At 62.6% G+C, this 56935-nt stretch carries 51 protein-coding genes, 2 tRNA genes and 1 pseudogene (2 of these 54 cut by a window edge); 32 read left to right on the plus strand and 22 right to left on the minus strand.

Annotated elements, in window-relative coordinates; all coding sequences use genetic code 11:
- From mmsB to PBR20603_RS16680, 3 genes are all read right to left on the minus strand, one after another.
- On the minus strand, nucleotides 1–350 hold the start of the coding sequence (mmsB, locus tag PBR20603_RS16670) for a 3-hydroxyisobutyrate dehydrogenase (RefSeq protein ID WP_150560621.1). The gene continues 580 nt to the left of window position 1, outside the view; the window shows 350 of its 930 coding nt (coding positions 1–350); the start codon lies at nucleotides 348–350; the stop codon falls past the left edge of the window.
- A gap of 31 nt (nucleotides 351–381) precedes the next feature.
- Nucleotides 382–1881, minus strand: a complete 1500-nt coding sequence (locus tag PBR20603_RS16675) for a CoA-acylating methylmalonate-semialdehyde dehydrogenase (protein WP_150560622.1) — start codon at nucleotides 1879–1881, stop codon at nucleotides 382–384.
- Between the two features lie 158 nt (nucleotides 1882–2039).
- A complete protein-coding gene (locus tag PBR20603_RS16680; RefSeq protein ID WP_150560623.1) occupies nucleotides 2040–3278 on the minus strand; it encodes an ABC transporter substrate-binding protein in 1239 nt (412 codons plus the stop codon).
- Between the two features lie 151 nt (nucleotides 3279–3429).
- On the opposite strand from PBR20603_RS16680, the gene PBR20603_RS16685 reads away from it, so the two are divergent.
- Nucleotides 3430–4407 (plus strand): LysR family transcriptional regulator, encoded by a 978-nt coding sequence (locus PBR20603_RS16685; RefSeq protein ID WP_150560624.1) that lies wholly within the window; start codon nucleotides 3430–3432, stop codon nucleotides 4405–4407.
- Here the strand turns inward: PBR20603_RS16685 and PBR20603_RS16690 are convergent, their stop codons facing one another.
- Nucleotides 4408–5388, minus strand: coding sequence for a LysR family transcriptional regulator (locus PBR20603_RS16690; protein ID WP_246174771.1), 981 nt, complete (start codon nucleotides 5386–5388; stop codon nucleotides 4408–4410).
- Between the two features lie 99 nt (nucleotides 5389–5487).
- Here PBR20603_RS16690 and PBR20603_RS16695 point away from each other — a divergent pair, with 99 nt between their 5' ends.
- Nucleotides 5488–6735, plus strand: a complete 1248-nt coding sequence (locus tag PBR20603_RS16695; RefSeq protein ID WP_150560625.1) for an MFS transporter — start codon at nucleotides 5488–5490, stop codon at nucleotides 6733–6735.
- Nucleotides 6736–6817: 82 nt separating this feature from the next.
- On the opposite strand, the gene PBR20603_RS16700 is transcribed toward PBR20603_RS16695, so the two are convergent.
- Entirely contained in the window at nucleotides 6818–7675 is an 858-nt protein-coding gene (locus PBR20603_RS16700) for an arylamine N-acetyltransferase family protein (protein WP_150560626.1), read from the minus strand.
- 307 nt (nucleotides 7676–7982) lie between these two features.
- The gene (locus tag PBR20603_RS16710) at nucleotides 7983–8516 is read right to left on the minus strand and encodes a glyoxalase superfamily protein (RefSeq protein ID WP_150560627.1); all 534 of its coding nucleotides are present in this window, start codon (nucleotides 8514–8516) and stop codon (nucleotides 7983–7985) included.
- Between the two features lie 317 nt (nucleotides 8517–8833).
- On the opposite strand from PBR20603_RS16710, the gene zapE reads away from it, so the two are divergent.
- Nucleotides 8834–9874 carry a cell division protein ZapE gene (gene zapE / locus PBR20603_RS16715; protein WP_150560628.1) on the plus strand — a complete coding sequence of 347 codons (1041 nt, stop codon included), beginning with the start codon at nucleotides 8834–8836 and terminating at the stop codon, nucleotides 9872–9874.
- 29 nt (nucleotides 9875–9903) lie between these two features.
- On the opposite strand, the gene PBR20603_RS16720 is transcribed toward zapE, so the two are convergent.
- A complete protein-coding gene (locus tag PBR20603_RS16720; RefSeq protein ID WP_246174775.1) occupies nucleotides 9904–10797 on the minus strand; it encodes a LysR family transcriptional regulator in 894 nt (297 codons plus the stop codon).
- A gap of 104 nt (nucleotides 10798–10901) precedes the next feature.
- Here PBR20603_RS16720 and PBR20603_RS16725 point away from each other — a divergent pair, with 104 nt between their 5' ends.
- Complete coding sequence (locus PBR20603_RS16725) at nucleotides 10902–11678, plus strand: NAD(P)H-dependent oxidoreductase (RefSeq protein WP_150560630.1); 777 nt, start codon at nucleotides 10902–10904, stop codon at nucleotides 11676–11678.
- 77 nt (nucleotides 11679–11755) lie between these two features.
- Entirely contained in the window at nucleotides 11756–12382 is a 627-nt protein-coding gene (locus PBR20603_RS16730; protein WP_150560631.1) for a LysE family translocator, read from the plus strand.
- Nucleotides 12383–12455: 73 nt separating this feature from the next.
- On the opposite strand, the gene PBR20603_RS16735 is transcribed toward PBR20603_RS16730, so the two are convergent.
- On the minus strand, nucleotides 12456–14735 hold the full coding sequence (locus tag PBR20603_RS16735) for an autotransporter family protein (protein ID WP_150560632.1): 2280 nt from the start codon (nucleotides 14733–14735) through the stop codon (nucleotides 12456–12458).
- On the opposite strand from PBR20603_RS16735, the gene PBR20603_RS16740 reads away from it, so the two are divergent.
- Nucleotides 14734–15540, plus strand: coding sequence for a hypothetical protein (locus PBR20603_RS16740; RefSeq protein WP_150560633.1), 807 nt, complete (start codon nucleotides 14734–14736; stop codon nucleotides 15538–15540). The genes PBR20603_RS16735 and PBR20603_RS16740 overlap by 2 nt on opposite strands.
- A 303-nt stretch (nucleotides 15541–15843) precedes the next feature.
- Here the strand turns inward: PBR20603_RS16740 and ggt are convergent, their stop codons facing one another.
- Nucleotides 15844–17586: a gamma-glutamyltransferase gene (gene ggt, locus PBR20603_RS16745; protein WP_425495825.1), complete on the minus strand. Its 1743-nt coding sequence runs from the start codon at nucleotides 17584–17586 to the stop codon at nucleotides 15844–15846.
- Between the two features lie 360 nt (nucleotides 17587–17946).
- Complete coding sequence (locus PBR20603_RS16750; RefSeq protein WP_150560634.1) at nucleotides 17947–18720, minus strand: SDR family oxidoreductase; 774 nt, start codon at nucleotides 18718–18720, stop codon at nucleotides 17947–17949.
- A gap of 120 nt (nucleotides 18721–18840) precedes the next feature.
- Between PBR20603_RS16750 and PBR20603_RS16755 the strand changes: the two genes are divergently transcribed.
- Together PBR20603_RS16755 and PBR20603_RS16760 are read left to right on the plus strand one after the other, a co-directional pair.
- The gene (locus PBR20603_RS16755) at nucleotides 18841–19764 is read left to right on the plus strand and encodes a LysR family transcriptional regulator (RefSeq protein WP_150560635.1); all 924 of its coding nucleotides are present in this window, start codon (nucleotides 18841–18843) and stop codon (nucleotides 19762–19764) included.
- A gap of 715 nt (nucleotides 19765–20479) precedes the next feature.
- Nucleotides 20480–22060, plus strand: coding sequence for an isocitrate lyase (locus PBR20603_RS16760; RefSeq protein ID WP_150560636.1), 1581 nt, complete (start codon nucleotides 20480–20482; stop codon nucleotides 22058–22060).
- A gap of 583 nt (nucleotides 22061–22643) precedes the next feature.
- Here PBR20603_RS16760 and PBR20603_RS16765 read toward each other — a convergent pair.
- On the minus strand, nucleotides 22644–23978 hold the full coding sequence (locus PBR20603_RS16765) for a hypothetical protein (RefSeq protein ID WP_150560637.1): 1335 nt from the start codon (nucleotides 23976–23978) through the stop codon (nucleotides 22644–22646).
- A 77-nt stretch (nucleotides 23979–24055) separates the two neighbouring features.
- Here PBR20603_RS16765 and PBR20603_RS24195 point away from each other — a divergent pair, with 77 nt between their 5' ends.
- From PBR20603_RS24195 to PBR20603_RS16785, 5 genes are all read left to right on the plus strand, one after another.
- Entirely contained in the window at nucleotides 24056–24307 is a 252-nt protein-coding gene (locus PBR20603_RS24195; RefSeq protein WP_174977952.1) for a hypothetical protein, read from the plus strand.
- A 1-nt stretch (nucleotide 24308) separates the two neighbouring features.
- Complete coding sequence (locus tag PBR20603_RS16770) at nucleotides 24309–25064, plus strand: PsiF family protein (RefSeq protein ID WP_174977953.1); 756 nt, start codon at nucleotides 24309–24311, stop codon at nucleotides 25062–25064.
- Nucleotides 25065–25239: 175 nt separating this feature from the next.
- The gene (locus PBR20603_RS16775) at nucleotides 25240–25902 is read left to right on the plus strand and encodes a hypothetical protein (protein ID WP_150560639.1); all 663 of its coding nucleotides are present in this window, start codon (nucleotides 25240–25242) and stop codon (nucleotides 25900–25902) included.
- 213 nt (nucleotides 25903–26115) lie between these two features.
- The gene (locus tag PBR20603_RS16780) at nucleotides 26116–26784 is read left to right on the plus strand and encodes a YajG family lipoprotein (RefSeq protein WP_150560640.1); all 669 of its coding nucleotides are present in this window, start codon (nucleotides 26116–26118) and stop codon (nucleotides 26782–26784) included.
- A 12-nt stretch (nucleotides 26785–26796) separates the two neighbouring features.
- Complete coding sequence (locus PBR20603_RS16785; protein ID WP_150560641.1) at nucleotides 26797–27477, plus strand: hypothetical protein; 681 nt, start codon at nucleotides 26797–26799, stop codon at nucleotides 27475–27477.
- Nucleotides 27478–28145: 668 nt separating this feature from the next.
- Here PBR20603_RS16785 and PBR20603_RS16790 read toward each other — a convergent pair.
- Both PBR20603_RS16790 and PBR20603_RS16795 read right to left on the minus strand, forming a co-directional pair.
- A complete protein-coding gene (locus PBR20603_RS16790; protein ID WP_150560642.1) occupies nucleotides 28146–28688 on the minus strand; it encodes a cysteine hydrolase family protein in 543 nt (180 codons plus the stop codon).
- A 498-nt stretch (nucleotides 28689–29186) separates the two neighbouring features.
- Complete coding sequence (locus tag PBR20603_RS16795; protein ID WP_150560719.1) at nucleotides 29187–30086, minus strand: LysR family transcriptional regulator; 900 nt, start codon at nucleotides 30084–30086, stop codon at nucleotides 29187–29189.
- A 117-nt stretch (nucleotides 30087–30203) separates the two neighbouring features.
- Here PBR20603_RS16795 and PBR20603_RS16800 point away from each other — a divergent pair, with 117 nt between their 5' ends.
- Nucleotides 30204–31079 carry an aldo/keto reductase family oxidoreductase gene (locus PBR20603_RS16800; RefSeq protein ID WP_150560643.1) on the plus strand — a complete coding sequence of 292 codons (876 nt, stop codon included), beginning with the start codon at nucleotides 30204–30206 and terminating at the stop codon, nucleotides 31077–31079.
- A 128-nt stretch (nucleotides 31080–31207) separates the two neighbouring features.
- Here PBR20603_RS16800 and PBR20603_RS24365 read toward each other — a convergent pair.
- Nucleotides 31208–31378 (minus strand): annotated as a pseudogene (locus PBR20603_RS24365) (integrase); the annotation flags it as partial.
- 74 nt (nucleotides 31379–31452) lie between these two features.
- Here PBR20603_RS24365 and PBR20603_RS16810 point away from each other — a divergent pair.
- Together PBR20603_RS16810 and PBR20603_RS16815 are read left to right on the plus strand one after the other, a co-directional pair.
- Nucleotides 31453–31526: transfer RNA gene (locus tag PBR20603_RS16810), tRNA-Gly, on the plus strand.
- Between the two features lie 113 nt (nucleotides 31527–31639).
- Nucleotides 31640–32674, plus strand: a complete 1035-nt coding sequence (locus tag PBR20603_RS16815; protein WP_150560644.1) for an RNA methyltransferase — start codon at nucleotides 31640–31642, stop codon at nucleotides 32672–32674.
- Between the two features lie 18 nt (nucleotides 32675–32692).
- Here the strand turns inward: PBR20603_RS16815 and PBR20603_RS16820 are convergent, their stop codons facing one another.
- Both PBR20603_RS16820 and PBR20603_RS16825 read right to left on the minus strand, forming a co-directional pair.
- Nucleotides 32693–33529 (minus strand): SDR family NAD(P)-dependent oxidoreductase, encoded by an 837-nt coding sequence (locus PBR20603_RS16820; RefSeq protein ID WP_150560645.1) that lies wholly within the window; start codon nucleotides 33527–33529, stop codon nucleotides 32693–32695.
- 79 nt (nucleotides 33530–33608) lie between these two features.
- Nucleotides 33609–34307, minus strand: a complete 699-nt coding sequence (locus tag PBR20603_RS16825) for a TetR/AcrR family transcriptional regulator (RefSeq protein ID WP_150560646.1) — start codon at nucleotides 34305–34307, stop codon at nucleotides 33609–33611.
- A gap of 98 nt (nucleotides 34308–34405) precedes the next feature.
- On the opposite strand from PBR20603_RS16825, the gene PBR20603_RS16830 reads away from it, so the two are divergent.
- From PBR20603_RS16830 to PBR20603_RS16875, 10 genes are all read left to right on the plus strand, one after another.
- Complete coding sequence (locus PBR20603_RS16830) at nucleotides 34406–35203, plus strand: class II aldolase/adducin family protein (RefSeq protein ID WP_150560647.1); 798 nt, start codon at nucleotides 34406–34408, stop codon at nucleotides 35201–35203.
- Nucleotides 35204–35299: 96 nt separating this feature from the next.
- Nucleotides 35300–36697, plus strand: a complete 1398-nt coding sequence (locus tag PBR20603_RS16835; RefSeq protein ID WP_217425974.1) for an MFS transporter — start codon at nucleotides 35300–35302, stop codon at nucleotides 36695–36697.
- A gap of 73 nt (nucleotides 36698–36770) precedes the next feature.
- Nucleotides 36771–38291, plus strand: coding sequence for a class I adenylate-forming enzyme family protein (locus PBR20603_RS16840; protein WP_150560648.1), 1521 nt, complete (start codon nucleotides 36771–36773; stop codon nucleotides 38289–38291).
- Nucleotides 38292–38473: 182 nt separating this feature from the next.
- Nucleotides 38474–38547, plus strand: a tRNA-Gly gene (locus PBR20603_RS16845).
- 209 nt (nucleotides 38548–38756) lie between these two features.
- Entirely contained in the window at nucleotides 38757–39338 is a 582-nt protein-coding gene (locus tag PBR20603_RS16850; RefSeq protein WP_150560649.1) for a TetR/AcrR family transcriptional regulator, read from the plus strand.
- Nucleotides 39339–39457: 119 nt separating this feature from the next.
- Nucleotides 39458–40657, plus strand: coding sequence for an MFS transporter (locus PBR20603_RS16855; RefSeq protein WP_246174777.1), 1200 nt, complete (start codon nucleotides 39458–39460; stop codon nucleotides 40655–40657).
- 704 nt (nucleotides 40658–41361) lie between these two features.
- On the plus strand, nucleotides 41362–42159 hold the full coding sequence (locus PBR20603_RS16860) for a DUF3348 domain-containing protein (RefSeq protein ID WP_150560650.1): 798 nt from the start codon (nucleotides 41362–41364) through the stop codon (nucleotides 42157–42159).
- The gene (locus PBR20603_RS16865) at nucleotides 42140–45166 is read left to right on the plus strand and encodes a DUF802 domain-containing protein (RefSeq protein ID WP_150560651.1); all 3027 of its coding nucleotides are present in this window, start codon (nucleotides 42140–42142) and stop codon (nucleotides 45164–45166) included. Before PBR20603_RS16860 ends, PBR20603_RS16865 begins: the two co-directional genes overlap by 20 nt.
- Nucleotides 45163–45831, plus strand: a complete 669-nt coding sequence (locus PBR20603_RS16870; protein ID WP_150560652.1) for an OmpA family protein — start codon at nucleotides 45163–45165, stop codon at nucleotides 45829–45831. The genes PBR20603_RS16865 and PBR20603_RS16870 overlap by 4 nt, the downstream gene beginning before the upstream one ends.
- On the plus strand, nucleotides 45824–46660 hold the full coding sequence (locus tag PBR20603_RS16875; RefSeq protein WP_150560653.1) for a DUF2894 domain-containing protein: 837 nt from the start codon (nucleotides 45824–45826) through the stop codon (nucleotides 46658–46660). Before PBR20603_RS16870 ends, PBR20603_RS16875 begins: the two co-directional genes overlap by 8 nt.
- On the opposite strand, the gene PBR20603_RS16880 is transcribed toward PBR20603_RS16875, so the two are convergent.
- Nucleotides 46657–47910 (minus strand): MFS transporter, encoded by a 1254-nt coding sequence (locus PBR20603_RS16880; RefSeq protein WP_425495826.1) that lies wholly within the window; start codon nucleotides 47908–47910, stop codon nucleotides 46657–46659. The two genes, PBR20603_RS16875 and PBR20603_RS16880, sit on opposite strands and share 4 nt — an antisense overlap.
- A 100-nt stretch (nucleotides 47911–48010) precedes the next feature.
- Here PBR20603_RS16880 and PBR20603_RS16885 point away from each other — a divergent pair, with 100 nt between their 5' ends.
- Together PBR20603_RS16885 and trmB are read left to right on the plus strand one after the other, a co-directional pair.
- A complete protein-coding gene (locus PBR20603_RS16885; RefSeq protein ID WP_150560654.1) occupies nucleotides 48011–48469 on the plus strand; it encodes a winged helix-turn-helix transcriptional regulator in 459 nt (152 codons plus the stop codon).
- 185 nt (nucleotides 48470–48654) lie between these two features.
- Nucleotides 48655–49455, plus strand: a complete 801-nt coding sequence (gene trmB / locus PBR20603_RS16890) for a tRNA (guanosine(46)-N7)-methyltransferase TrmB (protein WP_150560655.1) — start codon at nucleotides 48655–48657, stop codon at nucleotides 49453–49455.
- 88 nt (nucleotides 49456–49543) lie between these two features.
- Here the strand turns inward: trmB and PBR20603_RS16895 are convergent, their stop codons facing one another.
- The 4 genes from PBR20603_RS16895 to PBR20603_RS16910 all read right to left on the minus strand — a co-directional run bounded on the left by PBR20603_RS16895 (nucleotide 49544) and on the right by PBR20603_RS16910 (nucleotide 52378).
- Nucleotides 49544–50386 (minus strand): undecaprenyl-diphosphate phosphatase, encoded by an 843-nt coding sequence (locus PBR20603_RS16895; RefSeq protein WP_150560656.1) that lies wholly within the window; start codon nucleotides 50384–50386, stop codon nucleotides 49544–49546.
- A gap of 84 nt (nucleotides 50387–50470) precedes the next feature.
- A complete protein-coding gene (locus PBR20603_RS16900; protein ID WP_150560657.1) occupies nucleotides 50471–51100 on the minus strand; it encodes a DUF1439 domain-containing protein in 630 nt (209 codons plus the stop codon).
- Between the two features lie 116 nt (nucleotides 51101–51216).
- On the minus strand, nucleotides 51217–51480 hold the full coding sequence (locus PBR20603_RS16905; RefSeq protein ID WP_150560658.1) for a YkgJ family cysteine cluster protein: 264 nt from the start codon (nucleotides 51478–51480) through the stop codon (nucleotides 51217–51219).
- A 115-nt stretch (nucleotides 51481–51595) separates the two neighbouring features.
- Nucleotides 51596–52378, minus strand: a complete 783-nt coding sequence (locus PBR20603_RS16910) for an SDR family NAD(P)-dependent oxidoreductase (protein ID WP_150560659.1) — start codon at nucleotides 52376–52378, stop codon at nucleotides 51596–51598.
- A 98-nt stretch (nucleotides 52379–52476) separates the two neighbouring features.
- Between PBR20603_RS16910 and PBR20603_RS16915 the strand changes: the two genes are divergently transcribed.
- The 4 genes from PBR20603_RS16915 to PBR20603_RS16930 all read left to right on the plus strand — a co-directional run bounded on the left by PBR20603_RS16915 (nucleotide 52477) and on the right by PBR20603_RS16930 (nucleotide 55938).
- Nucleotides 52477–53145 carry a TetR/AcrR family transcriptional regulator gene (locus PBR20603_RS16915; RefSeq protein ID WP_150560660.1) on the plus strand — a complete coding sequence of 223 codons (669 nt, stop codon included), beginning with the start codon at nucleotides 52477–52479 and terminating at the stop codon, nucleotides 53143–53145.
- Between the two features lie 117 nt (nucleotides 53146–53262).
- On the plus strand, nucleotides 53263–53931 hold the full coding sequence (locus PBR20603_RS16920; protein ID WP_150560661.1) for a protein-L-isoaspartate O-methyltransferase family protein: 669 nt from the start codon (nucleotides 53263–53265) through the stop codon (nucleotides 53929–53931).
- A gap of 147 nt (nucleotides 53932–54078) precedes the next feature.
- Nucleotides 54079–54402, plus strand: coding sequence for a rhodanese-like domain-containing protein (locus PBR20603_RS16925; RefSeq protein ID WP_150560662.1), 324 nt, complete (start codon nucleotides 54079–54081; stop codon nucleotides 54400–54402).
- Nucleotides 54403–54411: 9 nt separating this feature from the next.
- A complete protein-coding gene (locus PBR20603_RS16930) occupies nucleotides 54412–55938 on the plus strand; it encodes a TolC family outer membrane protein (RefSeq protein ID WP_150560663.1) in 1527 nt (508 codons plus the stop codon).
- A 143-nt stretch (nucleotides 55939–56081) separates the two neighbouring features.
- Here the strand turns inward: PBR20603_RS16930 and waaA are convergent, their stop codons facing one another.
- Nucleotides 56082–56935, minus strand: the 3' portion of a protein-coding gene (gene waaA / locus PBR20603_RS16935) for a lipid IV(A) 3-deoxy-D-manno-octulosonic acid transferase (protein ID WP_150560723.1). 454 nt of this gene lie beyond the right edge of the window; the window shows 854 of its 1308 coding nt (coding positions 455–1308); the start codon falls outside the window, past its right edge; it ends in the stop codon at nucleotides 56082–56084.

Here is a 56935-nt window from a genome sequence, read left to right on the forward strand (position 1 = left end):
GCGAGTTTCGCCAACTGACGGGGGATCTCCGGCGGCACCGTGCTGCTGTCGATCAGCACGGCGTCGGGCGCGGCGTTCGCGAGCACGCCATCCGGGCCGCCGTAAGCCGCGAGAACATGCTCTCCGGCGGGCAGCATCGTGATGACCACCTGCGCGTCGCGCACCGCATCGGCAATCGATGCCGCCGCTTTGCCACCGGCTGCGACAAGCCGCTCCAGGGCTCCGCCGGACAAATCGAAGCCGCGCACTGCATGCCCCGCATTGACCAGATTGGCGGCCATCGGCCCGCCCATATTGCCGAGTCCAATGAACGCGACACGCAACGTCCCTTGTTGAGTTTCCGTAGCCATCGTCTGTCTCCGAAATCCGTAGGAAGGGGCGTTACTTGAGCGTAATGGTGGTATTCACACCCGACGGGCCGGTACCCCGCGCTTGCCAGCGTGCCGTCACGGTCTTGGTCTGCGTCCAGAACAGAATGGCTTGCTTGCCGTTCGGTCCCAGATCGCCGAGCTTCGAGCCGCGTGAGCCGGTAAAGCTGAACCACGCGACCGGCACCGGAATCGGCAGGTTGATCCCGACCTGACCGACATCGATCTCGTTCTGGAACTGGCGCGCCGCGCCGCCGTCCTGCGTGAACAGCGCCACACCATTGCCGTTCGGATTGGCGTTGACGAAGGCGATCGCTTCGTCGAGCGTATCGACCCCTGTCATGCACAGCACCGGTCCGAAAATCTCGTCGCGGTAGATCGACATATCGGCCGTCACACCATCGAAAATGGTCGGGCCGACGAAATTACCTTCGGGCGCCTCCTTGACCGCATGCCCGCGGCCGTCGAGCAGCAGTTTCGCGCCCTCTTCCACGCCAGCGCCGATGAGCTTCTCGATGCGGGCACGCGCCTGCTTCGACACCACCGGGCCGAGATCCGCCTTGCGATCGGTGCCGGGACCGACCTTGAGCGCGCGCGCACGCGCTACCAGCTCGGGCACCCACTCGCGCGCTTCGCCCACGAGCACTGCCACTGACGTTGCCATGCAACGCTGTCCCGCGGCGCCGAACGCCGCGCCCAGCAAATGGTTGATGGCCTGTTCGCGATCCGCATCCGGCAGGATCACGCAGTGATTCTTCGCGCCCATCATCGCCTGACAACGCTTGCCCGCGTCCGAGGCACGACGATAGATATGCGTGCCGACATGCGTCGAGCCGATGAACGACACGGCCTTGATGTCCGGGTGGTCGCAAATGGCGTTGGCGATATCCGGGCCGCCATGCACCACGTTGAGCACGCCCGGCGGAAAACCGGCTTCGAGCGCGAGTTCGGCCAGACGCAGCGACGCACTCGGGTCCTGCTCCGACGGCTTGAGCACGAACGTGTTACCCGTGGCCACTGCCAGCGGGAACATGAAGCACGGCAGCATCACGGGGAAGTTGAACGCCGTGATGCCTGCGCACACGCCGAGCGGTTCGATCAGCGTGTAGACGTCGACGCCGCCCGCCGCATTCTGCGCGTACTCGCCCAATTGCAGCGAGGCAATCGAGCAGGCATGTTCGACAACTTCAAGACCGCGCCCGACTTCGCCTTCGGCGTCGGGCAACGTCTTGCCGTGCTCGCGCGTAATCAGCTCGGCAAGTTCGCCCGTGTGCTCGCGCAGCAGTTGCTGGAAGCGCAGCATCACACGCATGCGGTTCGCCTGAGACGTATTGCGCCAGCTCTTGTAAGCCGCCTTGGACGAGGCCACGGCAGCTTCGAGTTCGTCAGCCGTGGCAAACGGCACGCGGGCGATGACTTCCTGCGTGGCCGGGTTCACAACGTCGCGCCACTGCGAGGTCTTCGACTCGACCCGCTTGCCGTCGATGAGCAGCGGAATGGTAGGTAGGGACATGACAGGCTCTCCAGTTCAAAACGAATGCAAGAATTCCGGGCTTGCGCCACTTCGGGGTTCAGTAGATGGCGAGCTGCGGCGAGTGAGCACGCAGCGCCGCCGGCACTTACAAGATAGGCAATCGAGGCAAAGCCTGCGCCGGAGCGATCAGCCAGCGCTTATTTCGCCGCCGAGCTCGTCTTCACGAGCGAACAGGTCGATTTCGACAACGGTTGGAAGGCCTCCGTCGCGGGCACCGTAGCGACCTTGGTGTAGTAGTCCCACGGGCCTTTCGACTCGGCGGGCGACTTCACGCGGAACAGGTACATGTCGTGGATTACGCGACCGTCCGGACGAATCGAGGCGTTGTGCATGATCGGATCGCGAATCGGCATTTCCCGCATCTTTTGCGCGACCACCTTCGCGTCCACGCTCTTCGACGCCGCAACGGCGCGCAGGTAATGCAGCACGCTCGAATACACGCCCGCCTGCACCATCGTCGGCTTCAGATCCTTGTACTTTTTCTGGAAGCGGGTCGACCAAGTGCGCGAGGCGTCGTCGAAGTCCCAGTAGAAGCCGTCGGTAAACAGCAGGCCCTGCGCCGTGTTAAGGCCAAGCGCATGAACGTCCGAGAGGAACACCAGCAGCGCCGCGAGCTTCTGCCCTCGTTGCACAATGCCGAATTCACGCGCCTGCTTGAGCGCGTTGACGGTGTCCTGCCCGCCATTGGCGAGCGCCACCACCTGCGCCTTCGAGCTTTGGGCCTGCAACAGGAACGACGCGTAATCGGAGGCATTGAGCGGGTGCCGTGACTGTCCCAGCACCGTACCGCCGAGCGTCTTCACAATGTCGGCGGCGTCCTTCTCCAGCGAGTGTCCGAACGCATAATCGACGGTGATGAAGTACCACGACTTGCCGCCGTCTCCGACCACTGCGCGCGCGGTCGCCGCCGACTGCGAATAGGTGTCGAACATCCAGTGAAAGCCCGTGGGCGAGCAGTCTTCGTTCGTCAGACGTGTGGTCGCCGGTCCCGAGAACAGCACTACGCGCTGCTTGTCCATCGCGAGCTTCTGCACGGCGAGCGCAGCGGCCGAATTCGTCAGATCGGCAATCGCATCGACATTGTCGCGGTCGAACCACTCACGCGCCTTGTTGGCGGCAACGTCAGCCTTGTTCTGGTTGTCGGCCGAGACCAGATCGATCTTCATGCCCTTGCATTCGGCGGCCAGACAGTCGTCGATGGCCATTTGCGCCGCCACGACCGACCCGGCGCCACCCATCGCGGAATACGTGCCCGACATATCGGTGAGCACCCCCACCTTCACCGGACGGTTCGGCAGTTCCGCCATGCCCGATACCGACGTCAATCCCAAACCCGCGCCGAGTCCCAGCGCGAGCAGCCACGGCTTCATCTTCATCGCTTTGTCTCCTTCAGGTCCTTTCAGGTCTCTTATGCTTTCGTCGCCGTCGTCTATGCGCGGCGCTCATAAATTGTATTTGTGCGAATTTGCTTTACATAGCGAAAATCTGCATCTACTTTGTGCATAAATGCACATAGGAGACCGGGCGATGGCTCGTACCGCAGCAACACGACCGTCAGGCATTGCCAGCGCTTCGGGAACGGAGCCGCGTCCCGACTGGGACGACCTTCGGTACTTTCTGGAGGTGGCACGAACGCAGCGTGTGAGTGCGGCGGCGCAGCGTCTGGGGGTGGACCACACGACGGTCTCACGGCGTGTCCGGGCGCTGGAGCAGTCGCTCGGCACGTTGCTGTTCGACAAATCGCGCAACGCGGGCTTCGCCCTGACGCCCGAAGGTCAGCAGCTACTGGTACACGCCGAGCAAATGGAGACCGCGCTGCAATCGGCCTGCGAGCAGGTCGCAGGTCTGGGACAGACGCTCTCGGGCCATGTCCGCATCGGGTCGACGGAAGCGTTCGGCACGTATTTCGTCACGCCCGTGCTCTCGCGCTTTCAACGCGAATACCCCGCCATCGACTTCGACGTGTTGCCGGTACCGCGCTTCGTGAGCCTCTCGAAGCGCGAGGCCGATCTGGCGATTACCATCGAGCGTCCGCAGCGCGGGCCGTATGTGTGCAGCAAATTGTGCGACTACCGTCTGCAGTTGTACGCTACCCCCGGATATCTCGCGCAATATGGCGACGTCAAAACGTTCGCGGATCTGAGCGGACGCCGGTTCATCAGCTACGTCGACGAACTCAGCTTCAGTAACGAGCTGCGCTATCTGGAAGACATCGTGCCCGGGTGTGATGTCGTGCTGCGCAGCACGAGCGTTATCGCGCAATATCAGGCGGCGTTACAGGGCGAGGCGCTGGCGATCCTGCCGTGCTTCATGGCTGCGCAGGATGCCCGGCTGGTCCCGTTGCTCGTCAATGACGTGGTCGTCACGCGCAGTTTCTGGATCTACTGCCACGAGGAGTTGCGCACGCTCAAGCGCATTACGGTGCTGTGGGACTACCTGCGCGACGCCGCACAACGCAACGACGCCTTGCTGCAAGGCACCGCCGGCAAGCTCCAATGGCGCTGATCAGCGAATCTTGCGCTGTTCGGCGTCGATCACGGCGGGAATGGTACAGCGCATCGCTTCGATAAAGCGGCGCAAACGTGCGGGGTAATACTTCGCATAGGGATAGATGATGTACATCGGCAACGCCGTTGAGCGCCACTGCGGCACGAGCTGTATCAATCGCCCCTGTGCCACATCCTCGGCCATCACCCATGCGGAGCAGACACCCACGCCGAGTCCTCGCATTGCGGCGCTGCGCAATGCATACAGATTGTCCGTACTCATGCGCGGATCGAATGTGATGCGGACCGCTTCGCGGGTCGTCTCATGCGTGAGCGTGATCTCGTTGCGATAGAACGTCGAGAGCGAAAGCCACGGCAACGACGCCAGATCCGACGGATGCTCGGGGAGCGGGCGCCCTGCCAGCAACTCGGGCGACGCCACGACGATTCGCGGCACGTCGGTCAACGCGATCGCCACGTTCGACGGGTCTCGCAGTTCCCCCACGTGGATCGCACAGTCGAGCCCTTCCGCAATGAAATCGGGCTCATCGTCGCGCAGGAACCAGTGCACCTTGACCCCGGTATAGCGCTCGAGAAAGTCCGCAAGCGGCCCGATCATCATTTCCTGACCAAACGCATGCGGCACGAGCACGCGCAAGGTGCCCTCCGGGTCTTCGCCCGTGCCGCGAAGATCGGCTTCGAACGCCTCCCAGCTTGTGACCAGTTCCTTCGCTCGCGCGAAGCAGCGCTCGCCGTCTTCGGTGAGCTTCATGCGGTGCGTCGAGCGCTGGAGCAGCCGAAGCCCCAGCGAACGCTCGAGCATCTGCAAGCGCCGGCTAACCGTCGGCTGCGTGGTGCCGAGCAGCGTCGCCGCCGCCGACAGACTGCCGGCCTCGACGATGCGCACGAACGTCTGCATCAGTTCAACGCGGTCGGCGCCCCCGCCCCGGCTGGCGGATGTGTCGATCGTGGGTGATGCGGGGGTGAGAGGTTCTGTCATACGCGTCACGTATAAAGGTTCTACGAATTATAGGTCTACCGCTGCACCGCACCAAGCGCGACACTGCGAACCATACCGCTTACCCCTGGAGTCCTCCACATGAGTTCCGCACAGACTTGCGATGCCGCCGGCACCGATCGCACCCTACAGGCCGCCCCGCTGCCTCAGCCCGAGTTGTCCGCCCGGCTGATCCTGTTGCTGGCAACGGGCACCGGCCTGACCGTCGCCTCCCTTTACTACGCCCAACCGATGCTGGGCATCATGACCGACGACATCCACGCGGCCAACACGACCGTCGGCTGGGTACCCACGCTCACGCAGCTCGGCTACGCGCTGGGCATTCTGCTGCTGGTGCCGCTTGGCGACATCATCGACCGCCGTCGCATCGTACTGGTCAAGGGTGCAATTCTCACGCTTGCGCTGCTGTTGGCCGCGTTCGCGCCGGGCATTGGCACGCTGCTCGCCGCAAGTCTGGCTATCGGCCTGACCGCGACGATGGCGCAGGACATCGTGCCCGCCGCCGCCGCACTCGCGCCGGAATCGATCAGAGGCCGGGTCGTCGGCACCGTGATGACGGGATTGCTGCTGGGCATTCTGCTCTCGCGGGTCGTGTCGGGTTTTGTCGCGCAGAATTTCGGCTGGCGGGCGATGTACGTCGTTGCCGCCATCAGCGTGGCCAGTTTCGGCGTGGTGGCATGGCGCGGCTTGCCGTCGTTCCATCCGACGACGCAGATGACCTATCGCCGGTTGATCGGCTCGGTGGGCAGCCTGTGGCGCCGTCACCCGGCGTTGCGTCGCGCCGCAGTCGCACAGGGTTTGCTGTCGGTCGGGTTCAGCGCGTTCTGGTCGACGCTGGCCGTGATGCTCCACGAAGCACCGTTCCATCTGGGCGCCGCTGCGGCGGGTGCCTTCGGTCTGGCAGGCGCCGCCGGCGCGCTCGGCGCACCGTTGGCCGGTCGCATTGCAGATCGCAAGGGGCCGCAGATCGTGACGCGTCTCGGTGCAGGTCTGGTGGCCGTCTCGTTTGCCGCGATGCTGTTCGCCCCGATGCTCGGCGCTCACGCTCAGTTGTGGTTGATCGGACTGGCCGCCATCGGCTTCGATCTGGGGGTGCAGGTGGCGCTGGTTTCGCATCAGACCATCGTGTACAGCATCGAACCCGCCGCCCGCGGCCGTCTGAATGCCGTGCTCTTCGTCGGTGTATTCATCGGCATGTCGATTGGCGCAGCGCTCGGGGCTCAGGCGCTGGCGCACTGGGGCTGGACGGGCGTTGCTTCGCTTGCCACGGTTGCCGCACTCGGCGCGCTCACCGTGCGGATGTGGCCGGGTACGACCGCAGCGCACTAAACCACGACTCAGCCCAATGACAAAGGCCGCTTCCCTGAGGAAGCGGCCTTTTCGTTGGGTGCAAAGGCACCGCCGGCAACGGTCAGCCGGCCGCCTTGGCGGCGCATGCTTTCGCGCGGTCGTACAGGGCGTCGGTATCGATGCCATCCAGCGTCAAACCGAATCGCTCCTGCAGGATCTGCGCGAGTTGCGCGCCCGACGCGATGTTGGTTTCCGCCACCAGTTCGCCTTGCGCAGAGCGTTCCGTGAGCGTCGTGTTGAGCAGGGAAATCCGCCCCTGCGGCAGCACGCGGCAGGCAATGAGTTGATTCAGGAAAATCGAGTCCGGCGCACTCGACGTGTACCAATTGCCCAGCTTGTAGTCGATCCATTCGGCGGGCTTCGGCGTAAAGCGATACACCGGCAGCCACCGCTGCGCGGAGCGCACGCTCAGCCGGTACTCGGTGGGTGGCGCGCCCTCGCCCGCGCTGACCGTCTCCAGTTGGAACGTCTCGAGCAGCGTCGATTGCGGTTGCGTCGATTGCAGACACAGCGGTGCCGTGAGCGTCACGGAGCCGAAGCCCACGTCGGCCAGCCACGCCTGGCCGTCCAGATCAACGCGCAACAGCATGTGCGTGAGCGGCGCCTCCACATCGAACGAACGCCCCCATGCAACGCGTCCGATCAACGGCGTGACAGCGAAACCCAGATGCGTCAGCGCGTTGGCGAACAACGCGTTCTGCTCGAAGCAATAGCCGCCGCGTCCGCCATCGAGCAATTTAGCCACGACCGACGGCAGGTCGACCGCGACCGGCCGGCCACGAATCGGATCGAGATTCTCGAACGGGATCGCCAGCGGATGCAGCGCGTGTATGGCACGCAGCACATCGAGCGTCGCTTCGCGCGGGCCGGTATAGCCAATACGCCGGAAATAGCGCTCTGGATCGAAGGGATGAGACATGCCTGACTTCCTCTTTCGGGATGCGGACCTACGCAGAGCACATACGTTAGCGCATTCGCCGTGTCCTTGCGCAAATCCCCGGGGGCAACGGGGACATTCGGGGGCAATGCGCAACCTGCGAGACACAACGCCCGGCTGCCCGCAGGCGGCGATGCGTCTGCGCTATCGGCATCGCGTATTGGACGTGCAGGACGATCTCCCCGAAGACCTTGACGAGTGGGACGGCCCGCGCGTCGGAGAGTCAAAGACGATGAGTGCAGCGGTCATCGCGATATGCTGCGACGACCGTTCGAAGGCTCCGGCGCGCTCAGTCGCTGGATTCGCAGAAGCGGATGCGGTTGTTGAACGGATCCGTCACCGTCATCTGCTTGCCCCAGTCGAGCGCTTCGATGCCGGGATTCATATTGGGATAACGCTTATCGGACAGCTCGCGTTGATACGCTTGCACGCCGCGCATGAAGACAAACGTCGTGGCGCCGGGACTCGCGTCGCCGAAATGGCCGGACAAGTGCAGCGTCATGCCAGCACGCGAGACCTGACAGTACAGCGGCATGCCGTCAGCGAAGCGATGCTCCCAGTCGAGCCTGAAGCCCAGAAAGTCCACATAGAATTCGCGCGCCTTCGCTTCGTCGAAGATCCGATGGATCGGTGCAACGGTGTCGAAGACGATACCTTCGCCGGTCGCGGAAGCGAGTTTGGCGGCGAGCACGTTCCAGTCCGGAAAGCCGAACTGTGCGGCGACGGACTCCAGCGCCTGTGCGTGGGAAATGTCGATGCCCTCTCGCGCGAGACGCTCGCGCAGGGACTTGGCCATGATCTTGGCGTCGAGATAGGTTCGCATGTCTGCCATCCTTGAAGCGTTCAGTGACGACGAATTCGATCAGTGCTCGCGTTGCTGATGCGCGTCGCCTGATGAACGGGACGGACATGCGGCTCCTGCAATGCTTTCACCGTGCCCGAAACGGGTGCGAGCGGCAGGCAGCATCGGCCTTGCGGCGATTCTAGCAGCATTGTGCCTCCCCCAGACGGCGGCCGGGCGATGCCGAAATGCGATGGCCCCGTGCCGAATTCCGTATTGGCTGGCGTCGCACCGCGCCGGTATAGTGGCGCTCGTTGGCCGGCCATGCGCCGGCCCCTGCTATCCGGAGTCTCCCCTTCATGATCGACGCCGCGCGCGTAACGCAAGCGCTGGCCGAGCGCCACGTCTGCCCCGACCTTCGTCAACGCGACGCCATCGCCGCGCTTGCCCAACTGACCGGGACGGCCACGGGCCCGGCCACTTTCGACGGCGTGTATTGCTACGGCCTGCCCGGTCGCGGAAAAAGTCTCGTCGTCGACGCAGCCTTCGCTGTCGCGGTATGCGAGAAGCGGCGCGTGCATTTTCACGAATTCCTGCGCGATATCCATCGCCAATTGGTGCGCGAGCCGAAATGCGACGACAGTCTCGCCGCTGTCGCGAATCGCTGGCTTGAGGGCGTCGAACTGCTGTGCTTCGACGAGTTTCACGTCCACGACATTGCCGACGCCTTTCTGATCGGGCGCTTTCTCGACATCGCATTGGCACGGGGTATCCGGCTTGTCCTGACGTCGAACTACGCGCCTCAACAGTTGCTGCCCGACCCCGAGTTTCACGAGCGCTTCGAACCGACCATCGCCGTGATCCTTCAACGCTTCTCGATCCTTCACTTCGACGGCGCCACCGACTACCGCATGGGTGGCGAAGCCGCAAGACTGCCACGCTGGCTCTCGCCGCTCGAAGACGCCCGCGAGGTCTTGCCGGCACATTACGTCGCCTTGGAGGGAATGCCCGCTTCGGCACCGTCGCAAGTCACGGTAGCGGGCCGCACACTGCCCGCACGGAGCGCAGGAAACCGTGTGCTGTGGGCAGACTTCGATGACCTGTGCGTCGCGCATCGCTCGCATCTGGATTACCTCGCGCTCGCCGAGCAATGGCAGTCGCTGATCGTTGACGCGCTGCACGTCGAGCGCCTGCAACGCCCCGACACGCTGCAACGATTCCTGTGGCTGATCGACATTTGCTACGACCGTCAGCGCACGCTGCTGATCGCCTCTGATGCGCCACTCATTCCGGCCCTCGACGCGCTGCGCGACTGGCGCGATCTGTCGCGCACGATCAGCCGTCTCGCCGAGATGGGATCGCTCGATTACGAGCGTCGCACGCGCATTCGTCCGCGCTGAAGATCGCCCCGACTCGAGCGCCGGGTCGGTCACACGATGCTCGCGATGCACTCCCGCAGCCAGCGATGCGACGGGTCGCGATGCACGCGCTCATGCCAGTACATCGAGATCTCAAAACCCGGGACATCGACGGGTGGCAGCATCATCTGCAATGCAGGGTCGTCACGAACAAGGCGCTCCGGGGCCATCGCTACCAGATCCGTGCTGGCGAGCGCCGATTTAAGAAACAGAAAATGCGGCACGGACAAAACGACACGTCGCGACACGCCCAACTGCGCGAGGGCATCATCGGTGCTCGCATGAAATCCCCCACCGTCCTGCGAAACAATGGCGTGCTCCAGCTCGCAGAACTGCTTAACGGACGGGCGCCGTTTGAGTCTCGGATGGCCCCGGCGTCCCACCAACATATAACGCTCGGTGAACAGCGCCTTGCGGCGCAACCCCGGCGGCGCATTGTCCGTTGTGTGAAAAGCGACATCGAGCACGCCCTGCTCCGCCTGCCGTGCGAGACGCGACGGCACCAGATCGAACGCGGCGACGCGAGTGTGCGGCGCATCCGCTCGCAAGCGTCGCAGCAGCGGCAGGACAATTGTCGATTCGGTGTAATCGGTGGCGGCGATACGCCAGGTCAGGTCGGCGTTCGCCGGTTCGAACGGTGCGGCAGGCGCCACGGCACGCGACAGCGATTCGAGTGCATCGCGCAGCGGTTCGCGCAACGCCTCGGCGCGCGCGGTCGGACGCATACCGCGCGGCCCCGGCAGCAACAGCGGATCGTCCAGCAAGTCACGCAACTTCGCCAGATGCACGCTCACTGCCGGTTGCGACATGAACAGACGCTCCGCAGCGCGCGTCACGTTCTGCTCGGCCAGCAGGACGTCGAGCGTGACGAGCAGATTCAGATCGATGCGACGTAAATTAATCATGGTTATACCTGGCATATCAGGAATTCATTTCCAATATACCTGCCGCCCGCCTACGCTGCATTCGTTCCCTAAACCGAATGTGCCGAATGGCTACGGAGTTTGCAATGAATGTTCTGATCGTCTACGCCCACCCGCAACCGCAATCGCTCAACGGCGCGATCCGTGACTTTGCCGTACAGCGCCTGGAAGCCGCCGGGCATCATGTGCAGGTCTCCGATCTGTATGCGATGCAATGGAAATCCACCATCGACGAACACGACGCGCCCGAGCGCGACCCGCGCGAACCGTTTCATGCGTCGCTCGACTCGAAGCACGCCTTCGAGAACGGCACGCAGCGCGCCGACATCGCTCGCGAGCAGGAGAAGCTGCGCTGGGCGGATACGGTCATTCTGCAATTCCCGCTGTGGTGGTTCTCGATGCCCGCGATCATGAAGGGATGGGTCGACCGGGTGTATGCCTATGGCTTTGCGTATGGCGTGGGCGAGCATTCGGACACGCACTGGGGTGATCGCTACGGCGAAGGGTCGATGGCGGGCAAGCGCGCGATGCTGATCGTGACGACCGGCGGCTGGGAATCGCACTACAGCGCGCGCGGCATCAACGGTCCGATCGACGACGTGCTGTTCCCGATTCAACACGGTATGTTGTTCTACCCAGGGTTCGACGTGCTGCCGCCGTACGTGGCCTTCCGCACGGGCCGGGTCGATGCCGGACGTTTTGAGCAAATCAAGCGCGAACTTGGCGAACGTCTCGACACCCTGGCGACGGCGGCGCCCATTCCCTATCGCCGGCAGAACCACGGCGCGTATGACATTCCGGCGCTCACACTCAAGGACGATATCGCCATCGGGCAAACGGGGTACGCCGCACATATCGGCTGAAGGAAAGCGCCGCCTGCTTGCTGCCTTCAACGGTATCTGCAAGACTGGCGCTTCCTCCCAGTCACCGGTATTTCGTTATGCCACTGTCCACGCTCGCGATTTACGCCACCGCCGCCCTGATCGGCGGCCTGATCCCGGGCCCGACCACGCTGCTCGCACTCGCGAACGGCATTTCGGGTAACTGGCGTGTGGTGATCGTGGGGATGTGCGGCGCGGCACTCTCCGACATGCTGGTCGTCGCTGCGGTGGGTGCGGGACTCGGCGCGCTGCTCATGGCGTCGGCGTCGTTATTTGCGACGGTCAAATGGGTCGGCGTTGCGTATCTTGTGTGGCTGGCCATTCAGTTGTGGCGCAGTCATCCGCAGGATCTGAGCCAAGTGCGGATCAAGTCGGATCTGAGCGCACGGCGCGTCTTCCTGCGCAGCTTCGGTGTCGCGTTGACCAATCCGAAGATCCTGCTGTTCTTCTCGGCGTTTCTGCCGCAGTTCGTCGATACGTCGATGCCGCTCGCGCCACAGTATGCCGTGCTGGCCGTCGTGTCGGCCGCCGTCGACATCGCGGTGATGACGCTGTACGCCACCGGTGGTGTGCAGGCGGCGCGTCTGATGACGGCACGCAGCCTGCAACGTCTGAACCGCGCCTGCGCCGTCGTCATGTTCTCGCTCGCGGGCGGGCTTGCCGTCTATCGGAAAAGCGGCAATTGATGGGCGACGCAAGGTGTAGCGGCCGGCGGCCATTGGCTTCGGTGCGCCCTGGCCTGCCGGTTCACTCCGCCTTTTACCAGTGGTACCGATACCCGACCTGACCGTACACGTTACGGCGATAGTCGCCCCCCAGGTTGCGGGCGTACTTCACGCTCGCGTACAGCGACGATGTGCGGCCCAGGGTCGCGGCCATGCCAGCGCCCAACTCGTACCACGTCTTCGCGAGACTGCTGTCGAAGGTCGCGCCTGCGACGCTGGTCTGCCCGGGTGACAGGAAGTCGTGCACGACGTCGAATGTCAGATAGGGAGATGCCGAACCGATGCCCGCGACGTTCGCGAGGTCTGGCGCACTCAGCTTGAACCCGATGCGGCCGCGCAGTGCATTGGTTGTATTCCCCGAGACACTGGACACGCTGTCACTGAAGCCATTCAGGTGCAAATACTGATAAGCCAATTGCGCCTGCGGCTCGATGGTGACGCCCGAGCCCATGATTGCGAACGGATGCCCGATCTCGCCCGAGAGCGCCGCGCCGAAGCCGTTTTGCGTCGCCCCGATGCCGCCCACGTCGCTGTACTTATTGCGATAGTGCGAGACCTGCGTCGTCACATCGACGTACGCCCCTTGCGGCAGGATTCGCGTCCAGTACGCGCCCACCGACTGCGCCTGCATGGTGACCGAACCGGTCGCAGCGGAGAGCGTCGGGTCAAGCGTGCGTGCGCTGTCCGAGAACGAGGCCGACGCCGTACCGAAGGTCGCCGTCACCCCCGCGTGGGCGCTGCCGCCCATGCCGGACGCATCCGTGGCCAAGCGCCAATCCCGCCCAAACTGCGCCGCGAACAAGCGTTCGTCGGCGTTGAAGCGACTCGACATATCGGCATCCATCGTCTTGCCGAACACGCGCCCCCATACGCCATTGGCGCTGCTGTTGCCGCCTTGCCCTGCGTCGCCGCGCAGGCTTCCCATGCGCTCCTGGAACCGGCCGAGTGTCGTGAAACCGAAATCGGTGACGAGTTGCGGCGTCATGGCGTAGGCCACGGTCGCCGCGCGGTACGCCGTTGCGCCCGAGCCGTACGATGTCGACAGATACCAACTTGCGGTGCCCGCCGCAGCGCTCTCGCGCAGGAGATATTGGTAAGCCCCCGCTTGCACCGGTGCGGCAAGCCTGAATGCGCCCGCCGCCGACGTTCCATTGACCTGCACGAGCTGGATGCCGCTGCCCGATGTGGCAATGCCTGCGCCGGTGATGTTGACCTTAAGCGTGGTGGTGCCGCTGGCGTTCCCGTTGATCACGAGTTGGTCCGATGCCACCGACGAGCCGTCGTTCGCGATGGAGGCGTTCAGCAGCGCCGTTCCGTTGTTGCCGATGTAGTTGCCCGCAATCGTGAACGTGCCGGTGCTACCGGCCGCTGCGCCCGGCGATGCGCTTCCGACGGCGATCATGCCCGCGTTCGTGACGCTGCCCAGCGTGCCGCCATAGCCCGCCAGCGTGGCGCCCGCAGCCACCGTCGTCAGACCGGATCCGAGTGTTGCATTTCGGTGTGAAGCGTCGCCCGCGATCACCGTCGCGCCGCTCGCTATCGCGGTCGTGCCCGCGTAGGTGCTGGCGCCATTTAGCGTAATGGTGCCCGCGCCGAGACTCACCGCCGAGAAGTTCGAGATCGCGCCGTTGTAATTGAACGCGTTGCCGGTGCCCGGCGTGATGGTCAACGTGCTGGTGCCGGTACCGCCCGACACATCGCCGTTCACGACAGCCGAGCCGCCGAGAATTTGCAGCGTGCTGTTGCCGCTGCCCAGATCGACCGCCTTGCCGCTCTGGTCGGCAGTGATCGTCCCGTAGTTGATGACGGTCGCGTCGCTCGCGCCGGTATTGACGACGGCCGCCGTTGCGCCGCCGCCTTCGAGCACGCCGCTCGCCTGGTTGATGACGGTCACAGTGAACGCATTGCGCCCGCCGGTCACGGCGATAGCCGAGTCGCTCTGGCCGCGAATGAGGCCGCTATTGACGATGGTCGAGTTGGCGTAGATGCCTTGCGGAGCGATCGGCAGCTTGGTGATCGGATCCTTGTCGACACCGGCGAGCGTAATGCCTCGGCCCACGCCGCCCGCAGTATTCTCGCCGACGATGGTGCCACTGTTGACGATCGTGCCGCCACCGGCGGTCACACCTTCGCTCACATCGTTGAACGCCATTGCGCCACGAATCGTGCCCGAGTTGGTGATGTTGACTAGACCGTCGACATCCACGCCGTCGCCATCGCCCGTGACACCGTTGCCGATGATCACGCCGGCATTGTTGATCGTGACGACTTCCTTCGCGTTGAACCCGTCGATGTTGATCCCCGAGCCGTTCATGCCCTGGATCGTGCCACCGGCGTTGTTCGTGACCGAGAGCGTGAAGGTTCCGTCGGTCGCGGTGTTGGCCCCCCCCCGTGATGCCGTGGCGTGCGCCTTGAATCAGACCGGTACCTGTATTGACGACAACAACACCGGTGTTCGTCTGTGCATCGACACCATCGCTGCTGCTGGTGCTGCCCGGATTGTTGGTCGAGCGGATGATACCGGCGTTGTTGATGACGCCGTTGACGCCAGGGCGAACGGCGTCGGCTTCGTTCGCCTGGATGAGACCGCCCGCGAAGTTGTTCAGGACGTTGGTGCCGGTGGTGATCGCGTTGAAATCGATCGCCTGGCTGCCCTGAGCGGAGTTATTCGTCGAGGTCAGCGTGCCATAGTTGTTGAACACGACGTTGCTGTTCGCCTTGTTCATCTGAATGACGTCGGCGTCGAACGTGGTCATGCTCGCGCCGACGCCGTTGGTTACCGTGAGGGTCAGGCCGCCGGTGTTGTCGCGGATGGCGCGGCCGGTGCCCGTCATGTTGATTGTGCCGTTGTTCACGAGCGTGGCGTTGCCCGTGATGGCAACACCGACGGTGCTGCCTGCGACCGAGAGCAGGCCGCCGCTCTGGATCGTGCCGGACTGCCCGCTGGACAAGGTCTGCCCCGCGTTGCTTGTCAGGCCGTTGGTGATGATAAAGCTGGCGGCGAAGGCGTGTTGTTCGGCAAAAAGCGCGATGACGCCTGCCAGAATGGCAAGTGGCTTCATATACCCCGATGTCCTCTGTGGAACTTGTTCGAAGGTGCGGAGTATTCGTCATCCTAATGACATGAATGTGAATTCTCAGTCATCGGTGCATTTTTTTGCCTTCGTAAGGGCGCGTGTCTCGTTCACCCCGCCAGCCAGATCGCGAGACGGCCTTAAATTCCCCTAGCGTTATATTTCGGACTACGCGATGTGCCGCATTTTGCCCCCAGATCCCCTCACGCTCAGATCAGAGCGACACCGCGTGAGACGCAATGTCGGCGCTCATGCCTGCGATTTTCAACGGGGGCGCGCGTGGCGACGCGCCCCTCAACCCGGACACAGAACTCCGGGCCCCGTCGCGGGGCCCGGCAAGCAGGGATATCAGAAGCCTGCCGCCAAACCGTCGCCGCGCGGGTCCGATGCCCCGTGCCGCACGCCCGTGGACGGATCGATCTGAATCGCGCCCGCGTGCCCCATCGTGTCCGTGTATGTCTCGACGATTCTGACCGGATGACCGCGACGCTTCAACTCATCCGTGACGGCGGCAGGCACACGTCCCTCGATCTTGAGATCGTTGGACGAGACACCCCAGGTTCTACCGTATAGCCAACGGGGCCCGTTGATCGCATCTTGCGGCGACATGCCGAAATCGACGATACGCGTGACGATAGCGGCCTGCGTCTGCGGTTGTCCTTCACCGCCCATCGTTCCGTAAACGAGATATGGCTTGCCGTCCTTGAGCAACATCGCTGGATTCAGCGTGTGGAATGTCCGCTTGTGCGGCTGCAGATGGTTGATGCTGTTCGGATCGAGCGAGAAAAACGAGCCGCGATTCTGAAGGAGGATCCCCGTCCCCTTCGGCACGATACCGGAGCCGAAATCGTAGTAGATGCTCTGAATCAGCGAAACGGCGTTGCCTTCGCTATCCACGACGCCAAACCAGACGGTATCTCCCTTTGGATCCATCGGCTTTACGTCATTGTTCGCGTGGCGCATGTCGATGCGCTCGGCCTGCGCCTTGCCGTGCGTCGCCGACAGCAGTCCGGCCAGCGGGATCTCGACGAAGTCCGGATCCGACAGATATCTGTCCCGATCGGCAAAGGCCTGCTTCGTAGCTTCGACGAGCAGATGGTAATAGTCCGCAGATCCTTCGCCCAACGACTTCACATCGAATTGATTGAGGATGTTAAGGATTTCCAACGACGCAAATCCTTGGGTATTCGGCGGAAAGTTGTAGGCGTCGTACCCACGGTATTTCACGGTAATCGGCTTGACCCAGTCCGCGCGGTGATTCGCGAAATCCTCACGCGTCAGTAGTCCCCCATTGGCTTGCAGGTCGTCGACGATCTTCTGCGCAATCTCGCCTGTGTAGAACACCTGCGCCCCCTTTTCGGCAATCTGCGCGAGCGTTTGCGCCAGTTCCGGTTGTTTGAGCCGTTCGCCAACGCGATACGGCGCACCGTCGGGCTTCAGGAACACTTGCCTGAAACCGTCGAATTGCTGGAGATTGCGATACACCTTGTCGGAGGTATCGACGTTGATCGCCTCCCACTTGGCTACGGATGGCGTCACGATGAAGCCATCCTTTGCGTAGTGGACGGCATCGCGCAACAAATCACGCCACGGCAGGCTGTGTCCCATGTTCGCTTGCGCGTAACGATACGCTTCGTCCCATCCGGAAACGACGCCGGGCACCGTATTGACGGACAGATACCCGCGCGGCGGAATCGTACTCAGTCCCTTGTCCCGATAGAACTGAATGGTCGCGCGCTCACCGGAGCGGCCGCTCGCATTCAAGGCACGGATTTCTCTGGTTTTCGCGTTGTAGATGAGCCAGAAGTTGTCGCCGCCAATCGTATTCATTTGCGGGTAGACAACGGAGAGGGTCGACGCCACGGCAATCGCAGCATCAACGGCGTTCCCTCCTTGCTGAAGGACTCTCACCCCCGCCTGCGTCGCCAGATAGTTGGACGACGTGACCATCCCCCCCGTCGTCATCGGATTCGTGCATTGTGCCGCTGTCTCGCAATACGATCCCGTTGATTCAGCCGCAACGCCGACAGAGCAAAGCGCCACCAATCCGGCCGTCGCCAGTAATCGCATGCACAGAGGAATACCGTTCATCTACGTCTCCCTTATTTATTTCGCTTAACTAAACATCTCCTTTGGAATTACAGGTTAGATATATCCGATAAAAAACATCGGGGAATCCGCAATGCTACGTGCGACGGGTACGCATAAATACTGATCGCAACCGCACATGCAAAAGGCGAATCAATCGGGGATAGGGCTTTGGGCTCGCTGCGCTCCGTTACTGGGCGCAGTACAACGACGTGCCCGCTGTTGATAGGCGTCGGTGTTGCGACAGGACGTTGCCGCCGGCCTCACTCTCGACGTCGCGACGCACGAGTTGCTCAGTCAAGACAGGACATGCAGAGCCCGGCGTGAGCAATATCCCCTTTCGGGCAGACCGCCCACAGCCCGTCACTTGGTCGTATACCCACCATTGATCAGGATGGTTTGGCCCGTAATCCACCAGCCATCGCTCACCAAATGCCGGATGAATGGCACCACGTCTTCGATATCGGTTAGCCCGGTCTTCGAGAACGCCGACAACGCGGCGGCCGTCTTGTGATATTGCACGGCATCGGCACCCTCAGCCGGATAGAAAAACGGGGTGTCCATCGGCCCTGGACCGACTGCCGTTACCGAAATGCCGCGAGCGCCAAACTCCTTGGCCGCTGCCCGGGTGAAATGTTCGACTGGCGCCTTGGTGCCCGCGTAAGCCGCGTAGAAAGGCGTGAATGCGCCGAGCAGGGATGTGACTAACGTGACGATCTTGCCGTTGTCATTGACATGTTGGCCCGCCTCCTTGAGGAAGAAAAATGCGGACTTGGCATTCACCGCGGCCATCTCGTCGTACTCAGCCTCGCTGATCTCCAGGATCGGCTTCTTAATCACTTTGCCCACGGTATTGATTGCAATATCCGGTCGCCCCACTGCGGAAACGGTATCGGCAAACAACCTCTCCACAGCACCGGCCGTCGTCAGGTTTCCCTGCAGAGCGACGGCCTCGGCACCGCGCTTGCGAATCGCAGTCACAGTGGCATCGGCATCCGCCTTGCTTTCAGGACTGTTGTAATGAATGGCAATGGCTTTCGCACCGTGGGCGGCCAGATCGCGAGCAATGAGGCCACCGAGATTCTTGGCGCCTCCAGCGATCAGGGCAACTTTTCCGCGGATATCGTGTGATGACATGCAATGCTCCAAATCGATGAGGGAGGATTCAGTCTATCGATTCAGCATTCGACAATAAACACCACATAACTGGATAGACTATTCAGGAAGTGTTACCAATAGCGTCCGGGAAACCAAGTCATGGATTTGATCGATCAACTCCGCATCTTCGTACGTGTCGCCCACCATGGAAACTTCGGCGCTGCCGCCGAGCAGTTAAGTGTGCCGCGCCCCACGGTATCGCTGGCCATTCAGCAGTTGGAAGAGCGGCTGGGTGTTCGCCTGCTGAATCGGACAACTCGTCGAGTCAGCCTGACCCAAGATGGCATTGCAATGCTGGACCGGGCGGCAACACTCGTCGCTGACAGCGACGAACTATTGCAGCAGTTCCAACCGCATGGCATCGCGTTATCGGGGCGGCTTAAAGTCGATCTCCCCAGCCGTATCGCCCGCCGATATGTGGCCCCGCGTCTACCTGATTTCCTTTCCCGCTTTCCTGGCGTCGAGATAGAACTGGGATCCAGCGATCGCCTGGTTGATCTGGTTCATGAAGGCATTGACTGTGCCTTGAGAGTGGGGGAAATGTCTGCCAGCAGCTTGGTGGTGCGCCCACTGGGAACACTGAGGTTGATCAACTGTGCGAGTCCGGCGTATCTGGCGCGATACGGCACGCCAATGTCCCCGGAAGAGTTACCACGGCATGTGGCGGTCAATTACGCGATATCGGGCGCAGGGCGAAATGCGCCTTGGGAATGGATCAGCGATGGCGTGGTTCAAACATCCGCCATGTGTGCGGACGTAACAGTGAATAACGCCGAAACGTATATCGCTGCAGGTATGGCAGGCCTGGGGCTCATCCAAATACCGGCTTTCGACGTGAATCACCATCTGGAGGCGGGTGATCTTGTTGAGGTCTTGCATGCTTGGCCTGCACCGCAGATGCCAATACAAATCGTCTATCCTCATCGCCGGCATATGGCTCGGCGTGTCCAGGTTTTCATCGCATGGCTATCGGAGATCCTGGCCCCCTGCCTCGATCCTTCGAAAGGCATGAATCGCCCCTGACCTTTCCTCTCTGACCTTTCCTCTCTGAAGTCCCCCACTCTGAAGCTGGCGGCGAGGGGGCAGGAGCAACCTTGACCAGCATGCGCTCGTCAGCCTTATTGACGCGCGCCAACACGTTGAACCCTGGCGAGTCCACCACAGATCCTTTCGTTCGCATAACGCTTTGTGCAACCGTCGCCGGACGAATTCCGGCGACAGCATCAACCGAACGCTGGCCAGCCAGCAAACTTACGAAGGGTGTCCTCGGCGGGGTAAGGTCAGTTCCTCGTTATCGACCAGCACTCCATTCGAGCGCGCGAGGTCGCAGTGATGGTCTTCGAATCAAAATTCTCGATTAGTGGAAAGCCATCTTTGCAAGCCACAAGGACGGTGTATTGACCTCGCGGGTAGGGGCGATTGCTCCTTGAAAATTGCGAGGCGGCTCGTGCCATCCGCGATGGCACACCTCCAGCAGCCGAAAGCCAGTTTCACATTGCGAAATTCGCCTCGAATTCCCGCGGCCTTTATTTTTCACGGCCCGAAAGCATGTTTCATATCGCAAAAATCAAACAATAACTCATTGAAAATTAACGATAAATTATGTCTTATGTCTTATATAAGACTTCGTCGAAATGGATCGGAGGGGCGCTACCATTGAGTCATGCAGTTCGCTTCGGTACACGTCGCGGCACGCTGAACCCTTTAATCAAACGCGCATTACGTTTAGGAGATGCACATGGCCCAATATCAAGACGACATCAAGGACGTTGCTGATTTGAAAGCGACGCACGGCAACGCGTGGAATGCCATCAATCCGGAGTACGCGGCTCGCATGCGTGCCCAGAACCGATTCAAAACGGGCCTGGACATCGCCAAGTACACGGCCAAGATCATGCGCGCCGACATGGCAGCCTACGATGCCGATCCATCCAAGTACACCCAGTCGCTGGGCTGCTGGCACGGTTTCATCGGCCAGCAGAAGATGATCTCCATCAAGAAGCACTTCAACAGCACCGACCGCCGCTACCTTTACCTGTCCGGGTGGATGGTCGCTGCGCTGCGCTCCGAGTTCGGCCCGCTGCCGGATCAGTCGATGCACGAAAAGACCTCCGTCAGTGCGCTGATTCGCGAGTTGTACACCTTCCTGCGCCAAGCCGACGCCCGTGAGCTTGGCGGTCTGTTCCGTCAGTTGGATGCTGCCGAAGGCTCTGCCAAGGCGGCCATTCAGGAAAAAATCGACAACCACGTCACCCACGTCGTGCCGATCATCGCCGACATCGACGCAGGTTTCGGCAACGCGGAAGCCACCTACCTGCTGGCCAAGCAGTTCATCGAAGCGGGCGCATGCTGCATTCAGATCGAAAACCAGGTGTCTGACGAGAAGCAGTGCGGTCACCAGGATGGCAAAGTCACCGTGCCGCACGAGGACTTCCTGGCCAAGATTCGCGCCATCCGCTATGCCTTCCTGGAGCTGGGCGTTGACGACGGTATCATCGTGGCGCGCACCGACTCACTGGGTGCCGGTCTGACCAAGCAGATCGCCGTGACCCGCACGCCGGGTGACCTGGGCGACCAATACAACTCCTTCCTTGACTGCGAAGCACTGTCGGCTGACGAACTGGGCAATGGCGACGTCATCATCAAACGCGACGGGAAGTTGCTGCGTCCCAAGCGCCTGCCGAGCAACCTGTTCCAGTTCCGCGCCGGCACAGGCGAAGCGCGCTGTGTGCTGGATTGTGTCACCGCGCTGCAAAACGGCGCTGATCTGCTGTGGATCGAAACCGAAAAGCCGCATATCGCTCAAGTCGGCGCCATGGTCAGCGAGATTCGTAAGGTCATTCCGAACGCCAAGCTGGTGTACAACAACAGCCCGTCGTTCAACTGGACCCTGAATTTCCGCCAGCAGGTGTATGACGCGATGAAGGCCGCGGGCGAGGACGTGTCGGCATACGAGCGCGGCCAACTGATGAGCGTGGAGTACGATCAGACCGAACTGGCTGCGCGGGCCGACGAGAAGATCCGGACCTTCCAGGCCGACGCGTCGCGCGAAGCCGGTGTCTTCCATCACCTGATTACGCTGCCGACCTACCACACCGCAGCACTGTCTACCGACAATCTGGCCAAGGAGTACTTCGGCGACCAGGGCATGCTGGGTTACGTGGCCGGTGTGCAACGCAAGGAAATCCGTCAGGGCATCGCCTGCGTCAAGCACCAGAACATGTCCGGCTCGGACATCGGCGACGACCACAAAGAGTATTTCAGTGGCGAAGCGGCCCTGAAAGCGGCGGGTAAAGACAACACGATGAACCAGTTCTGACAGCAGTCATCTCCAAAGCAAAACGCCAATCCAGTCAGGGTTGGCGTTTTTTTTTGCCTGACGGGATGAGCGGGACATTATCGAAGGCTATCTTGTGCGCTTGCGTGACGACGGGGTGCGCCCGCATTCGAGTTTGCGGTGTCCGAGGTCGTTAGATCGCCACACTTCTCGCGTAGGCGCGCCCGCAAAACAGGGAGTCCCGCATAAGGGACACCAAGGCAGCGCAACGTGCTCGATGCCGCGATCCTTTGGTGGAAGTCCGAGGATTCTCCTCGCAGCGACAAGCGTATCGGCTGGCCTGATCGGTGGACTGTTGCGAATTCGGTGGGCACCACCTGAGCTTCTTGCGCCTTCGCAAACGCTATCGGGCTGACACAACTGCGTGTCGAGTTGTCGAACCGCGCCTCGCGCAGTCCCTAGCGAACGCCCCCCGTCTTCGTAGCAGGGCCATTCGACGCGCTGTTCTTGCCGATGACACCGCCGCAGGCGCCGCGAAGCAAATTACCATCCCGTTCGATGTGATTTTGCGCGCGGAGGTTGCTGGACGGGCACGCGATGAGCAGCCGATCCGACTCGTCGTCAACTACCGAATCGCTCCCGATCTGACCGCCGGACCATTCGAATTCGCTCGCTCTCCGATAACGCCACCACAACTGCCGCGTAACTGACCGCCTTCCCACCGGATATTCCTTTCAGCGCGAATTTCGCCAGACGGGCACGCAATGAAATTGATCGGCGCGCTGTTGTAGGGCGCATGCTGGCGGTTCGCTTCTCCCGGCGGGATCTCCGGCGTCCCCGAGGTACGGTACCGCGTCACTCGATCACATGCCGCGTCACGAAGGTCCATGACGGGGTTCTTACCGGTCATCACATCGACAAAACAATAGGTGACCTGAACCGGGAAGTCGCATGAATTGACAAATGACACTTCATACTTGCTCGGACGCCCTAACTTAATGCAGCGATTGACAGCTGGCACAGTGGGATTCAACTGGCTATTCGAGCCGGGCGCGGAATCAGCAGGAACACTCGAATTCAAGGGTCGCGAATTGCCTTGCATCGCGCCGCCCAGGGCCGCCATCTGTGCCGCGTTCTTACCGCCGCCGGCTGCGACGCCTTGCATCACTGCGCCAAGGACCGCCAGCGTGCCTGACGCCCCGCCACCGTCCGTCTGCGCATTCTCCGCGAGCCAGCGGCGCTTTTGTGCCCGATTCTCGTCCTCGATCTTGCGCATCTCCGCTTCGGACTCACGTTGAGCGATCTCGTCGCGTTTGATCTCGTCCTGAACGCGCTGTTTGTCGGCTTGCGCGCCCCGGTCGGAATCTGCTGCGACCTTGGCGCGCTGATCCGCATCGAGCATGGCGAGCAAGGTGTCTCGCAGAGCCCGGCAATCGCGTGTGTCTGCACATTCAACGTCGCTGATGATGTTGTCGTAGCGGTCGTGTTTGCCGAGCGTGCCCATGTACTGCCAGCGATAGCCACCAGTCACGCTGACTTTTCCTGCGTCGTCTTTTTGCAGATAGGCGTAGTACTTCCTCGGCTTTCCGGGCTTCGCGACGAAGAATTCCGTCGATTTCACCCTGCCGCTCGTCCCGTAGTCGAGCTCTTGAGTCAATTCGCCGGGGCCGCTGATATAGCCGTCCTCGCACTTGCCCGACCACCAGTACTTTCCGTTCGCCTGCCGCGCCCGCGCGTCGGCATTCATCTTCTTTTGGAAGTCGTAGTCCTCGTCGCGAATCACATAGGCGATGCGCTGAAGTTTGCATCCCTCAGCCGTCGATACCTCTATCGTTTCGGAGCGGGACGGGTTGTCCTTGGGACCGAACAGCAACGCGCAGCCGCTCAAGGCGACGGCCGGAACGAGCATCAGGATGGATCTTGAGACAACGAACAAGCTCGCGCGACGGAGCAGCAACATGAATCCCCCCGAAGGATTTTTTTGCTTCAATGAATTGGCGGGAGATCGGATTCCATTCAGAGGCCCGCTATTGCGCCATGAGCTCCACTTTATCGACTCGCAGTCTTGATGGCATCCTTCGTTTGGATGATTTTTCCCGGGCCACCGGTCGGGCAGGATGTCGTCTGGTCACCGGCGAGTACCGCCTCGCGCTTCCTGAACTTATTGATATGGCCGATGCCATTGGGCTCGACATGGTTGAACTCGTCAACCTGTCCCAGCAGCAGATCCTGGCGGCAGATATCCGCACGCATGCGACGATTACCCAACCCCCCGCGACCGAAGTGTGAGGTGACGCGCATCCCCCAAATTGGGGATGCGGGGCGATTTCCCCTGTGTCACCATGCGCGCATCTCAGATACCTACAAGCCCAATTTGAGGGGGAAGATGATACGACGCATTTCACTGGCCTATATGCTGGCATCGGGCGCCGTGCTCGTCGTGGCTGATGCAGCTGCCCAGACACCGACCGAAAATCAACTGCGCATGGCGCAATGTGCCGACATGGCCGGCGCGCGCCAGGGCAGCGACCGCAAGACATTCATGCGAGCCTGCCTGAAGAAAGATTCCGCGCCGTCGGCTCCCGCTAACGCTAAGACCCAGGGCAATTTGACCGCAACAGGCTTCTCGGGAACGGCAGACGGGTTCGAGTTCTCTGTCGACGGATCGCAGGCCGTTGGGGTCGGAGGACCGTGCGTGAGCGCGGGCGTCAAACGATTTACGTTCACGGTGCCGTCGAGTTTCGTCCAGTGGCAACGCGGCACATTCCGCAGTCAGTACAGCATGACTGGCCACGGGGATCTTCCGCAGCGCTCGGGACCACCTCTTGACGTGCTGTATTCATTCGACGCGAAGTTCGACTGGGCAGGCCAAATGGCGGCGGTTGCGCAACAGCGCCGTAATCTGCCCGATGGTGGCGCGGCCATTGAGTGCCTTGCGCGCAGCCATGACAAATACGTGGAGGCTGCCGAGAACTGGATGCAAACCAACAAGGGGATGATCCAAAAGCAGTGGGGCGCACAGATCAAGGAAATGACCCGCCAATGACGGAGAGCGCGGGGCGTTCTTCACGGATTCGTTTAAGATCGGCGACGTATCAGCGCGTCCGCCGCATAGACGCGGACAAGGCGTCGTCGATCAGCCAAACGAATGACGCACGCCGCCGCCCACGCTCCTTACCATGCACGAGACGAATCCTAGGAGCACGGACATGCGAGCCGTCATGGCATTAGTCGTCGCCGTGCTATCGGCTTCGGCGCACGCGCAAGGAAACAACTGCGACTGTCAGCAGTACACGGCAGCGTGCGAAGCATCGATCAACGTCGTGCCGACGACCTCCACCAAGGGCTCGTACGGTGCCGACCTGCAGATTCGTTCGACGGCGCCCCAGTGTTCAAAAGTCGACTACTACGTCGACAGAACCCCGTATTTCACGATTTTGAGCCAGAGCCATCAGGGGGAGGATCGCGTGTTCGGACAAAAGCCAATCACGCGCGCCGACATCAGTTCGATCAGTTGCCACGTTTGCCGCCAGCAGGACGCAAACACGTCATCCGGTAGCGACAGGAATGCGAGAGGCGCCTCGCAGGTGACGTTATTTCGCCCCGACGGCGACGCAGGATCGGCTGTCACCAATCAACTGACGATCGACGGCAAATCCGTCGGCAGTCTCAGCAACGGGCAAAGCCTTTCCGTCGACCTGGGCGCGGGCTCTCACACCGTCAAGAACGTTCGCAGATACCAAGGCGCTTGGCAGGGCGAGTGCAGTCAAGCGATTCAGGTCGATGGCGTCACAGCCTACCGATACGAGGTTTCGCTGACTCGTCTGGTGGGCACAACGGCGACATCCGCCGCCGAAGCGTCGTGCCGGCTCGTCGCTCGTTAACCGTTGACGTGCTTCGCGGCACGGGAGAACGCGGCGGAACATCTTGGCCATGGAGGTTTTGGAATACTTCATTTGAAGGATATCCATCGACGCGGCACGTTCCGACAATACGGGTATTCGCACTTATGCCGTCGTAACCCCCGGCGGACTTCAGCTATGCGCCATGGTCTTCGCTCGCCTGTGCTTCGTTCATCAGTCGCCCGGTTACTCGCCATGTCGACGCTGCTGCTGGCCGGTTGCGCGTCTACACCGCGTATTCCACCGCAGCAGCCGATGATGTCAGGCATCACAGACAAACCAACGGTCCAGTCGCCTCAGACGAAACTTCGCGGCGGTCCGGATGCACGTCTGGCGGTGCTTCTTAGCAGCAATACCATCGCGAACACGCAATACCTCCGTGAGCGGCAGACGGCTTTCGACGAAAAATTCGATGGCAATGCCTGGTCAGCGCCCTACCAACTTGTGCTCGACCCCGGATTCTCGCTGGCATGGATCGCGCACTCACTCAGGCAACGTTTCGGCACTGTGATGCTGGTACCCGATGCCAACGCCGCCATCAATGGCAGGTTCGATGGCATTGCCGTGGTGGATGTCTTCTTCGAACCGTATGACAAGGGCATTCCGGAATCCACCGCACACGTTACCGTGGCCTTTTACGATGCGCAGTTCCGCTATATCGGCGCCGCAGGCGGCAAGGAATACAAAGCGGCTACCGGATTCTGCTGCTGGGCGTACAGCGAGGTCGTAGCGCTCGCCCGGACACATCAAAAGACGATAGCCAACGCGTTGCAGGACTTCGACACCCGATTGCCCTACCTGGTGGAGACTTCGCCCGGCGGCGTGCCCAAGCCCCGCAACAACGCCGTGGGCGCAACCCGATAGAGGTGGATCGTGATGAAGATCGCTCCGAAAACATTCGTACGCTATGCGCTTGCTGTCCTGCTCGTTGGCGCGGCGAGTCGGTCGTTCTCGCAAAGCTGTGATTGCACCGAGATCGTGGGGTCGTGTCAGGGCGCAGTCTCTCTCACCCCAACGGGTAGTCAGAAGGGGCTGTATGGGGCCGATCTCGCGATCAGCGCTAACGCTGCACAGTGCGCCCGCGTGGAGTACTTCGTCGACAACACCCCGGCGTTCACAATTCTGGTGAACGGTCGCAGCGGATCGGACCGGGTCATGGGCACCAGCGAGCAGCCGTTGACAGCGAGTCGCGTGGCGTATCAGGGCTGCCGCATCTGCAAGGCGGCCTCCGACCAACGCAAGGACACCGCCAGGAATGGGGACAGCGAAGCCGAAAACCTTTTTGCTGCGGCTCTGGCCAACGACACCTTCAATCCGAACAGTAAAGAGGAAGGCTTCCAGCGCTTAGCCGGTGCGTCTGGGGGAAACGATGCCACGATTTCCGCGATGATGAGTGTCATGCAGGGCATGCAGCAGTTGCAGGCGGCGGGCGGCGGGGCGCGTGCTGCGGCCGTGCAGGCACCGGTGGGCGCAGCGCAGAAAGCGATGCCGGCCACCTGCACCTCGGCGGGCTTCAGAACCTGTGATTTTGGCTCCCCGAACCCCGGACCCAGGTGAAGACGCACGACAACGGGTCGCCTTGACAGCACTAAGCCGGGGCAATGCGCCGCCGACAATACCGCAGTATCGCCACCCATATGCGTAGCGGCCGGGCACGATGCTCATTGCACCACAACTGTATTGAATGCCGCAGGAGCAAACGTCTGGCAACGCGACAAGGAAGTCCCAAAGCGGCCTGAAATCGAACCAAAGGGAATCCCCGAAAGCGCCTGCGATGGCAATCGATCCCGAGGCTCGAACCGTAACGACGCGGCGTGAAGCTCCGCGTCGTTACGCTCCAGCTTTCATCCCAACCTCCATGATTTCTTCATGGGGCGTCACCAGAAGTACTCCCACCGTTTTTCTTCGGCGTTAGAGAATCACTGAGCGTGGATTTTCTCGCTCATTTCATGAATACCGCCCTACTATCGCGCTGAGATAAGAAAAAGGCCCCAAGAAGGAGCCTTGATAAATCGAGTATCCGGGTTCGGCGATTGACGTTTGTCGGACATGCCGCATCACAGCAACCATCCCGTTTTAAGATATGCGAGACATTTGACCCAAAGCGACCCACAACTGTCGGTCGTAACCGCGCGCGTTCAACAGCCGTTTGCAATCCTGGACGGTCATACCAAGCTGCGCGCTCCCCCGCAAATCCCGGCGATTCCGCTCGCCATCACGGATCACTAAAACTCGCATTCCGCCGTGCTCACAAGCCTCACGAAGGGGCCATTCAATGTCCGATTGTGGTGGTCGATAATGTTTCGCGCAGACAACACCGGCGTGTCCATGGAGGTATGCGCGTCGGCCACCAGCAAAGGTTGGAATCCCAAATCCGCTGCTGCCCGACAAGTTGCGTCGATGCAGTATTCCGTTTTCATTCCGACGATAACCAACTCGTTAACGGATGCATCCCGGAGCGAGTCCGCCAGTCCGGTGCCAAAAAAACAGTTGGGCCGGTTTTTGTCGAATACGGCGTCCTTCATCGCATCAACGGCCAAATCTTGCAGAAGTTGTGTAAGCGGGCTCCCAGGCTCAATGGGTGAACCTTGAGGGCCGGTATGTCGCGCAACGAAGATTGAAGCACCGGCTCGGCGAGCCTTTTCGATCAACTGGTTGATGTTGGCAAGAACTTGCGGCCCGTTGTGAGGCGTTTCTGGGCCATTAAACAGTCCGACTTGCATGTCAACGATTAAGAGGGCGCGGCGTTGAGGCTGAGGACCCTGCATTGCGTTTCTCCTGGATTGTTGCCAGTGACGCACGGAGAAACTTCAAGGCCCCGTCCATCACTGGCGGGGCCTTGGGGCGATACGGTATTTGAAACTCACGCACCGACCTCACGGCCCGCCATAAGCGGTCGTGGTGATGGTAGTGGTAGTGAGAGCGAGGAAGTCCATGTCATGCATGATGCAGTAACCGCTTCAAAGCGTCAACGACCGTAGCTTCACAGTTAAGCTCGGTCGATTGGACTGGCGGCGACAGGCCGGGATGGCACTATAGCTGCCGTTTGAACGTCACCGATGGGCAAGCCGCGAACGTCGCTTCCTGGCCGAAAGCAGACAACCTGATGCTGACGGATATCGAAAAACGGGAGGAATACTGCGCTCTCATTTCAAGTAGATATCCGAACAATATTGCCGAGGTCGGTCGCTGCGTTAGTGACTCTAGTCACGCTTGAAAGTGGTTGATCCGTTGGCCTCTCAAAGTTTGCATACTGCTTCGATTTGCTACCAACGGATGGTCTGCGCGAAGTCCACGAAGGCTCGCAACGTAGCCGGCAGGTAGCGGCGCCCCGGATAGTACAGCAACGGGCCGGTGAAGCTGGGCCACCAAGGCTCCAACAACGGCTCCAGTTCGTCGCGGTCGATATAAGGCTGCAGCCACTCCTCGAACAAATAGATCACCCCCGCTCCAGCCACTGCCGAATCAACTGCCAAGTCAGCGGCGGCGCCAAGGTTTACGATCAACGGTCCGTTTGTTTCCACCGTCAATGATTTCCCGTTGTGCGTAAAGAGCCAAGGCGGCATGGCGCCACTAGAAAAGCGTCCGCGCAGACAAATATGCTCGCGCAGATCGTTCGGATGGTCCGGCCTGCCGTGTTGCGCGATATAGCCTGGCGACGCTGCCAGTGCCATGCGCTGGTGCCGTGGACCAATAGGGATCGCCACCATGTCTTGATCCATGCTTTCTTCATATCGGATGCCGGCGTCACAGCCTGACTGCAGCAAGTCCACGAAGCGATCTTCCACGATCACCTCCAGACAGATTTCGGGGTACTCAGCTAGGAATTGCGGAACTATGCGCGGCAATACCAATTTAGAGGCCGCCAGTGGGACATTCAGCCGCAAGCGCCCGGCGGGACGGTCACGAAAGCCATTGACTACGTCCAGCGCTGATTCGACGGCGTCCAGCGCAGGCGTCAGTTGTTCCAGCAGGCGCTGGCCGGCGTCGGTGGTAGCAACGCTGCGTGTTGTCCGATTGAGAAGCCGCACGCCGAGGCGCGACTCCAGTCGGCGCACAGCTTCGCTCAGTTGCGAGGCGCTGGTACCGGTGATACGTGCGGCGCCGCGAAAGCCACCATGGGTGGCCACGGCCACGAAGGCGCCAATGTCTTGCAAATCAGCCATTGCCATTCGATTGTCCGGAATTTCGCACAAGCTGTTCTATTGTTCTGGATTGTCGCACAACGAGCAAGCTCCTAGACTGTGGTCACGTTACCCCTGTCCGCAACTACGGATAAAAATATGAACCAAGCTAAACAGGCCGGCGGCTACATGCTCGGCGATCTCAACGTCACACGCATGGGTTATGGCGCCATGCAACTGGCCGGCCCACATGTATTCGGTCCTCCTAAGGACCGGCAACAGGCCGTCGTCGTGTTGCGTTCGGCGTTGGAGATGGGCGTCAACCACATCGACACCAGCGATTACTACGGTCCGCACATCACCAACCAGATCATTCGCGAGGCTCTGCATCCTTATCGTGACGACTTGGTTATCGTTACCAAGATTGGCGCACGTCGAGGTGACGACGGCTCGTGGCAGAAGGCTATGTCTCCCACCGAACTGGAATCGGCGGTGTACGACAATTTGCGCAACTTGGGCTTGGAAGTGCTGGATGTGGTGAACCTACGCCTGATGTTCAACGTGATGGGCCCGGCGGAGGGATATCTGGAAGAACCTCTGACAGCACTAGCGGAGTTAAAGCGCAAGGGTATAGTTCGGCATATTGGCCTGAGCAACGCAACGGCCAAACAGATCGCTCAGGCACGGACGATCACTGATATCGTCTGCGTGCAAAACCAGTACAACCTTGCGCACCGAGGCGACGACCCGCTGGTAGAGCAACTGTCGAAAGCAGGTATTGCCTACGTGCCGTTCTTTCCGCTGGGTGGGTTTTCGCCACTGCAGTCGGCAACGCTTGAGCAGGTAGCTGCCGACTGTGGGGCGACGCCGCTGCAAACTGCTCTGGCTTGGCTACTGCAACGTTCTCCCAATATTCTATTGATTCCAGGAACCTCTTCGGTTGGCCATCTGCAGCAGAACATAGCTGCCGCCGCATTGAATTTATCGCCTGAAGCAGTAGCAGCACTTGACAGTATCGGTGCGTCGGCCAGCTAAACAGTTGATGACGTTCCGCGCGGCGTTCCCAACCGTCGCGCGATATCGATAGCAGCGTACGTCATCTTCAGGCAATACACACGATTGGCCAAGTTGCCCCCCCCCAAATAGGCGGGGGACTAGCCCAGCGCGGAAAGCCCTCGCGTCTCGATCCATGCTTCAAGGCGCTCACGGGTTTGGTCCGTGATCTCGAATTGAACCGGACGCCGGGTCTTTTGTTGCATGATGGTGGCTCTCGCGGCCACGTGGCTTCCGTGACGGATGCCCTGCACCTGCAATCGCGTGAGATCGCGACGTCGCCCCAGAATCGTGTCCACGGGTAAAACGCGCAAATTGCCAAAATCTCCCAACCCCGCTTAGAATGCCGGTCTTCGCGGGCGTCGTATAATGGCAATACCCTAGCTTCCCAAGCTAGAGCCGTGGGTTCGATTCCCATCGCCCGCTCCAACACCCTCTCTGTTATTTCTCCGCTTGATTGTTCTGCCACTGACGTCACGCCGACGCCTTGCGCTTATGGCCGTGCGGCTTGCCACGATCAGGTGGAGTAAAATCCGTTTCCCATGCGCTTCTCCGACTTCGACCAACGCCTCGCCGCACTCGGCGCTCAACCTGTCCATCGTGGCCGGGTGGCTCGCGTCTGGCTGAACGGGCAAGCACTCGACACCGGCACGCGCCGTCGCAGCTCAGAACACTTCCTGCCGCTCGCGCTGCGAAACGCCCTTCCCGCACTCACCGCAGAACTCGACGGCCTCGCCCGCGTCCGCTCGGAACACACGGGCAACGACGGCTCGCGCCTGCTCGTCGAACTCGCGGACGGTCAGATGGTGGAAAGCGTATTGCTGCCGCGCGACGGCCTCTGCGTCTCCACGCAAGTCGGCTGCGCCGTCGGCTGCCGCTTCTGCATGACCGGCAAGAGTGGCCTGATCCGCCAGATCTCAAGCATGGAAATCCTCGCCCAAGTCGTACTGGCGAGACGTCGGCGCGCGGTGAAGAAAGTCGTCTTCATGGGAATGGGTGAGCCAGCGCACAACCTCGACAACGTGCTCGAAGCCATCGACCTGCTGGGCACCGAAGGCAATATCGGCCACAAGAACCTAGTGTTCTCCACCGTGGGCGACCTGCGCGTGTTCGACGCCCTGCCCCGGCAACGCATCAAGCCCGCACTGGCGCTGTCGTTGCACACCACCAAGGCCGACCTGCGCGCCCACCTGCTGCCACGCGCACCGAAAATTGCACCGGATGCGCTGATCGACCTCGGCGAAAAATACGCTCGCGACACCGGCTACCCGATCCAATATCAATGGACGCTGCTCAACGGCGTCAACGACGGCGACGATGAGCTCGACGCCGTCGCGCGCTTGCTCAAAGGGAAATACGGCGTGCTCAACGTCATCCCCTTCAATAGTCTCGAAGGCGACGACTACCAACGCCCCGATCGCCAACGCATTCGCGAGATCGTCCGCTATCTGCACAGCCGCGGCGTACTGACTAAGGTGCGAGACAGCGCCGGGCAAGACGTCGATGGCGGTTGCGGACAATTGCGCGCTCGCGCCATCGGCGAAACGAAAGTGGTTGAACTGCACAGCACGCGGTAAGCGCGCGGCGCAGTAAGTTCACGCAGCGTTGGCGCGCGACAGTTCGCGGAAATTCATCCAGTGCGAACTCACCAGCCAGCCAGCATCCACCGGCAAACTCACCCCTGTGATTGCGCTCGACTGATCGCACATCAGGAAGCTAACGGCCGCCGCAATCTCGTCGGTACCGACCAGACGCCCCAGCGCCGAATGCGCTTCAATCGCAGTGGCGCTGCGCTTGCCCGTCGCAAGCTTGTCCTCGAAGATTGGCGTCAGCGTGAAGCCCGGGGCGACCGCGTTGACGCGAATGCCAGACGCGCCCAATTCGCCCGCCGCCAACTGCGTCATCGCACCGAGTGCCACCTTCGTCGGCGAATAGGCATGCAGCGGCAACGGACGTAATTCGTTGATCGACGTGATGTTGACGACCGCACCCGCGCCCGCCTGCTTCATCAGCGGCGCAAACACCCGCAGACAATACTGGGCGCCGAAGTAATTCACTTCCCACACACGCCGCTGCATGTCGTCATCCATCTCCAGCATCGGCACGACGTCTTGCAGCAGGCCCGCGACATTCACCAGCCCCGCAACGCCACAGCGCTCGCGCAAAGACGCCGCCAGGACATCGACCGCTGCATGGTCGGTCACGTCGAGCGCCGCCAGCGTCATCCTCGGCTCGGCAGCACGCGCGCCAAAGACATCGCGCAAACGGGCAAGATCGAGATCCGTGGCCACCACATGCCAGCCGTCATCGAAGAGGCGGTTCGCCACCGCCAAGCCAATGCCGCCGCTCGCTCCGGTCACAACCACGGCGTGGCCGCTATCGCGCAACGTGTCTAATGATTTGCGCTTCGCGCGCTCAGGGGATGAGGTCATACCATGCGTCTCCGTCAGGGGGTTGTCGCCTTAATTTCTAAACAATTCGTTTAGTTTATCAACACCCCCATCCGGCGCGTCAAGCCTTTTTTGCCGCCCCCTTCGCACGCGCGGTCTTCGCGGGCGCGGCTTTTGTACCTCGCGCAGTCTTCCCCGCCATCGCAGGCACCTTGCCATTCGGGCCGATCAGGCCTTGCATGACAAGGTCGACGTGCTCGCGGACAAACGCCCGCGTCAGCGGCTTGTGGCCGACGAGCAGGCGGTAATAAAGCGGCGCGTAGAGGATGTCGAGCACGACGTCGGGGTCGCCCGGTTTGATCAGCCCGCGTGCCACAGCGTCGCGCACGATCTCCACACCCTGCTGACGGCGCGCCGACACGTAACCGTCGCGAAACGCCTGCGCGATTTCCGGATCGGACTGTCCTTCCGCAATCAGCGCGCTGATCATCGTGCCCATCGGCCCGCAGAATTCCTCGGCCATCTTGAGCAGACGCGAAAAAATGCTGTCGAGCTGCAACTCTTCCGGATACGGCAACGCCTGCCCCGCCTCACGCAGGAAGGCCGTCATGATCACCGACGCGCGGTTCGGCCACCACTTGTAGATCGTCGCCTTGCTCACCCCCGCCGCAGTCGCAATGGATTCCATCGTCGTCGCGGATAACCCCTGCTCAAGCAACAAACGATATGCCGCGTCGAGCACGGCGCGCTCCGCCTCCACACTGCGTTTGCGTCCGCGCCGGCCTGCCGCGGGAGATTCGGGATTCAACTGACTTGACATTCGCTTTGCCCAGACAAATACTAAACTGAACGTTTAGTTTATAAATTTCGTCACCGCTTTGAAAGCTCGTCGAGCGGTACGTCGGTTTGGAGAATGGAATGCAGAAGTCTGACACAGTTTTTTCTTCATTTGCCCTGCCCGTGGGCGAAGCATTGGCCGACACCGGCATCACGCCGGCCGAGCAACGCGTGCGCGAAGATCTCGCCGCCGCGTATCGCCTATGCGCGCTCAACGGCTGGGACGACTTGATCTACACACACTTGTCTGCGCGCGTGCCTGGCCCTTCGCATCATTTCCTCGTGAATCCGCTCGGTCTGGCGTTCGACGAAATCACGGCATCGAATCTGGTGAAGATCGACCTCGACGGTCGAGTCATCGGCAACTCATCTTACCGTCCCAATGCGGCCGGCTTCGTGATTCACGGGTGCATCCACGCAGCGCGTGAAGATGCCGCCTGTGTGATGCACCTGCACACAGAAGCGGGCATGGCATTGTCTGCGCTGGAGGACGGTCTGCTGCCCATCACGCAGCACGCCATGCGCTTTGTCGGACGCCTCGGTTATCACGATTACGAAGGCATCGCTCTCACCATCGGCGAGCGCGAGCGGTTGCTTGCCGACCTGGGCAGCAACGCAGCCCTGATTCTGCGCAATCACGGCACGCTTACCGTAGGACGCTCGGTAGGTCATGCCTTCGTGGAAATGTTCTATCTGGAGAAAGCGGCCCGCGCGCAATTGCTCGCGCAGGCGACGGGTGCACCGCTGCGGATTCCGGCACCGGACATCGCCGCCTTGACGGCCCATCAGTGGGTGACGGATCTACGCGGCTCGGGTGATCGCGAGTGGCCTCCCCTGTTGCGTCAACTGGAGCGCTACGGCGACGACTACAAGCGTTAATGCATTGCAGTGAAGCTGTGCGGTACGAATAAGAAATACGAAATGGGCAGTTGGCAGTGACCAGCAAACATAACAGAACCATGACGGAGACACCCCTTGAACCCGACCCTTGCATCACAGGCGAGCCAATCGGCCGCCGGTGGCGATAACGCCGCCGCGCTGGACTCCCGCATCGCGCAGGAGACGATTGGCCAGCTATTCCGGCGCATTCTGCCCTTCCTGATCCTCTGCTACATCGTCGCATTTCTCGATCGTGTGAACGTCGGCTTCGCTGCCCTGCACATGAATGGCGATCTCGGATTCACCGCGACCGTCTACGGTTTCGGCGCGGGTATCTTCTCGATCGGCTATTTCGTCTTCGAGGTACCGAGCAACCTGATCCTCCATCGGGTGGGCGCGCGCATCTGGATCGCCCGCATCATGGTGACGTGGGGCTTTGTCTCAGCGGGGTTCGCGTTCGTTTCAGGCGAAACGTCGTTCTATGTGATGCGCTTCCTGCTCGGCGTCGCCGAAGCGGGGTTCTTCCCCGGCATCGTGTTGTACCTGAGCCTCTGGTTCCCGGGACGCGCCATGGCGCGTGCGACAGCGATCTTCATTCTGGGCCTGCCGCTGGCGGTGCTAATCGGTGCACCACTCTCGACAGCCATTCTCACGTCGTTCCATGACTTCGCCGGACTGCGCGGCTGGCAATGGATGTTCCTGCTCGAGGGGGCGTTGGCTGTGGTGGTCGGCGTCATCGCCTACTTCGTGCTTGGCAGCTCGCCCGACAAGATCACGTGGTTGACCGAAACCCAACGCGACTGGCTGGTGCGAACGCTCGCGCAAGAGCGCGCCGCGAAGGAAAGCGCGCGGCAATATAGCGTCATGCAGACGCTGCTCTCGGGCAAGGTGCTGCTGCTCGCGCTGGCGATCTTCTGCAACATCACCGCGCTGTTCGGCATCACCTTGTGGATGCCGCAGATCATCAAGGGCATCGGCGGGCTCGACAACACACGCGCGGGGCTGCTCAGTGCCGTGCCGTATGTGTGCGCCGGCATCGCCATGGTGATCAACGCGCGGCATTCCGACAAGACCGGCGAGCGCCGCTGGCACATTCTCGTGCCGGCAGCGATCGGTGCGGTGGGCTTGGTGATGGCGGGAAGCGCGACGTCGCCGTACGTCGGCATTATCGGGCTGTGCATCGCCGCAGCGGGGATTCTGGCGTCGAACATTCTGTTCTGGCCGCTTGCCCCGATGTTCCTGACGGGCGCCGCCGCCGCGGCCGGTATTGGTCTAGTGAACTCCGTCGGCAATTTGGGGGGCTTCGTCGGCCCGTACCTGACAGGCTGGGCGAAGGACACCTTCGGCGGATATAGCGCCAGCATGAACACGCTCGGCGTCATGGTGCTCATCTACGGTCTGCTGCTCTTTGCATTCCTCACCGTGACGACGCGACGTGCAGGCATCGTCAGCGCACACGCCGCCACTCCCGTCCGAGGTACGGCAGCGCGCTAAACCTGCTCCCCTCTCCGTCTCGGTTCCGATTCTTTACTTTGCCCGGGCGCGCGGCGCGCGCTTGGTTCTTGCCATGAATATTGCCAATACCCTTGCGCGGGCCGCCGTACGGCATCCCGCCCACATTGCGACCTATCTCGGCGATTCGCCGCAGTTCGACTACGCCACGCTGGCGCGCCGCTGCGCCGGTATCGCCAGCGGCCTTCGCTCTCTAGGGCTGGCCGATGGCGCTCGCGTAGCGCTGTGGATGCGCAATCGGCCCGAGTATCTCGAATGGCTCTATGCCATCTGGTGGGCGGGCCTCGTCGCGGTACCGATCAACGCGAAACTGCATCCGCGCGAAGCCGCGTTCATCGTCGACGACTCGCAAGCGGAAGTGGTGCTGGCAGAAGCAGAGGACGCACAGGCGCTGGCCGACTGTCTTGCGACGTCGACGATTTGCCTCTCGCCGGAAGATGACCGTGTGCGTGAATGGGTGAAGGCGGATGCGTCGCAATCTGTGCCTGTGGCATCGCGCGAGAACACGGACCTCGCATGGATCTTTTACACGTCCGGGACGACGGGACGACCCAAGGGCGTCATGCTCTCGCATCGCAACCTCTGGTCGATGGCGGCGTGCTACATCGCAGACGTGGATGCGGTCGGCCGCGAAGACCGCACGCTGTATGCCGCGCCGATGTCGCACGGCGCCGGGCTGTACAGCGTGGTCTTCACGATGCAAGCCGCGGGGCACGTGTTTCCTGCGTCGGGCGGATTCGACGCGCAAGAGATGTTTGCGCTTGCCGATTCCCTCGGCGGCATCTCGTGCTTCGCCGCGCCCACGATGGTCAATCGTCTGGTGCGCCACGCGCAGGCAACCGGTGCATCGTCCGAAGGGTTCAAGACGATCGTGTACGGCGGCGGCCCGATGTATACGGCGGATATCGAATGCGCGTTGTCGGTGATGGGCTCGCGCTTCGTGCAGATCTACGGTCAGGGCGAGTCGCCGATGACAATCTCCGTGTTGCCGCGTGATTGCATCGCGACACGCGAACATCCGCGCTGGCCGCAACGTCTGGCGTCGGTGGGTCACGCGCACGCGATGGTGGAAGTCGAGGTGGTCGATAGCGACGGCGTGCCCGTGCCCTCGGGAACGGCGGGCGAAGTCGTGGTGCGCGGCGATGTCGTCATGCAGGGCTACTGGCGTAATCCGGAAGCGACGGCAAAGACACTTCGCAACGGCTGGCTATGGACGGGCGATATCGGCATATTGGACGACGATGGTTTCCTCACGCTAAAGGACCGCTCGAAGGATGTCATCATCTCCGGCGGTACGAACATCTATCCGCGTGAAGTGGAAGAAGTGCTGCTGCGCGCCGAGGGGGTAGCCGAGGTCGCGGTCATTGGAGAGCCGGATCCGGAATGGGGCGAAGTGGTCGTGGCTTATGTCGTCTGCACGCCGGGTGCCGCGCTAGAGAGCGCAGAACTGGATAAGCACTGTCTGGCGCACATCGCGCGATTCAAACGCCCGAAGCGGTATGTGCCCGTCGATGCCCTGCCGAAGAACCACTACGGGAAGATATTGAAGACCGCATTGCGTGTCGGTGGCGCTTGAGGGAGGTGAAGCGCCGACAGAGATCATCATCGATGGGACGGGGCGACATTGCTCCGTCCTTAGGCGTCGCTCTCGCGGGCTCGATGGGAATCGATCCCAAGGCTCTCACCCCGGAATCGTACCCACGGGTAAAAGGCGCAGATTGCCAAAATCCCCCAACCCCGCTTAAAATGACGGTCTTCGCGGGCGTCGTATAATGGTAATACCCTAGCTTCCCAAGCTAGAGCCGTGGGTTCGATTCCCATCGCCCGCTCCAGAGATTCTTTGAAGAAGCCGTCCTTGTGACGGCTTTTTCGTTTTCTGCTGCCGCCCCCGCCGCTCCCCTCATCGCGCCGCAGCGAATCCCACAACCGACGCCCGGTTATTTGAACAATCAGTCAAAAATAACCTATAGTCACGCCATCGAAATGGTGCGCTCATGCGCATCGCTCATTTATTCCCGCCAGATCGACGAGGCCGACCATCATGAGCGGAAGACCGAGAGAATTCGACGACGCAGCCGTCATCGACGCCGCCATGGACGTCTTTTGGACCCACGGCTATGAAGGCACATCGGCGCAGGCGCTCGTCGAATGCACCGGGCTCGGACGCGGCAGCCTCTACAACGCCTTCGGCAGTAAGCTCAATCTCTATCACGAAGCCCTCGAGCGCTATCAGACGCTCGGGCTTCAGACGCAAGCCGACATCCTGAACGCGCCCGGCCCCGTCAAGGATCGGCTCCGCGCGCTCATGCAATGGGGCATCGACGACGACCTCAATCCCGAGAAGCAACGCGCTTGCATGTCGCTCTTTGCCGCGCTCGAACGAGGTGCAAAAGACGCCAAGGTCCGTCAGATCAGTCAGGCGTATTTCAAGCGTATCGAGCAAGTCCTCGTGCATCTGATCGCCGTCGGCCAGCACAACGGCGAACTTTCTTCCGAACGCTCGCCGGTAGTCGTCGCACGCACATTCCTCTCGAGCTACTACGGTCTGCGCGCACTCGGGCGCACGATCTGCGACCGCGCCTTCCTCGAAGACATCGTGGACGGTACGCTCGCCCAACTCTGACGCCCGACGCGCCAGTTCGACACTCAACTCACCCGAGAGACCCGAGACACCGGACATCCTCCCCCGAATCAGATGGGGTCCTCGCCGCCTCCCCGAAATATGGAATGATCATTACATAAATGTCGAAAGAATCCGCAATGCCACCCGTCGTCTACCTATTGGGACTCACCGTATTTGCCATGACCACGGCGGAATTCATGGTCGCCGGCATGATGCCGGCACTCGCCCACGCGATGAACGTCGGCATCGGCGACATCGGCAATCTGATCTCCCTCTACGCCCTCGGCATGACTATCGGCGGTCCGGTGCTGACCGCCCTGCTGCTCGCGCTGCGCACGCCGCACAAGCGTGCCCTCGTCTGGCTGTTGACGATCAACGTCGCAGGCGGCGTACTCGCGGCCATGTCGACTCGCTATGAAGTGATGGCGCTCGCGCGGATCATCATGGGCGTCGCCAGTTCGGCGACGTTCGGGGTTGCGCTCACGCTCTGCGCCGACCTCGTCGCGCCGTCCGTCCGCGGACGTGCCGCCTCCTTCGTCCTCGGCGGCTTGATGTTCTCGCCCGTAGTTGGCGTGCCGCTCACCGCCTTCGTCGAACAGCACTATGGCTGGCGCGCCAGCTTCTGGCTCGTCGCCGTGCTCGCCGCACTGTGTACGGTTGCCGTCGCGCTGTGGGCCCCCGCAAGCGAGAAGCAGGATGACGAAACCATCAGCCTTGCCGGTGAATTCCGCTCACTGTTGAATCGTCCGCTGTGGGCCGCGTTCGCCACAAGCGGATTGATCATCGGCGCGACCTTCGCCGCGTTCAGCTACTTCTCGCCGATCTTTCTCAATGTTGCAGGGGTATCGGCGAGCGCGATCCCGAATCTTCTGGCGATGTACGGTATCGCGAACATCATCGGCAATGCCGTCATCGGACGCCTCGCCGACCGTCACACGTTGACCGTGCTCGCCGCCGGTTTGTCAGTGCTCGCACTCGCGCTGGTCAGCTTCGCGCTTTGGGCCGACCTCGCGCCCGTCGGTATCGCCGCGTTCGCCGCCATTGGCCTGACGGGCGTATCGCTCAACCCCGCGATGGTTGCCCGCGTGATGCGCGCTGCGGCACCGGGGCCGCTCGTCAATACGATGCACACCTCGGTGATCACCGCAGGTCTCGCGTTCGGCACATGGGCCGGTGGCGCTGCAATCGACGCGGGCTACAGCATGCGCGCGCCGCTGTGGATCGGTGCCGCGATGGCAGCCCTCGGCCTCGCCAGCTTGTTACCTTGCCTTCGTTCGGGTCTCGCACAAGCCCCCGATACTGCGTGCTCCGCTTCCTGAGCCCTCTCACATGAAAATGTCGGCCACATCGGCGAAGAATTTAGCCACCGGTGCGGCCCGGCTTGCCCACGTTCCCACCGTCACCAACCCGTCGCAAAGCAGTCCCCAGCCCATGTCACACCTCCACTAGTTGTTCGGTTCGATTTCGCTTGCCGCGAGTTACATCAGAAGATCGGCCATGTCAGAGAAGAATTTGGCCACCGGTGCGGCCCGGCTTGCCCACGTTCCCACCGTTACCAACCCATCGCAAAGCAGTCCCCAGCCCATGTCACACCTCCACTAGTTGTTTGGTTCGATTTCGCTGGCCGCGAGTTACATCAGAAGATCGGCCATGTCAGAGAAGAACTTGGCCACCGGTGCGGCCCGGCTTGCCCATGTACCCACCGTCACCAACCCATCGCAAAGCAGTCCCCAGCCCATGTCACACCTCCAGTGTTTGCTTCGTTGTTTCGCGTTTGTTGCGAGTTGGGTCAACGATATACCCCGGGGTGGGTCGTGAAAACTGAGATAAATCACAGTCGGCGTACGGGCAACGGGTAACGGGCAGCGGCGATGCCGTCACGCGGCCGCCAGCCGGGCACGGAACGACCGCGACACGTCGCCATACCGGCCTCATCGCGCCCGTCAAGTCCCCGCCGGACCGGCAGGCAGGGGCGAGCAAGCGCGCGCAGTGTAAACTGCTGGGTTTTTGACCCCTCAGTGGAATGGTGCAAGTGTCCCGGCGTCCCGTTATCAGCGCCCCCACCCTCATACGCTCTCTAGCCCGTCTAAGCTCGTTCGCGCCGCCCGAGGCCGCGCCGTCGCTGTCGGACCGCATGAGTCAGTGGGTCGGCTGGACCGACGCCATCGCCCTGTCGTCGGCGCTCAAGGCCACGCCGCCCGCCGCAACGCCCGGCGCGCGCACGGCTGCGCACGACCCGGCAAGCGAACTGGCACGTGTACGCACGGACCTCGCCACCGCCATCGCCCGCGATTGCGGTCTGGCCGCCGCGCCCGGCGGGCAGATCCGGGCGTTGAGTGCCGCCGAGCGTCAACGGGCGGCGTCCTTCGCAGAGTTTCCGGCGTATCGGCAACGCTATGCGACGTCGCAACAGACGATGGACACGGCTATCAGCGCCCTGCGTACCCGTCTGCGCGGGCAGTTGGCCGCGCAGTCGCCAGAAGCGGCACGGCTCGCCAGCGTCGACGCGGTCATGGAGCGCGTGATGGGCGCACGTGAGCGCACACTGCTCGCCAGCGTGCCGAATCTGCTCGAAGGACACTTCGTGCGGCTGCGCGATACGGAACAGGCCGCGATGGCCGCCCCGCGCGTGCCAGGCGCACCGCCGCTCGCGCCCGCCGGCACGTGGCTCGACACCTTCCACCGGGACATGCAAAGCATCTTGCTTGCGGAACTGGATATACGCCTTGAACCGATCGAAGGGCTGATTGCCGCCCTCCTCTCGGTTCATCCCGGCGAAAACGTTAGTGAACCCGGACAACATGACCCGTTACCTCGTTGATTTCGTTGCCTTTGTCGCAGGTCTTGCCGTCGTCGGCTGGATCGCCATCGGCTATGCCGGTACCAATACGCTCGCGCTGGCCGTCGCCCTGCTGATCGCGGCGGTCTATCTCTTCGGCGCGCTCGAGCTCAAACGCTTCCATCAAACGACGAACGCCCTCGCCAACGCAGTCTCCGGCCTGAACGCAGCCCCCGCCTCGCTGCCCTCGTGGCTCGACACGCTCCCGGCCAGTCTGCGCACCGCCGTGCGTCTGCGCGTCGAAGGCGAACGCGTCGGCCTGCCCGGCCCCGCACTCACGCCATACCTCGTCGGGTTGCTCGTGCTGCTCGGTATGCTCGGCACGTTCCTCGGCATGGCAGCCACGCTGCGTGGCACCGGCCTCGCGCTCGAAGGCGCCACCGACCTCGAGGCAATTCGTGCCTCGCTCGCGTCTCCGGTGAAGGGCCTTGGATTCGCGTTCGGCACATCGGTGGCCGGTGTCGCCACGTCGGCCATGCTCGGCCTGCTCGCCGCACTCGCCCGCAAGCAGCGCGCGCAAGTCGTGCAGTCGCTCGACGCCCGTATCGTCACGACGTTGCGCGGCTTCTCGCAACAACACCAGCGCGAAACCACGCTGCAACTCCTGCAGCAACAGGCAACGGTCATGCCCGCCCTCGTCGACCGCCTGCAAGACATGATGGCCGCCATGGAGCGCCAGAGTCAGGCGCTTGGCGAGCGGCTCGTTGCGAATCAGGACGCGCTTCACGCCAAGACCGACGCGTCCTACGCGCAGCTCACGAGCGCCATGCAGCAGTACCTGAAGGACAGCGTGACCACCACCGCGAGCGCCGCAGGCGCCGCCATCCGCCCTGAAGTCGAGGCGACGATGGCCAGCCTCGCGCGTGAGACGGCGTCGTGGCATCAGACCGTCTCCGGTGCGATGCAGGATCGAATGGACGGCCTGTCCGATCGCTTCGAAGCGACCACTGCGCGTGTGGCGAGCGTCTGGAAAGATTCGCTCGACGCTCAGTTGCGCACCAACGAATCGCTCGCTACCGATCTGCGCACCGCACTAGGCGAGTTCACGCAGACATTCGACACACGCTCGTCGCGACTGGTCGACGATGTCGCCACCCGACTCGAAGCCGTCACCGGACACGTCAGCAGCGCCCATGCCGGTGTCGCGCAGACGTGGGAGACGTCGCTTGCCGCGCAACAGCGCACCAACGACTCGCTCGCCAAGGAACTCGGCAGCGCGCTTGTCCAGTTCGCACAAACCTTCGAGACCCGCTCGGCCAAGCTCGTCGACGACATCGCCGCTCGTCTCGAAGCCGCGACGGGTCAGGTCAGCGCCTCGCACGCCGGTGTCGCGCAAACGTGGGAATCGTCGCTCGCGGCGCAGCAGCAATCCAACGATGCGCTCGCCAAGGCGCTCGGTGCCACGCTCGCGCAATTCGCGCAGACCTTCGAGACACGTTCTGCAGGTCTGCTCGCCGACGTCACCACCCGTCTCGACAACGCCACCGGCAGCATCGCGACCGCGCAGACGACGGTTGCTCAGGCATGGGAGCAAGCCCTCGCCCAACAGCAGCGCTCGCACGACGCCCTCACGCAAGATCTCGGCACGGCGCTGGAGCGTTTCGCACAGACGTTCGAAGCCCGTTCCAGCGCATTGCTTGGCGACGTTGCGGCCAAGCTCGACGCCGCCAGCGGTAATGTCACCGGCGCGCACGAGCGCGTGGCCCAGGCGTGGGATCAATCGATCGCGCTGCAACAGCAAGCCAACGCCGCCCTGAACACCGAGCTCGCCGCCGCACTCACTCGCTTCGCCGAGACTTTCGAACAGCGCTCGGCACACCTCATCGACGGCGTGAGCCAGCGCACCGAAGGCGCGATGCAAAGCGTGTCGGAGACCGCCACCGTCGTGTCAGGCGAGTGGAAGCAGGCCCTCACGGCACAACAGTCCGCAAACGATGCGCTCGCGCGCGATCTGGCCGGCGCGCTCACGCGCTTCACCGACACCTTCGAAACGCGCGCCTCGCAGTTGCTGCAAAGCGTCTCGGCACAATTGGATTCGACGTCCGAAAACGTTGCGCAGACGTGGCGCAACGCCATCGCAGAGCACACGCGCACGAGCGAGCGTCTGGCCGACGGCAACCAACAACTCGTGGCGGCAACAACCAGCGCCTTCACGCAGCACAGTGCGTCGTTGCTGCAAGCTTTGAGCGCCGCCAACACCGCGCATCACGACGCCACCGCAGAGCGCGAAACGCAGCGCCTGTCCGCGTGGACCGAAACGCTCGAGGGCACGCTCGCCACGCTGCGCTCGGAATGGCAGCAGGTCGGCGCACAAACCGCCAGCCAGCAACAGGCCATCTGCGACACGCTCGCCCGAACCGCGCTGGAAATGTCGGAACAGACGCGCGCCAATGCCAGCGATACCATCGCCGAAATCTCGCGTCTCGTGCAAACCGCGTCCGAAGCGCCGAAGGCCGCCGCCGAGATCATCGGCGAGCTGCGCCAGAAGCTCTCGGACAGCATGGTGCGCGACAACGCCATGCTTGAAGAACGCTCGCGTCTGCTCGACACGCTCGGCACGTTGCTCGACACGGTCAAGCACGCCGGTAACGAACAACGCGCCGCCGTCGATGAACTGGTAACGACTTCCGCCCAATTGCTCGAGCGCGCCAGCACGAATCTGGGCGACGCCATCGCCGCCCAGACCGAGAAACTCACTGCCGCGTCGGCCCAGGTCACGGGCAGCGCGGTGGAAATCGCCAGCCTTGGCGATGCGTTCGGTGCCGCCGTGCAGTCGTTCGGCGAATCGAACACGCAACTGCTCGAGCATCTGCAACGCATCGAAGCCGCACTCGACAAGTCGATGGCACGCAGCGACGAGCAGCTCGGCTACTACGTCGCGCAGGCGCGCGAGGTGGTGGAACTGAGCGTGATGTCGCAGAAGCAGATCCTCGAGAACCTTCAGGATCTGGCGCAAACGCGGGCACAACCGGGTAGCGTGGCAGCATGAGGGAAGATTTCGACGCGGATATCGCGGACAGCGGCGACGTCGGTGCCGCGGCGCCAACGTGGGCCGTCTTCGGCGATCTGATGTCGGTGATGCTCGGCGCGTTCGTGCTCATCATGCTCGGCGTGATCGGCGTGCAGATCGAACTGTCCGCCAAGCTGGAACGCGAAGTGAAGGAGCGGCGCGCCGAAACGCAACGCCGTCAGACACTCGAACAGGCGCTGGCCGGACCGCTCGCCGGTGGCCGCGTCACCCTCGTGAACGGCCGCATCGGCATCAGCGGCAACGTGCTTTTCGCGCTGAACTCCGACCAGTTGCAGCCGCAAGGGCGCGAGGTGCTGCGCAGTCTTGCCGCCCCGCTCACCGCCTATCTGCGCGCGAGCGACGAGATCCTCATGGTCAGCGGCTTCACCGACGATCAGCAAGTGCGTGAGACGAACCGGCGATTCGCCGACAACTGGGAGCTGTCCGCTCAGCGAGCGCTCACGGTCACCCGCGAACTGATTGCCGCAGGCGTGCCGCCCTCGTCGATCTTCTCGGCGGCGTTTGGTTCGGAGCAACCCGTGACGTCGAACGCCGACGAGACCGGCCGTGCGAAGAACCGGCGCGTGGAAATCGCGCCGATGCCGCGCAGCAGTGCCAGCAGCGCGGGCAAACCTCATGGGTGATGCAATGAGCGTCGAGCGTGCAGACACAGCGGCAACGGCTGCGCATGACGCATCGGACCCATTGTCCGAACAACTCGCCGCGTGGCGCGCGCAAGGCGTCGATAAACGCGACCCTGCCCGGTTTCATCGCATCGAAGCCCTGGCGCTGCGCAGCCGCGCTTATTCGGGTGACGTACGGCACGTGCTCGACGACCGTCTGAAGACACTGGTGGAGGAGTTCGTGCAATCGCATGGCATCCCGTCCACGGCATCCCCCGATGAAAGCGGTCCGGCCCCGCTGCGTGCATCGTCACTGCTCGCCGCGCTGACGGCCGACATCGCGCAACGCGTGGGGTCAGGCGAACGCCCAGCGCCGTCGGCGGCGCCTCGCAAGGCCCAAGCGGCAACGCTATCGGGTCAGACACAACAGACGCGCAAGACCGCTCAGTCAGACAGCGTTGCGCCAGCTTCGCAGAAGCGCCCCATCGCACCGCCTGCGCCAATGCCCGTGCCCGTCACGCCGACAGTCATCTCCACCGACGATGCCTTCGAAGACCTCGACGTCCTCGAATATTTCCGCGAGACATGGTCGAAGCTCAGCACCGACGGCAATCTGCGTCAGTCGCTCGCACAAGTGCCGGAGAACGCCGGGCCGCTCAATTCCAGCCATCTGGTGCATCGCGCGCTCTCACTCATGCACGACGTCTCGCCCGACTATCTGCGGCACTTCCTGCGTCATGCCGATGCCCTCTCGTGGCTCGAAGACATGGAAACCACGGGCATACTGGGCAATAAGCCCGCTGCACGCGCCGCGACCGTCGCCAAGACATCCCGCGCGAAAGCTCGCTAACGCCGGCCGCCGCTGATCGCCGGCATCCAGCGCAACGTCATCGCCCAGAACACCAGCGCCGCAAGACTCACGCTCGCGCCGAGTACACACACTCCCGCCCAGCCTAGGGCCGCGTATGTCGCCGTCGCCGCAACCGCTCCCAAGCCGCTGCCCGTCGCGTAGAACAGCATGTACGCCCCCACCAGACGACTCGGCGCATCGGTACGCGCCGCGAAGATCAGACTCTGGTTCGTGACGTGAATCGCCTGTCCGGCGAGATCGAGCAGCAAGACGCCCAGCACGAGCCAGCCCAGCGACGCATGCAAGCCCGCCAGCGGGAGCCATGAGGCCACCAGCAACGCGAGCGCGACGCCGGTCGTGCGCTGCGCCCATCCCCGGTCCGCCCAATACCCGGCGCGCGCCGCCGCCAGCGCCCCCGCTGCACCGACGAGTCCGAACGCGCCAATGCTCGTGTGCGAGAAGTGAAACGGCGCCCCGGAGAGCGGCAAGACCAACGCACTCCAGAAAATGCTGAACGCCATGAACATCAGCAGCGCGATCATCCCGCGAATCTGCAGCGTGCGCTCCTCCCGCAACAGACGGCACATGGACGCCAGCAGCACGACGTAGCGTTGCTGCGTGCCCGGGGTCGTCTGACGCGGCAACGCCCGCCATAACACCGCGCCGAGCATCAGCATTCCCCCGGCCGACGCCAGGTACACGCCGCGCCATCCCGCGATATCCGCGACGCCACCCGCCATCACACGCGCCAACAGCAGACCGACGACCACGCCACCCTGTGTGGCACCGACGACACGTCCGCGTTCATGCTCACCGGCCGCACTCGACGCGTAGGCGATCAGGCCCTGCGTCATCGCCGTGCCCAGCATGCCGACCAGCGTCATGCCCAGCAGCAACGCCACGGCAGACGTCGCCGCCGACACGGCCAGCAGACTCAGCGTCAGCATGGCGAGCTGCACCCGCATCAGACGCCGCCGCTCCCACTGGTCGCCCAAGGGCACGAGGAACAACAATGCCAGCGCGCACCCCGCCTGTGTCGCGCTCACAACGCCGCCCGCCGCGCCGCGAGAGATCCCGAAGTCGTCTGCCAGCGCATCGAGCAACGGCTGCGCGTAGTAGACGTTGGCAACGCTCAGTCCCGCCGCGCAGGCAAAGATCGCGACGAGCGTGCGCGGCATACGGTGCGCGGCGCCGGGCGCGTTCGATGCCGCAGACGCACACGCGACATTCGTCGATTGACACGATGACATGAGGCTCCCCCAAACTAGTTTCAAATTAAGACTTGTTGGAGGATAACCAAACCAGTCTTAAAATGAAACTCAATTTTCTGCCCGGCAAAACGATCCCGTCATGACGCAAACCCAACCTGACGTGCCCACCCCCTCGCTCGATACCTGTCCCGTCGCGCGCACGGTCGACATCATCGGTGACCGCTGGAGCCTGCTCATCGTGCGCGACGCCTTCGACGGCGTGCGCCGTTTCGGCGACTTCCTGCGCAGTCTCGGCGTGGCGAGAAGCATGTTGACGACGCGTCTGCGGGCGCTGGTCGAGGCTGGCATCCTGTCGGTGCAGCCCGCCTCCGACGGCACGTCGTATCAGGAGTACGTGCTGACGCCACAGGGCCGTGAACTCTTCACGCTGATCGTGGCGATGCGGCAGTGGGGGGAGAAGCACCGTTTCGGGCGGCGCGAGTTGCACTCGACGCTGGTCGATACACGCACGGGCGAGCCACTCGCCGATTTACAGCCGACCACCCGCGACGGACGGCCCATTGCGCCGGAGGACACTCAGGTCGTCCGGCCGGCGTGAGCGGGGTGCCAACTTGCCAGTGAAGGCGGTTCCGGTGGATAATCGAGCCCGCTCCCGGTGCTACGGCCCGGGAAAATCCTTTGAAAAATCATCGTGTTGGGCGCCAATTCACGCAGTAATGCCGAAGGTACCGCCCGCCGCAGCACTCCTCGACAAGCCGTCGTCCCAGACGGCTTTTTGTTTCCATGACGAACCACGGACAACCGCCGGCTGACGACGCACAACCGGCCCACGACGACGATGCCGGCCTCGGCGCGCCGCAATCCCATGCCACGGGCGACGACGAGACGTTCGTCGGACCTGACGGTGTAGCGCACCCGCGCCGCATTCGCAGTTTCGTGCGCCGCGCAGGACGCAGCTCGGAAGCGCAGAAACGCGCGTTCGATGTGCTCGGCCCGAAGTTCGTGCTGCCGTATGCGCCCGAAACGCTCGACTGGCCCGCAGCCTTCGCGCGTGCCGACGCACCGCGTATTCTCGAAATCGGCTTCGGTATGGGCGACGGCACCGCGCATATCGCGAAGGTGCGGCCGACGGACGATTTTCTCGGCGTCGAAGTGCACGAGCCAGGCGTGGGCGCATTGCTCAAGCTCATTGGCGAAACGCCGCTGTCGAACGTGCGCATCATTCAACACGACGCCGTGGAAGTCGTTCAGCACATGCTGCCGGAAGGCTCGCTCGACGGCGTTCACGTCTTCTTCCCCGATCCCTGGCACAAGAAGCGCCATCACAAGCGCCGCCTGCTGCAGCCGCCGTTCGTCGCTTTGCTCGCGTCGCGTCTGAAACCGGGCGGCTACCTGCACTGCGCCACCGACTGGCAGGAATATGCCGAGCAGATGCTCGAAGTGCTCGGTGGCGAAGCCACGCTTGAAAACACAGCGGCCGATTACGCACCGCGTCCGGACTATCGTCCCGTGACGAAGTTCGAGAATCGCGGCCTGCGCCTCGGCCACGGCGTGTGGGATCTCGTGTTCCGCAAGCGCGGCTGAGGAATATCGCCGGCGTCGCCGAAAGGAAGAAGGGGCACCGCGCGGTGCCCCTTTTTTCATTCTGCTTTCGGTCTTGCGCGCGCCGGCCTCAGTCAGCCCAGACGACCAGCCCGCTGTAACCGGTAGCCAGCACCACCAGACCGAACACGATGCGATACCACGCGAACGCCGTGAAGTCGTGCGACGCGATATAGCGCAGCAGCCAGCGCACGCAAATGAAAGCGCTGATGAACGCGGCAATGAAGCCGATGCCGAACAGGCTGAAATCGTCGACCGACAACGTCGAGCGTGCCTTGTAGAGTTCGTAAATGGTGGCCCCGAACAGAATCGGGATCGCGAGGAAAAACGAAAACTCGGTGGCCACCTTGCGCTCGAGCCCGAACATCATGCCGCCGATGATCGTCGCTCCCGAACGCGACGTGCCCGGCACAAGCGCGAGACATTGCGCGAAGCCAACTTTCAGGGCGTCGGCGAGCGAGAGATCGTCAATCGAGTTCACACGCGGCAGCTTGCCCGCTTCGGCGTTGCGGCGGTTGTGCCGCTCCACCAGCAAGATGATCACGCCACCGACGATGAACGCCGTGGCCACCACGGTCGGGTTGAACAATGCCGCTTTGATGTGCTTGCCGAGCAACAGACCCAGCACGATGGCCGGCAGGCACGCGACGATCACGTTCACGGCAAAGCGGCGCGCCTTCGCATCGCTGCCGAGGCCCGCCACCACCTGCGCGATCTTGACGCGAAACTCCCAGCACACCGCGAGAATCGCGCCGAACTGAATCACGATCTCGAAGACCTTGCCCTTGTCGTCGTTGAAGTCGAGCAGACTGCCAGCCAGAATCAGGTGACCGGTCGACGAAATCGGCAGGAATTCGGTCAGACCTTCGACCACGCCGAGAATGACGGCTTTGAACGCCAGCAAAAAATCCATGCAATGAGTTCCTGAGGAGTCGCGAATAACGGATTGGGGAAACGGGAGCGCTAAAGGGTTCGGCGGATCGGTCAGCCGACCTCGTCAGCGAGCATCGAATTTGACGTTCACGCCATGCGAGAGCACGGTGATCGCCCCCGGCTGACGCGCCACGCCACCCACGCTGAGTTGCTCGGGCTTGAACGTATAGATGGGCGCGCCTTGCAGCAACTGCGTCGCAATCAGGGCACCTGCCGCGTTCAGTTGCCGTGACCAGCGCTCCGGCAAACCATCGATGGTAAAAGTCTCGACTTCCGGGTCTCGCAGCACCACCGACATCGTGGCAGGGTCGTACGCGAGTGCACTGTCGATGGCAAGCGTGCCCGTGAGCGGTGCACCGCCCAGCGGATGCGTCACCCTGGCATCGATGGACACGGCCAGACGATTGCGGTCCGGCAGCAAGGTCAGCCGCGGGTGCGTGAGGTTCACATCAAGCACCGCCAGTACACGGCGGTCGAACGGAAACTTGCGCTCCAGCGCGCGCTGCAACTGACTTTCGGAGAAGGTGTATTCGTTGCCGAACGGCAATCCCGCGCAGGCCGCCAGCCCGGCGGCGAGTGCTGCACTCCCCGTCAACGCCAGCCAACGACGGCGTGAAACGCGCCGGGCCGGCTTTGCAAGCAGTGCCTCGCACTGCTGATGAATCTGCTGATCTGGATGAACACTATCCGGCATGTCACGTTCCGCTACAGGGCGTCCGGCGCCCGACACGCGCGACTATAGCATTCGCTTGTGACGCGCTTCTACGCGCCAGTGCGCCCGAGCGCCCGAGCGAGCGCCGATGGCCTCGATTACGCCGCCATCGGCGCAGTCATCACTTCCAGTTGTGACAACCAGGCAACTGCCTGTGCGCGATCCGCACCGCACATCTCGGCCGATGGCTGCAACGAACCACATACCGCCGGACGCTGCGGGCTGCCGAAGATCAGGCAGCGGTCGTCGTCGTCCAACTGCACACAGCGAGTGTTCGCCGGCTTGCCGTTCGGCATGCCGGGAATCGGCGTCGAAATGGAAGGCGCGATGCAACACGCCGCGCAGCGGGGTCGGCAGTTCATGAATGGATAGGGGGAAAAGCAGAGGGATCGGCGTCATCCGCACGGAGAAACGCCGTCTCAGGCCGCGCATTCTACCGTGAGTGGCGAAGCGGGGCCTGCGCGGCCCGCGCCCGGCTTACCAGGGCAAGCTGCCTTCGCCGCCGAAGAACCCGCCCGTCACCGGCCCGCGCTCGCCGAGCGCCAGCATCAGCACGCTACGCGCGCCTTCGGCAAGCCCCTGCCGTGCCCGTTTGCCGTTCGCATCGATCGTCAGGTCGGCGGGGGCGCCCGGATCGACCGAGTTCACCGTGATCGACGTCTCGCGCAATGTATGCGAGAGCTGTACCGTCAGCATGTTCAACGCCGCCTTCGACGCATTGAACCCGATCTGCCGAAACGCCGAAGGCTCCCACGCCGGATCGCTGTTGTGCGCCAGCGACCCGAGACCGCTCGACACGTTGACGATGCGGGCCCGCGCCGAGCGCGCCAGCCACGGCAGCATGGCTTGCGTCACGCGCAATGTACCGAAGAAGTTCGTGGCGAAGACCCGCTCGACCGCTTCGATGGAGGCTTTCTCCGGGGCGTCGTCGCGCGGATCGGTCACCGCCGCGTTGTTCACCAGCACGTCGAGCCGCCCGTGATAGCGGCCAATGCGATACGCGGCCGCGTGGAGCGTCTCGGGCCTTAGCAGGTCGATCACCAACGTCTCCGCCTGGAAACCCGCCTTGCGCAGCGGTGCAACGACTTCCTCCCCCTTCGCTTCCTCTCGTGCCCCCACGAGGACCGTCATGCCGGCCTCGGCCAGCGCACGCGCGACTTCATGCCCAATACCTCGCGTCGCGCCAGTCACCAATGCCACGCTTCCCAGATGGCGATCGGCATTCTCGCTTACCGCGTTCTCGATGGCGTCCCGTTTCATCACTGCTCCCGTCGAAATCCCTGTTGTGCTGCGCCTGAGCGCGCGCAAATTTGTTAGCATCGAGTTTATGAAGAATCCTTCAGATTTTCCATTCGCATATGAAACCGGACAGCCAAGCCCCCGCAACGCCCCGTAAATCGCCGCAGCAGGCGCGTTCGCGGGTCACCATCGACGCCATTTTCGAAGCCGCGCTTCAGGTTTTGCTGCTCGATGGCGGCCGTCAGTTGACCACGACTCGCGTCGCCGAGCGGGCGGGGGTGTCGGTCGGGACCCTGTATCAGTACTTCCAGAACAAGCAGGTCTTGCTCTACGCGGTGCTCGGGCGGCATATCGACCGGATCGTCGAGACCGTGGAGGCAACGTGTGCGGCCTCTCATGGGCAGCCGCTCGAAGTGATGGCGCGCTCGCTCGCCGAGGCGTACGTGGGCGCCAAGATGTCGGACATCGAAGAAGCGCAGGCGTTGTATCGGCTCTCGGAAGATCTGGATGGGCGCGAAGTGTTCGCCGGGGCGGCCACGCGCATGCATACGGCCGTCGTCACCATGCTCAAAACCGCGCACGACACGCGTTTCGACGATCCTGAGACGGTCGCCTTCGTGTTCCTGAACTCGATGAGCGGCCCCCTCAAGGCGATTCTCGAAAACCGCGCGCCCGCCAGTGCCTGCTACGAAACGCTGGCGGGACAGATCGCCGATCAGATGGCGACGATGTGTGGCGCTTACCTGCTTCGGGTCGCCCAACCGGTCACGCCGAACGCCGCCGCATAGCCACGCAGGCGCCGCACTTACGCCGCCTGTGTGGCAAAAGTTCACGCGTCATAATGACTGCCGCCCGGAACTGGTAAAATGCCGGGTTGTGTTTGCCTACTACCCACGGTAACCGAGATGAATTACGAACAGGCCCGCTTTAACATGATCGAGCAGCAAATCCGTCCCTGGGACGTGCTCGATCAAGAGGTGCTCAATCTGCTCAAGCTCGTCAAGCGCGAGGAATTCGTGCCGACGGCCCAGCGCGCCCTCGCCTTCACCGACGTTGAACTGCCGCTGCCGGGCGCGGCCATCGCCGACAAGAGCCAGCACATGATGTTCCCGCGCGTCGAAGCGCGCATTCTGCAAGCGCTCGCGCCGAAGAAGAATGAGAACGTGCTCGAAATCGGCACGGGTTCGGGCTACATGGCCGCCCTGCTCGCCTACAACGCGCATCACGTGACGACGATCGAATTCGACGCCAACCTCGCCCAGACCGCCCAGCAGACGCTGCGCGCCAACGGCGTGACGAACGTGGAAGTCATCAATGCCGACGGCGCGCAAGGCTGGAGCGCCGCCGCACCGTACGACGTGATCGCCATCTCCGGCGGCCTGGCCGAACTGCCGCAAGCGTTTCTCGACCAACTGAAGGTCGGTGGCCGTCTGGCAGCTTTCATCGGCGGCAGCCCGGTCATGGAAGCGAAGCTCATCACGCGCATGTCCGAGACCGAGTACCGCGCCGAAAACCTGTTCGAGACGCAAGTGGCCTATCTGGTTGCACCGCAACCGTCGAGCTTCAAGTTCTGAGCCCGGCTGCCGGGGTGACGTGCCGTCCGGTCACGGACGACGCGCCCCGGAATGCCGCGAGCGGACCGGTCCCGCGCCCCTTTGCGGGGGCAAATGCGTGTGGGAATCGACGAGGACCGGACGCCACCAATACGACACACGAACATCATGCAAAACATTACACCGGCGCAATTGGCCCAGTGGCTCGCGGACGGGGACCGCAGCCAACCCACGCTTCTCGACGTGCGTGAGGATTGGGAAGTGCAGACCTGCCACATCGCCCAGAGCAAGAACGTGCCGCTCGGCGACGTGCCCGCCCGTCTGACGGAACTCGACGCCGATGCGCCCATCGTGTGCATCTGCCATCACGGCATGCGCAGCGCACGCGCCGCAATGTTTCTGGAACAACAAGGTTTCTCCCAGCTGTTCAATCTGGACGGCGGAATCGATGCCTGGGCTCGCCAGGTCGATCCGTCGATGCCGACTTACTGAGCCAGGGCCATGCGCCCTTCGAGGCTTGCCGCGCGTGAGCGCGCGGCCAGGCGTGCGCCTGCGTTGCGCACCCTCTCTGCGAGCGCCCTCGTCATGGCGACGACGCTCGCGGCCCTCATGGTTCACGCCGCGCCCGCCGGCGCCACCGATCTTCTCCAGCTTTACAGCGAGGCCCAGAGCCGCGACGCGCTGATCGCCAGCGCCCGCTCGGCCTACCTCGCCAACATCGAAGCGCTGCCGCAGGCCCGCGCCGCACTCCTGCCGCAGGTCTCCGCGCGCTGGGGCTCCGTCAATACGCACTACGGCTCGGGGAACGTGTCGAACACGTTCGTCAGCAGCGGCTACAGCCTTGCGCTCACGCAACCTATCTTCCACTGGGATAGCTGGCAGTCGTATCAGCAAGGCAAGCTGACGGTCGCGAGTGCCGAGGCATCGTTCGCGCAAGCGGAACAAGATCTGATTCTGCGCGTGGCGACCGCCTACTTCGACGTGCTCGCCGCGCAGGACGACCTTGCGCTCGCCGGCACGCACAAGCAGGCTATCGCCGAACAGCTCGCGTCCGCCAAGCGGAATTTCGAAGTCGGTAACGCCACGATCGTCGACACCAACGAAGCGCAGGCCAGCTTCGATCAGGCCACTGCGCAGGAAATCGCCGCACAGAACACGCTCGATGTCCGCCGTGCCGCCTTCGCGCGAATCGTCGGGCATCCCGTCGGTTCGCTCGCCACGCTGCGCGCAGGCGCAACACTGCCGTCGCCCCAGCCGAACAACGTGGCGGACTGGGTCGCACAGGCGGAGCAGGCCAACTACGGCGTGCAACTGCAAACGCTTACGCTCGAGACCGCGCGGCGTGAAACGTCGAAGGCCAAGTCCGGCTATATGCCGTCGGTCGATCTGGTCGCTGCCGGGGCGCACTCGAACGTGGGCAACGCCAACAGCCTGCTGTCGTCGGCCATGTCGAGTCCGTCAAGTCCGGGCTCGGGACCGAGTTCCGCCGGGCAGATCGGCATTCAGATCAGCATTCCGATCTTCTCGGGCGGCGCCGTGCAGAGCAAGTTGCGCCAGACGCTCGCCCTCGAAGACAAAGCCATGACCGACCTGGATGACGCGCGGCGGCTGGCCGTTTTCAGTGCTCGCCAGTCCTATCTGGGCGTGTCGAGCGGGCTGGCGCAGGTCAAGGCACTCGAAGCGGCCGAGCAATCGGCGCAGTCGTCGGTGGCGTCGAACAAGCTCGGCTATCAGGTGGGCATTCGCATCAACGCCGATGTCCTCAACGCCGAAGACAAGCTCTTCACCACGCGACGCGATCTCGCCAAGGCGCGCTACAGCACGCTGCTCTCGAGCCTTCAGTTGAAAGCCAGCGCCGCCACACTCGTCGACACGGACTTGCAGTTGCTCAACGCGTTGCTCACGGAAAATCCCGAGGCTTCCGCAGCCATGGCAGGCGCTCGTGAGGCCGCACCGGCCGACGCCGGAGCCGGGTTGCCCGCGCGTGGCGTGCGACCGGGCGTCACGGCACCGTCGATGCGGCGTTAGTCACCCGGCCGCTTGAGCCGGTAGAGCCGCTTGGGCCGGTTGAGCGGACACGAAAGCGCATAGCAAAATGCCTCGTATGGCCAGTTCGGCATGCGAGGCATTTTGTTTTCAACGTGCAGACAGCGTTCGGTGCCGCGGCGAGGTCAGTCTTGCGCGACAACGACACCCGTGTCGAGCCAACGGCCCAACGCCGCAACAGTGCGCGCCGTCGCCCCTTGATGCTGTTTCGCGAACAGCAGCGCCGCAGTGCGCATCGCAAGCCGGCGGTCGTCGTTGAGCAGCAGATCGGCCAGCGCCGTGGCGAGTTCGCCCGCATCGCTGACACGCAATGCCGCGCCCGCCGACAGGGCGTTCTCGCTAGCCTGCGTGAAGTTGAACATGTGAGGGCCGAAGACGACCGGCGTGCCCGCCGCACAAGCCTCGATCAGGTTCTGACCGCCCAGTGGCAGCAGACTCCCGCCGATGAACGCGACATCGGCCGCAGAGAAATATGCCGCCATCTCGCCCATCGAATCGCCAAGAACCACGTCGACATCGGCAGGCAGCGGCGTGTCGTCGTCGGGCCAGGCACTGCGGCGAACGTAGTTGAGCCGCACCTTCTCCAGCATCGCCGCGACCTCATCGAAGCGCTGCGGATGACGCGGCACAAGCACCAGCAACGAACGCCGCCCCACATCCGAGGCTGCGGCGAGCATCGCACGCGCCTGAAGCACCAGCGCTTCCTCGCCATCGCGCGTGCTCGCCGCGAGCCAGACCTTGCGCTCGCCGAAGCGCTCGTGCCAACGCGCACCCCGCGCGAGCAGTGCAGACGGCGGCGTCATGTCGAATTTGAGATTGCCCATCACGTCGACGTCGTGCGCCCCCAGCATGCGAAGCCGCTCGGCATCGGCATCGCTCTGCGCGAACACGCGGCTGAAGCCGCCGAAGACCGGCTTGGCCGCCTCGCCAAAGCGGGCGGCACGCCGGAACGAACGTGCCGACATGCGCGCATTGGTCA

Origin of the sequence: Pandoraea bronchicola (genome assembly GCF_902459805.1) — a bacterium.
GTDB classification, from domain to species: domain Bacteria; phylum Pseudomonadota; class Gammaproteobacteria; order Burkholderiales; family Burkholderiaceae; genus Pandoraea; species Pandoraea bronchicola.

Coding starts and splice junctions, on each gene's coding strand:
- PBR20603_RS16730 (WP_150560631.1), top strand. CDS start 11,756: ATGCCACTGTCCACGCTCGCGATTTACGCCACCGCCGCCCTGATCGGC.
- PBR20603_RS16695 (WP_150560625.1), top strand. CDS start 5,488: ATGAGTTCCGCACAGACTTGCGATGCCGCCGGCACCGATCGCACCCTA.
- PBR20603_RS16790 (WP_150560642.1), bottom strand. CDS start 28,688: ATGCAGGGTCCTCAGCCTCAACGCCGCGCCCTCTTAATCGTTGACATG.
- PBR20603_RS16735 (WP_150560632.1), bottom strand. CDS start 14,735: ATGAACGGCTCGGGGATCAACATCGACGGGTTCAACGCGAAGGAAGTC.
- PBR20603_RS16685 (WP_150560624.1), top strand. CDS start 3,430: ATGGCTCGTACCGCAGCAACACGACCGTCAGGCATTGCCAGCGCTTCG.
- PBR20603_RS16865 (WP_150560651.1), top strand. CDS start 42,140: ATGACCCGTTACCTCGTTGATTTCGTTGCCTTTGTCGCAGGTCTTGCC.
- PBR20603_RS16725 (WP_150560630.1), top strand. CDS start 10,902: ATGAATGTTCTGATCGTCTACGCCCACCCGCAACCGCAATCGCTCAAC.
- PBR20603_RS16775 (WP_150560639.1), top strand. CDS start 25,240: ATGGCATTAGTCGTCGCCGTGCTATCGGCTTCGGCGCACGCGCAAGGA.
- PBR20603_RS16690 (WP_246174771.1), bottom strand. CDS start 5,388: ATGACAGAACCTCTCACCCCCGCATCACCCACGATCGACACATCCGCC.
- PBR20603_RS16815 (WP_150560644.1), top strand. CDS start 31,640: ATGCGCTTCTCCGACTTCGACCAACGCCTCGCCGCACTCGGCGCTCAA.
- PBR20603_RS16885 (WP_150560654.1), top strand. CDS start 48,011: ATGACGCAAACCCAACCTGACGTGCCCACCCCCTCGCTCGATACCTGT.
- PBR20603_RS16905 (WP_150560658.1), bottom strand. CDS start 51,480: ATGAACTGCCGACCCCGCTGCGCGGCGTGTTGCATCGCGCCTTCCATT.
- PBR20603_RS16765 (WP_150560637.1), bottom strand. CDS start 23,978: ATGTTGCTGCTCCGTCGCGCGAGCTTGTTCGTTGTCTCAAGATCCATC.
- PBR20603_RS16680 (WP_150560623.1), bottom strand. CDS start 3,278: ATGAAGATGAAGCCGTGGCTGCTCGCGCTGGGACTCGGCGCGGGTTTG.
- PBR20603_RS16875 (WP_150560653.1), top strand. CDS start 45,824: ATGGGTGATGCAATGAGCGTCGAGCGTGCAGACACAGCGGCAACGGCT.
- PBR20603_RS16740 (WP_150560633.1), top strand. CDS start 14,734: ATGCCCTGGATCGTGCCACCGGCGTTGTTCGTGACCGAGAGCGTGAAG.
- PBR20603_RS16860 (WP_150560650.1), top strand. CDS start 41,362: ATGGTGCAAGTGTCCCGGCGTCCCGTTATCAGCGCCCCCACCCTCATA.
- PBR20603_RS16870 (WP_150560652.1), top strand. CDS start 45,163: ATGAGGGAAGATTTCGACGCGGATATCGCGGACAGCGGCGACGTCGGT.
- trmB (WP_150560655.1), top strand. CDS start 48,655: ATGACGAACCACGGACAACCGCCGGCTGACGACGCACAACCGGCCCAC.
- PBR20603_RS16780 (WP_150560640.1), top strand. CDS start 26,116: ATGTCGACGCTGCTGCTGGCCGGTTGCGCGTCTACACCGCGTATTCCA.
- PBR20603_RS16915 (WP_150560660.1), top strand. CDS start 52,477: ATGAAACCGGACAGCCAAGCCCCCGCAACGCCCCGTAAATCGCCGCAG.
- PBR20603_RS16900 (WP_150560657.1), bottom strand. CDS start 51,100: ATGCCGGATAGTGTTCATCCAGATCAGCAGATTCATCAGCAGTGCGAG.
- PBR20603_RS24195 (WP_174977952.1), top strand. CDS start 24,056: ATGAGCTCCACTTTATCGACTCGCAGTCTTGATGGCATCCTTCGTTTG.
- PBR20603_RS16675 (WP_150560622.1), bottom strand. CDS start 1,881: ATGTCCCTACCTACCATTCCGCTGCTCATCGACGGCAAGCGGGTCGAG.
- PBR20603_RS16855 (WP_246174777.1), top strand. CDS start 39,458: ATGTCGAAAGAATCCGCAATGCCACCCGTCGTCTACCTATTGGGACTC.
- PBR20603_RS16930 (WP_150560663.1), top strand. CDS start 54,412: ATGCGCCCTTCGAGGCTTGCCGCGCGTGAGCGCGCGGCCAGGCGTGCG.
- PBR20603_RS16720 (WP_246174775.1), bottom strand. CDS start 10,797: ATGATTAATTTACGTCGCATCGATCTGAATCTGCTCGTCACGCTCGAC.
- PBR20603_RS16840 (WP_150560648.1), top strand. CDS start 36,771: ATGAATATTGCCAATACCCTTGCGCGGGCCGCCGTACGGCATCCCGCC.
- PBR20603_RS16700 (WP_150560626.1), bottom strand. CDS start 7,675: ATGTCTCATCCCTTCGATCCAGAGCGCTATTTCCGGCGTATTGGCTAT.
- zapE (WP_150560628.1), top strand. CDS start 8,834: ATGATCGACGCCGCGCGCGTAACGCAAGCGCTGGCCGAGCGCCACGTC.
- PBR20603_RS16820 (WP_150560645.1), bottom strand. CDS start 33,529: ATGACCTCATCCCCTGAGCGCGCGAAGCGCAAATCATTAGACACGTTG.
- PBR20603_RS16750 (WP_150560634.1), bottom strand. CDS start 18,720: ATGTCATCACACGATATCCGCGGAAAAGTTGCCCTGATCGCTGGAGGC.
- PBR20603_RS16880 (WP_425495826.1), bottom strand. CDS start 47,910: ATGTCATCGTGTCAATCGACGAATGTCGCGTGTGCGTCTGCGGCATCG.
- PBR20603_RS16920 (WP_150560661.1), top strand. CDS start 53,263: ATGAATTACGAACAGGCCCGCTTTAACATGATCGAGCAGCAAATCCGT.
- PBR20603_RS16925 (WP_150560662.1), top strand. CDS start 54,079: ATGCAAAACATTACACCGGCGCAATTGGCCCAGTGGCTCGCGGACGGG.
- PBR20603_RS16910 (WP_150560659.1), bottom strand. CDS start 52,378: ATGAAACGGGACGCCATCGAGAACGCGGTAAGCGAGAATGCCGATCGC.
- PBR20603_RS16710 (WP_150560627.1), bottom strand. CDS start 8,516: ATGCGAACCTATCTCGACGCCAAGATCATGGCCAAGTCCCTGCGCGAG.
- PBR20603_RS16755 (WP_150560635.1), top strand. CDS start 18,841: ATGGATTTGATCGATCAACTCCGCATCTTCGTACGTGTCGCCCACCAT.
- ggt (WP_425495825.1), bottom strand. CDS start 17,586: ATGAACGGTATTCCTCTGTGCATGCGATTACTGGCGACGGCCGGATTG.
- PBR20603_RS16825 (WP_150560646.1), bottom strand. CDS start 34,307: ATGTCAAGTCAGTTGAATCCCGAATCTCCCGCGGCAGGCCGGCGCGGA.
- PBR20603_RS16795 (WP_150560719.1), bottom strand. CDS start 30,086: ATGGCTGATTTGCAAGACATTGGCGCCTTCGTGGCCGTGGCCACCCAT.
- PBR20603_RS16760 (WP_150560636.1), top strand. CDS start 20,480: ATGGCCCAATATCAAGACGACATCAAGGACGTTGCTGATTTGAAAGCG.
- PBR20603_RS16800 (WP_150560643.1), top strand. CDS start 30,204: ATGAACCAAGCTAAACAGGCCGGCGGCTACATGCTCGGCGATCTCAAC.
- PBR20603_RS16850 (WP_150560649.1), top strand. CDS start 38,757: ATGAGCGGAAGACCGAGAGAATTCGACGACGCAGCCGTCATCGACGCC.
- PBR20603_RS16785 (WP_150560641.1), top strand. CDS start 26,797: ATGAAGATCGCTCCGAAAACATTCGTACGCTATGCGCTTGCTGTCCTG.
- PBR20603_RS16830 (WP_150560647.1), top strand. CDS start 34,406: ATGCAGAAGTCTGACACAGTTTTTTCTTCATTTGCCCTGCCCGTGGGC.
- PBR20603_RS16895 (WP_150560656.1), bottom strand. CDS start 50,386: ATGGATTTTTTGCTGGCGTTCAAAGCCGTCATTCTCGGCGTGGTCGAA.